At 72.5% G+C, this 56922-nt stretch carries 51 protein-coding genes, 1 tRNA gene and 1 riboswitch (2 of these 53 running past the window's edge); of the genes, 33 read left to right on the top strand and 19 right to left on the bottom strand.

The features are described 5' to 3' along the window. Positions 1–968: the 3' portion of a nucleoside triphosphate pyrophosphohydrolase gene (locus AB0J10_RS00485; protein WP_363056228.1), read on the top strand. The gene continues 31 nt to the left of window position 1, outside the view; 968 of the gene's 999 nt are visible here — the last part of the coding sequence; its start codon lies off the left edge, out of view; its stop codon occupies positions 966–968. Positions 969–1057: 89 nt separating this feature from the next. On the opposite strand, the gene AB0J10_RS00480 is transcribed toward AB0J10_RS00485, so the two are convergent. Further along, the gene (locus AB0J10_RS00480) at positions 1058–1687 is read right to left on the bottom strand and encodes a Uma2 family endonuclease (RefSeq protein ID WP_363056226.1); all 630 of its coding nucleotides are present in this window, start codon (positions 1685–1687) and stop codon (positions 1058–1060) included. 108 nt (positions 1688–1795) lie between these two features. On the opposite strand from AB0J10_RS00480, the gene AB0J10_RS00475 reads away from it, so the two are divergent. From AB0J10_RS00475 to AB0J10_RS00445, 7 genes are all read left to right on the top strand, one after another. Next, positions 1796–3046: a cytochrome P450 gene (locus AB0J10_RS00475; RefSeq protein ID WP_363056224.1), complete on the top strand. Its 1251-nt coding sequence runs from the start codon at positions 1796–1798 to the stop codon at positions 3044–3046. 152 nt (positions 3047–3198) lie between these two features. After that, positions 3199–4143, top strand: coding sequence for a transglycosylase family protein (locus AB0J10_RS00470; protein WP_363056222.1), 945 nt, complete (start codon positions 3199–3201; stop codon positions 4141–4143). 256 nt (positions 4144–4399) lie between these two features. Further along, a riboswitch (cyclic di-AMP (ydaO/yuaA leader) is annotated at positions 4400–4565 on the top strand. A 3-nt stretch (positions 4566–4568) separates the two neighbouring features. Then, positions 4569–5231, top strand: a complete 663-nt coding sequence (locus tag AB0J10_RS00465) for a transglycosylase family protein (protein ID WP_363056220.1) — start codon at positions 4569–4571, stop codon at positions 5229–5231. Positions 5232–5546: 315 nt separating this feature from the next. Beyond that, positions 5547–6827 carry a phosphopyruvate hydratase gene (eno, locus tag AB0J10_RS00460; RefSeq protein ID WP_283299055.1) on the top strand — a complete coding sequence of 427 codons (1281 nt, stop codon included), beginning with the start codon at positions 5547–5549 and terminating at the stop codon, positions 6825–6827. Between the two features lie 115 nt (positions 6828–6942). Continuing rightward, positions 6943–7407 (top strand): septum formation initiator family protein, encoded by a 465-nt coding sequence (locus AB0J10_RS00455; protein WP_363056218.1) that lies wholly within the window; start codon positions 6943–6945, stop codon positions 7405–7407. A gap of 37 nt (positions 7408–7444) precedes the next feature. Next, positions 7445–7999 (top strand): DUF501 domain-containing protein, encoded by a 555-nt coding sequence (locus tag AB0J10_RS00450; protein WP_363056216.1) that lies wholly within the window; start codon positions 7445–7447, stop codon positions 7997–7999. Beyond that, positions 7996–8922 carry a Ppx/GppA phosphatase family protein gene (locus tag AB0J10_RS00445; protein ID WP_363056214.1) on the top strand — a complete coding sequence of 309 codons (927 nt, stop codon included), beginning with the start codon at positions 7996–7998 and terminating at the stop codon, positions 8920–8922. The genes AB0J10_RS00450 and AB0J10_RS00445 overlap by 4 nt, the downstream gene beginning before the upstream one ends. 31 nt (positions 8923–8953) lie before the next feature. Here AB0J10_RS00445 and AB0J10_RS00440 read toward each other — a convergent pair whose 3' ends face one another. Next, complete coding sequence (locus AB0J10_RS00440) at positions 8954–9223, bottom strand: type II toxin-antitoxin system RelE/ParE family toxin (protein WP_363056212.1); 270 nt, start codon at positions 9221–9223, stop codon at positions 8954–8956. Positions 9224–9697: 474 nt separating this feature from the next. On the opposite strand from AB0J10_RS00440, the gene AB0J10_RS00435 reads away from it, so the two are divergent. Continuing rightward, positions 9698–11077: an NAD(P)/FAD-dependent oxidoreductase gene (locus AB0J10_RS00435; protein ID WP_363056210.1), complete on the top strand. Its 1380-nt coding sequence runs from the start codon at positions 9698–9700 to the stop codon at positions 11075–11077. Between the two features lie 200 nt (positions 11078–11277). Next, on the top strand, positions 11278–12585 hold the full coding sequence (locus tag AB0J10_RS00430) for a cyclopropane-fatty-acyl-phospholipid synthase family protein (RefSeq protein ID WP_363056208.1): 1308 nt from the start codon (positions 11278–11280) through the stop codon (positions 12583–12585). A gap of 106 nt (positions 12586–12691) precedes the next feature. Here AB0J10_RS00430 and AB0J10_RS00425 read toward each other — a convergent pair whose 3' ends face one another. Both AB0J10_RS00425 and AB0J10_RS00420 read right to left on the bottom strand, forming a co-directional pair. Continuing rightward, entirely contained in the window at positions 12692–15223 is a 2532-nt protein-coding gene (locus AB0J10_RS00425; protein WP_363056206.1) for an ABC transporter permease, read from the bottom strand. Positions 15224–15275: 52 nt separating this feature from the next. Next, on the bottom strand, positions 15276–16046 hold the full coding sequence (locus AB0J10_RS00420) for an ABC transporter ATP-binding protein (RefSeq protein ID WP_363056204.1): 771 nt from the start codon (positions 16044–16046) through the stop codon (positions 15276–15278). A gap of 424 nt (positions 16047–16470) precedes the next feature. Here AB0J10_RS00420 and AB0J10_RS00415 point away from each other — a divergent pair. Next, a tRNA-Leu gene (locus AB0J10_RS00415) sits at positions 16471–16552 on the top strand. Between the two features lie 390 nt (positions 16553–16942). After that, complete coding sequence (locus tag AB0J10_RS00410) at positions 16943–17830, top strand: Bax inhibitor-1/YccA family protein (protein WP_363056202.1); 888 nt, start codon at positions 16943–16945, stop codon at positions 17828–17830. A gap of 107 nt (positions 17831–17937) precedes the next feature. Here the strand turns inward: AB0J10_RS00410 and AB0J10_RS00405 are convergent, their stop codons facing one another. After that, positions 17938–18168: a DUF4287 domain-containing protein gene (locus AB0J10_RS00405; protein ID WP_138054832.1), complete on the bottom strand. Its 231-nt coding sequence runs from the start codon at positions 18166–18168 to the stop codon at positions 17938–17940. 99 nt (positions 18169–18267) lie between these two features. Here AB0J10_RS00405 and AB0J10_RS00400 point away from each other — a divergent pair, with 99 nt between their 5' ends. After that, positions 18268–18591 (top strand): hypothetical protein, encoded by a 324-nt coding sequence (locus AB0J10_RS00400; RefSeq protein WP_363056200.1) that lies wholly within the window; start codon positions 18268–18270, stop codon positions 18589–18591. A gap of 55 nt (positions 18592–18646) precedes the next feature. Here the strand turns inward: AB0J10_RS00400 and AB0J10_RS00395 are convergent, their stop codons facing one another. The 3 genes from AB0J10_RS00395 to AB0J10_RS00385 form a co-directional block, all read right to left on the bottom strand. Beyond that, a complete protein-coding gene (locus AB0J10_RS00395) occupies positions 18647–19501 on the bottom strand; it encodes a hypothetical protein (RefSeq protein ID WP_363056812.1) in 855 nt (284 codons plus the stop codon). A gap of 389 nt (positions 19502–19890) precedes the next feature. Continuing rightward, the gene (locus tag AB0J10_RS00390) at positions 19891–21111 is read right to left on the bottom strand and encodes an acetyl-CoA C-acetyltransferase (protein ID WP_138057666.1); all 1221 of its coding nucleotides are present in this window, start codon (positions 21109–21111) and stop codon (positions 19891–19893) included. 425 nt (positions 21112–21536) lie between these two features. Continuing rightward, positions 21537–22544 (bottom strand): SGNH/GDSL hydrolase family protein, encoded by a 1008-nt coding sequence (locus AB0J10_RS00385; RefSeq protein ID WP_363056810.1) that lies wholly within the window; start codon positions 22542–22544, stop codon positions 21537–21539. Between the two features lie 143 nt (positions 22545–22687). On the opposite strand from AB0J10_RS00385, the gene AB0J10_RS00380 reads away from it, so the two are divergent. The 3 genes from AB0J10_RS00380 to AB0J10_RS00370 all read left to right on the top strand — a co-directional run bounded on the left by AB0J10_RS00380 (position 22688) and on the right by AB0J10_RS00370 (position 26385). Continuing rightward, positions 22688–24073, top strand: a complete 1386-nt coding sequence (locus tag AB0J10_RS00380) for a cystathionine beta-synthase (RefSeq protein WP_363056198.1) — start codon at positions 22688–22690, stop codon at positions 24071–24073. 616 nt (positions 24074–24689) lie between these two features. Beyond that, positions 24690–25529, top strand: coding sequence for a MurR/RpiR family transcriptional regulator (locus tag AB0J10_RS00375; RefSeq protein WP_363056196.1), 840 nt, complete (start codon positions 24690–24692; stop codon positions 25527–25529). A 322-nt stretch (positions 25530–25851) separates the two neighbouring features. Continuing rightward, positions 25852–26385 (top strand): hypothetical protein, encoded by a 534-nt coding sequence (locus tag AB0J10_RS00370; protein WP_363056194.1) that lies wholly within the window; start codon positions 25852–25854, stop codon positions 26383–26385. Positions 26386–26412: 27 nt separating this feature from the next. On the opposite strand, the gene AB0J10_RS00365 is transcribed toward AB0J10_RS00370, so the two are convergent. The 5 genes from AB0J10_RS00365 to AB0J10_RS00345 all read right to left on the bottom strand — a co-directional run bounded on the left by AB0J10_RS00365 (position 26413) and on the right by AB0J10_RS00345 (position 29774). Then, entirely contained in the window at positions 26413–26787 is a 375-nt protein-coding gene (locus AB0J10_RS00365) for a hypothetical protein (protein WP_138054836.1), read from the bottom strand. 235 nt (positions 26788–27022) lie between these two features. Next, complete coding sequence (locus tag AB0J10_RS00360; RefSeq protein WP_363056192.1) at positions 27023–27406, bottom strand: roadblock/LC7 domain-containing protein; 384 nt, start codon at positions 27404–27406, stop codon at positions 27023–27025. Between the two features lie 38 nt (positions 27407–27444). Continuing rightward, a complete protein-coding gene (locus AB0J10_RS00355) occupies positions 27445–28191 on the bottom strand; it encodes a transcriptional regulator (RefSeq protein WP_363056808.1) in 747 nt (248 codons plus the stop codon). 11 nt (positions 28192–28202) lie between these two features. Continuing rightward, positions 28203–28613: a hypothetical protein gene (locus AB0J10_RS00350; RefSeq protein ID WP_363056807.1), complete on the bottom strand. Its 411-nt coding sequence runs from the start codon at positions 28611–28613 to the stop codon at positions 28203–28205. Positions 28614–29306: 693 nt separating this feature from the next. Then, positions 29307–29774: a MarR family transcriptional regulator gene (locus AB0J10_RS00345; RefSeq protein WP_363056190.1), complete on the bottom strand. Its 468-nt coding sequence runs from the start codon at positions 29772–29774 to the stop codon at positions 29307–29309. Positions 29775–29833: 59 nt separating this feature from the next. Between AB0J10_RS00345 and AB0J10_RS00340 the strand changes: the two genes are divergently transcribed. Then, positions 29834–30355 carry an SgcJ/EcaC family oxidoreductase gene (locus AB0J10_RS00340; protein WP_363056188.1) on the top strand — a complete coding sequence of 174 codons (522 nt, stop codon included), beginning with the start codon at positions 29834–29836 and terminating at the stop codon, positions 30353–30355. A gap of 207 nt (positions 30356–30562) precedes the next feature. Here AB0J10_RS00340 and AB0J10_RS00335 read toward each other — a convergent pair whose 3' ends face one another. From AB0J10_RS00335 to AB0J10_RS00325, 3 genes are all read right to left on the bottom strand, one after another. After that, positions 30563–31939 (bottom strand): APC family permease, encoded by a 1377-nt coding sequence (locus AB0J10_RS00335; RefSeq protein WP_363056186.1) that lies wholly within the window; start codon positions 31937–31939, stop codon positions 30563–30565. Between the two features lie 331 nt (positions 31940–32270). After that, positions 32271–32735, bottom strand: a complete 465-nt coding sequence (locus tag AB0J10_RS00330; RefSeq protein WP_269730029.1) for an SRPBCC family protein — start codon at positions 32733–32735, stop codon at positions 32271–32273. Positions 32736–32771: 36 nt separating this feature from the next. Then, entirely contained in the window at positions 32772–34157 is a 1386-nt protein-coding gene (locus AB0J10_RS00325; RefSeq protein ID WP_363056184.1) for a diaminopimelate decarboxylase, read from the bottom strand. 188 nt (positions 34158–34345) lie between these two features. On the opposite strand from AB0J10_RS00325, the gene hutU reads away from it, so the two are divergent. From hutU to AB0J10_RS00270, 11 genes are all read left to right on the top strand, one after another. Next, entirely contained in the window at positions 34346–36010 is a 1665-nt protein-coding gene (gene hutU, locus AB0J10_RS00320) for a urocanate hydratase (RefSeq protein WP_363056182.1), read from the top strand. A 47-nt stretch (positions 36011–36057) separates the two neighbouring features. After that, entirely contained in the window at positions 36058–37305 is a 1248-nt protein-coding gene (locus tag AB0J10_RS00315; RefSeq protein WP_363056805.1) for an allantoate amidohydrolase, read from the top strand. Continuing rightward, a complete protein-coding gene (locus AB0J10_RS00310) occupies positions 37296–38648 on the top strand; it encodes a formimidoylglutamate deiminase (RefSeq protein ID WP_363056180.1) in 1353 nt (450 codons plus the stop codon). Before AB0J10_RS00315 ends, AB0J10_RS00310 begins: the two co-directional genes overlap by 10 nt. A 523-nt stretch (positions 38649–39171) precedes the next feature. Next, entirely contained in the window at positions 39172–39603 is a 432-nt protein-coding gene (locus AB0J10_RS00305) for a PPOX class F420-dependent oxidoreductase (protein WP_363056178.1), read from the top strand. A 124-nt stretch (positions 39604–39727) separates the two neighbouring features. Next, positions 39728–40900: an imidazolonepropionase gene (hutI, locus tag AB0J10_RS00300; protein ID WP_363056176.1), complete on the top strand. Its 1173-nt coding sequence runs from the start codon at positions 39728–39730 to the stop codon at positions 40898–40900. 256 nt (positions 40901–41156) lie between these two features. Beyond that, positions 41157–42233 carry a GNAT family N-acetyltransferase gene (locus tag AB0J10_RS00295; RefSeq protein ID WP_363056174.1) on the top strand — a complete coding sequence of 359 codons (1077 nt, stop codon included), beginning with the start codon at positions 41157–41159 and terminating at the stop codon, positions 42231–42233. Positions 42234–42570: 337 nt separating this feature from the next. Continuing rightward, positions 42571–43935: a glycosyltransferase gene (locus AB0J10_RS00290; RefSeq protein ID WP_363056803.1), complete on the top strand. Its 1365-nt coding sequence runs from the start codon at positions 42571–42573 to the stop codon at positions 43933–43935. Positions 43936–44117: 182 nt separating this feature from the next. Next, positions 44118–44876: a polysaccharide deacetylase family protein gene (locus AB0J10_RS00285; protein ID WP_363056172.1), complete on the top strand. Its 759-nt coding sequence runs from the start codon at positions 44118–44120 to the stop codon at positions 44874–44876. Between the two features lie 107 nt (positions 44877–44983). Further along, the gene (locus AB0J10_RS00280) at positions 44984–46885 is read left to right on the top strand and encodes a hypothetical protein (RefSeq protein WP_363056170.1); all 1902 of its coding nucleotides are present in this window, start codon (positions 44984–44986) and stop codon (positions 46883–46885) included. 6 nt (positions 46886–46891) lie between these two features. After that, positions 46892–47371 (top strand): hypothetical protein, encoded by a 480-nt coding sequence (locus AB0J10_RS00275; RefSeq protein ID WP_363056168.1) that lies wholly within the window; start codon positions 46892–46894, stop codon positions 47369–47371. After that, the gene (locus tag AB0J10_RS00270) at positions 47368–48477 is read left to right on the top strand and encodes a glycosyl hydrolase (RefSeq protein ID WP_363056166.1); all 1110 of its coding nucleotides are present in this window, start codon (positions 47368–47370) and stop codon (positions 48475–48477) included. Before AB0J10_RS00275 ends, AB0J10_RS00270 begins: the two co-directional genes overlap by 4 nt. Here AB0J10_RS00270 and AB0J10_RS00265 read toward each other — a convergent pair. The 3 genes from AB0J10_RS00265 to AB0J10_RS00255 form a co-directional block, all read right to left on the bottom strand. Next, on the bottom strand, positions 48452–50635 hold the full coding sequence (locus tag AB0J10_RS00265) for a lipopolysaccharide biosynthesis protein (protein WP_363056164.1): 2184 nt from the start codon (positions 50633–50635) through the stop codon (positions 48452–48454). The two genes, AB0J10_RS00270 and AB0J10_RS00265, sit on opposite strands and share 26 nt — an antisense overlap. After that, positions 50628–51830, bottom strand: coding sequence for a DegT/DnrJ/EryC1/StrS family aminotransferase (locus AB0J10_RS00260; RefSeq protein ID WP_363056162.1), 1203 nt, complete (start codon positions 51828–51830; stop codon positions 50628–50630). The genes AB0J10_RS00265 and AB0J10_RS00260 overlap by 8 nt, the downstream gene beginning before the upstream one ends. A gap of 125 nt (positions 51831–51955) precedes the next feature. Further along, positions 51956–52936, bottom strand: a complete 981-nt coding sequence (locus AB0J10_RS00255) for an RNA polymerase sigma factor SigF (RefSeq protein WP_363056160.1) — start codon at positions 52934–52936, stop codon at positions 51956–51958. 226 nt (positions 52937–53162) lie between these two features. Between AB0J10_RS00255 and AB0J10_RS00250 the strand changes: the two genes are divergently transcribed. The 5 genes from AB0J10_RS00250 to AB0J10_RS00230 all read left to right on the top strand — a co-directional run. Next, the gene (locus AB0J10_RS00250) at positions 53163–53531 is read left to right on the top strand and encodes an STAS domain-containing protein (protein ID WP_269730042.1); all 369 of its coding nucleotides are present in this window, start codon (positions 53163–53165) and stop codon (positions 53529–53531) included. Between the two features lie 159 nt (positions 53532–53690). Beyond that, the gene (locus AB0J10_RS00245) at positions 53691–54191 is read left to right on the top strand and encodes an ATP-binding protein (RefSeq protein WP_138054859.1); all 501 of its coding nucleotides are present in this window, start codon (positions 53691–53693) and stop codon (positions 54189–54191) included. Positions 54192–54347: 156 nt separating this feature from the next. After that, positions 54348–55040, top strand: coding sequence for a peptidase (locus AB0J10_RS00240; protein ID WP_363056157.1), 693 nt, complete (start codon positions 54348–54350; stop codon positions 55038–55040). Then, on the top strand, positions 55004–55885 hold the full coding sequence (locus AB0J10_RS00235; RefSeq protein ID WP_363056155.1) for a hypothetical protein: 882 nt from the start codon (positions 55004–55006) through the stop codon (positions 55883–55885). The genes AB0J10_RS00240 and AB0J10_RS00235 overlap by 37 nt, the downstream gene beginning before the upstream one ends. 116 nt (positions 55886–56001) lie before the next feature. After that, positions 56002–56922: the 5' portion of a hypothetical protein gene (locus AB0J10_RS00230; protein ID WP_363056153.1), read on the top strand. 93 nt of this gene lie beyond the right edge of the window; 921 of the gene's 1014 nt are visible here — the first part of the coding sequence; its start codon is at positions 56002–56004; its stop codon lies beyond the right edge, outside the window.

The following is a 56922-nucleotide window of genomic DNA, read 5'->3' as shown; positions in this document are numbered from 1 at the left end:
GAATCGTCCTGCTCACCGCCAGCCATCGTGTCGCGCCCGGACTGCTGTCCTGGCCGGCGTGGCAGACCCTGCGTGCCGCCGACCGGGTGCTCTGCGCCGACGCCGAGCACCCGCAGCTCCCGTACCTGAGGGAGGCCGGTGTCGGCGTGGAGATCGCCGTGCCGACCGCGCAGGAGCTGGTGGACGGTTGCGCGGGAGGCCGGACCGCCGTGGTCCTGGCGACCGGCGAGGGCGACCAGGCCCTCACCGACGGCCTGGCGCGCATGGCGGGCTCCGGCCGGGTGCGGATGCCCGACCTGGAACTGCTGCCCGGCTCGTACGATCTCCCGGGCGCGCGGCTCCTCGACCTCGTCCAGGTCATGGACCGGATCCGCCGCGAGTGCCCGTGGTCGTCGCAGCAGACCCACAAGGGCCTTGCCAAGTACGGCATCGAGGAGGCGTACGAGCTGGTCGAGGCCATCGAGGACGGTGACCGCGACGAACTGCGCGAGGAACTCGGCGACGTCCTCCTCCAGGTCGTCTTCCACGCGCGCATCGCGCAGGAGGCGAGCGGGGAGGAGGGGGACGAGCCGTTCTCGATCGACGACGTCGCCGGGACCATCGTCGACAAGCTCGTCCACCGCCACCCGCATGTCTTCGGGGACGCCCGTGCCGAGACCCCGGAGGACGTCAAGGAGCACTGGCTGCGCACCAAGGCGATCGAGAAGCGGCGGGAGTCGGTGACCGACGGCGTTCCGCTCGGTCAGCCGGGACTCGCGCTCGCCGCGAAACTGGCGGGCCGGGTGCGGACGGCCGGACTGGACGTGGAGCTGCCCACGGAGGACGGCGACCGCGCGGTCGGCTACGAGCTGCTGGCGATGGCCGTGCGCGCGGAGGCCGAGGGCCACGACCCGGAGGCCGCCCTACGCGCCGCGGCCCGCGCCTACCGCGACGCGATCCTCGCGGCGGAGTCCGCGGCCCGGGACTGAGGGGGAGGGCCGGGGGCCGCCGTCACGATCCGCAGCGGCCGGTGCGGGGCGATGATCCGGCCGCCCGGGAGCCCGCTCCGGCGGGTGCGTCAGTCCCGCTTTCCGCACCGCCGGTCCACTGCGGTGAGGTCGACCTCGACGGGGTACGGGACGTCGACCTTCAGCCGGTTGTGGTGGATGCCGGTGACCGCGTAGGCGTTCGTGGCGGGGTCCAGCTCGTAGACGTAGACGACCGGCAGATCGTCGCTCTTCTCGACCCGCCAGAAGTGCCGGATGCCGGCCGCCGCGTACTTGCGCGGCTTGAGCTCGCGGTCACGCTGCACGGACTCGTCCGAGACGATCTCGACGGCGAGCAGGATGTCGTCCGGGGCGTACCAGGTCTGCTGCGGTCCCGTGCGGGCGCTCCACGGAACCACCATGAGATCGGGCTCCGGCCGGTCGCGTACGCCCAGTTTGGTGGTCATCTCGCGGACGACATAGAGGTCGTCCGGCGCCTGCTGCACCAGTGCGTTCTCCAGCAGCCGCAGTGCGGCCATGTGGAAATCGGTCTGCGGAGTCACAAAGAACAGTCCCCCGTCGATCAGCTCGGTGTGCGGCGGGAGACCCTTGATCCGGTCGAGGTCGTCCGCCGTCCACCCACCGGGGGGTGGGACCGGGAACACGTACTGCTCCTCCCGGCCTTCCTGGTCTTCCCTCCGGTCTTCGGCTGCGGCACTCATCAGCGCTCCCATGCGACGGAGTCTGGCGCGTACGGCAAGCCTACCCACGGGGAACGCGGAGAGGTCCGCCGAACGGATGACCGACCGGGCGCGGGTTAACGTCGTCCCATGCACGACCGGCCGTCCCGCGTCCCCGACGCCCCCGAGCTCTTCACCTGGGAGTTCGCCACCGACCCGTACCCCGCCTACGCCTGGCTGCGCGAGCACGCGCCGGTGCACCGGACCAGGCTGCCCAGCGGGGTGGAGGCATGGCTGGTGACCCGGTACGCGGACGCCCGGCAGGCCCTCGCGGACCAGCGGCTCAGCAAGAACCCGGCGCATCACGACGAGCCCGCGCACGCGAAGGGGAAGACGGGGATTCCCGGGGAGCGCAAGGCGGAGCTGATGACGCATCTGCTGAACATCGACCCGCCCGACCACACCCGGCTGCGGCGGCTCGTGTCGAAGGCGTTCACCCCTCGCCGGGTGGCCGAGTTCGCCCCCCGGGTACAGGAGCTGACGGACCGACTCATCGACGGTTTCGCGCAGCGGGGAAGTGCGGACCTCATCCATGAGTTCGCGTTCCCGCTCCCCATCTACGCCATCTGCGACATGCTCGGCGTACCGCGGGAGGACCAGGACGACTTCCGGGACTGGGCGGGGATGATGATTCGTCACGGCGGGGGACCGCGCGGCGGTGTCGCCCGGTCGGTGAAGAAGATGCGCGGCTATCTCGCCGACCTGATCCACCGCAAGCGGGAAGCCCCCGGCGACGACCTCATCTCGGGACTCATCAAGGCGTCCGACCACGGGGAGCACCTCACCGAGAACGAGGCCGCGGCGATGGCCTTCATCCTGCTCTTCGCCGGGTTCGAGACGACGGTGAACCTCATCGGGAACGGGACGTACGCGCTGCTGCGCAATCCGGGGCAGCGGCGGCGGCTCCAGGACTCGCTGGCCGCCGGCGAGGACGCTCTGCTCGCCACCGGGGTCGAGGAACTGCTGCGCTACGACGGGCCGGTGGAACTCGCCACCTGGCGTTTCGCGACCGAGTCGCTGACGCTCGGCGGACGGGACATCGCCGCCGGCGACCCCGTCCTCGTCGTGCTGGCCGCCGCGGACCGCGACCCCGAGCGGTTCGCGGAGCCCGACACCCTCGATCTCGGCCGCCGGGACAACCAGCACCTCGGCTACGGGCACGGCATCCACTACTGCCTGGGTGCGCCGCTCGCGCGGCTGGAGGGGCAGGTCGCGCTCGCGACCCTCCTCACCCGGCTGCCCGACTTGCGGCTTGCGGTCGATCCGTCGGAATTGCGGTGGCGTGGGGGACTCATCATGCGCGGATTGCGCACTCTGCCCGTTGAATTCACCCGACGCTGAATCTGACGGACAGTCAAGACTGTGACTTTCACGTGATCTCCGCTGCACCGACTTGTGACTGACGTCGGAGTGCGGCTACGTTCACCCCGACTCCGGGGCATCGAGGTCTCAATCCCCAGGAGTTTTCTGTAGTCACACGGAAGGCACACCGCATGCTGTCCGGGAACGGTCGACACCGCCGACCTCGTCAGGCCCCCGCCCTCATCGTCGCGGCAGGGGTGACCGGATCGGCCATCGCCATCCCGCTGCTCGGCGCGGGTACCGCGTCCGCCGCCGACACCGCCACCTGGAACCGCGTCGCGGACTGCGAGAGCGGCGGCGACTGGAGTGCCAACCTCGGCAACGGCTACTACGGCGGCCTCCAGATCTCCCAGGAGACCTGGGAGGCCTACGGCGGCACCGCCTACGCGCCGCGCGCCGACCTCGCCGACCCCTCCCAGCAGATCTCCGTCGCCGAGATGGTGCTCGCGGCCCAGGGCGCTTCCGCCTGGCAGAGCTGCGGAGTGATCACGGGTCTGGGTGGCAGTGGCTCCGAGCCCGCCGGTACCCCGTCGGCCGACCCGCTGGGCGGCCTCGTGAAGGCGCCGTCGTTCGGCGACGGGGCGGATTCCGTGCCCGAGCCGGATGCCGGAGCCTCCTCGCCGGCCGGCTCCCAGTCGGGGACGGGCGACTCCTCGTCCGCGCCGCCCGAGCAGTCCTCCCCGCCGGACGGGGCCCCGGAGCCCGCCGGACCCGTCGAGGGCTCCGCTGGGAGCGCGGAGGCGTCCGGTGAAGCCGGGGCGGATACGGGCATCGGCAAGCACCGGGGCACCCCGGCCACCGAAGGGGACGATGCGGGCAATTCGGATGATGAGCGTGAATCGGGTCGTCACGCATCACGAGGTGACGGATCGGCACGGGACGACGCCGCCACGGGAGATGAGTACGTCGTCCGCACCGGCGACACCCTCTCGTCGATCGCCGACGCGAACCAGGTGCCCGGCGGCTGGCCCGCCCTCTACGAGGCGAACCAGGACGTCGTCGGCTCCGACGCGGACCTCATCCTGCCTGGCCAGAGCCTCGATCTCGACCTGGGTGAGGGCGAGTTGAAGGAGTAGTTCGAGTGCTTATGTCCGGTTCTGTGCGAGTGAGACAAGAGTCTCTTCCGGTCAACTGGCCCCGCTAGACGGTCAACTCCGGTCATCGCGGCTCTCACCTGCGAAAACGGACATGTCACCTCGTCAGTTTTGGGCGATTTCTCCCCGATGTTCGACTTTGAACATCGGGGAGACGTGTGTCTACGGTCTGAACCGCTCGCAACGCGGGCCCCGTCGACCGCACGCCGAATCCTGCCGGCGGCCGCCGGGAACAGTCGTCGCGCAAGCGCCGAAGGCAGGAGCGGGGGACCCAAGGTAAGTGCCGGACAGGCCCGATGAGGGCTGCCCGGCTAGGGGTGGAGCCGTGCGCTCGTCGCACGGCCGGGCACACCACATCGGCCCGAACCCGACAGCTCACCTCGCAGGCGTCGGTGAGGAGAACTTCGATGCTGCTTTCCGGCAAGGGCAAGCACCGTCGCCCGACGGTCTTCCAGCGGTCCACCCGTGTCGCCACGCTCGCCGGTGTCGCCGGCGCCGCCATCGCCGCCCCGCTGATGGCCTCGGGCACCGCGTCCGCCGCGACCGCCTCCGAGTGGGACGCCGTCGCCCAGTGCGAGTCCGGCGGCAACTGGTCCATCAACACCGGCAACGGCTACTACGGCGGGCTGCAGTTCTCGGCCTCCACCTGGGCGGCCTACGGGGGCACCGCGTTCGCCTCCACCGCCGACAAGGCCAGCAAGGCGCAGCAGATCCAGATCGCCGAGAAGGTCCTGGCGGGCCAGGGCAAGGGTGCCTGGCCGAACTGCGGCACCGGACTGTCGAACGCCTCGTACGACGGTGCCGCCCCGGCCGCCCCCAAGGCCGCCGAGCCCAAGGCCCGGCCTTCCGCCCCGAAGCGGGCCGAGGCCCCGACCAGCCGCTCCGAGCGCGCGGCCGCCCCGGTCAAGAAGGGCGACGGCGAGTACACGGTCAAGGCCGGTGACACCCTCAGCAGGATCGCCGAGGCAGAGAAGGTCAAGGGCGGCTGGAAGAAGCTGTTCGAGCTGAACAAGGACATCGTCGCGGACGCGAACGTCATCCACCCCGGCCAGCAGCTCCACCTGAGCTGACGACCGGCCCCGGGGGCCCCTGTGGTCCCCGGGACGGCCGTCGTCCGGTGGGCCCGGCGGACCACTCGACGGCGCACCCCCGTCCCCGGCCCCGGCCCGGTGCACCCCCGTACTCCCCGCAGTCCGGCGGGTACGGGAAGTGCCCCCGGGTCGGGGTCTTTGTCCGTTCCGACCGCTTTTTCGTCCCACGGGGCGGGCATCTGCCGGCCGATGCCTCCCAGGCGGTTAGGCTCTTGCCGCAAGGCCAAAGCGACCCTGCACCGACACGGCTCCGTTTGTGTCACCTCACACGTCACATCCCAGAAGGAGATGCTCGTGCCGTCCATCGACGTCGTCGTAGCCCGGGAAATCCTGGACTCCCGAGGCAACCCCACGGTCGAGGTCGAGGTCGGCCTCGACGACGGCAGCACCGGCCGTGCTGCCGTTCCGTCCGGTGCGTCCACCGGCGCCTTCGAGGCCCTCGAGCTCCGCGACGGCGACCCGAACCGCTACCTGGGCAAGGGTGTCGAGAAGGCCGTCCTCGCCGTCATCGAGCAGATCGGCCCCGAGCTCGTCGGCTATGACGCCACCGAGCAGCGCCTGATCGACCAGGCGATGTTCGACCTCGACGCCACCCCGGACAAGTCCTCCCTCGGCGCCAACGCGATCCTCGGCGTCTCCCTCGCCGTCGCGCACGCCGCCTCCGAGGCGTCCGACCTGCCGCTGTTCCGCTACCTCGGCGGCCCGAACGCGCACCTGCTGCCCGTTCCGATGATGAACATCCTGAACGGCGGCTCGCACGCCGACTCCAACGTGGACATCCAGGAGTTCATGATCGCTCCCATCGGCGCGGAGTCCTTCTCCGAGGCCCTGCGCTGGGGCACCGAGGTGTACCACACCCTGAAGAAGGTCCTGAAGGAGAAGGGACTCTCCACCGGACTCGGCGACGAGGGCGGCTTCGCCCCGAACCTGGGCTCCAACCGCGAGGCCCTCGACCTCATCCTCGAGGCGATCAAGAAGGCCGGCTACACGCCGGGCAAGGACATCGCGCTCGCGCTCGACGTCGCCGCCTCCGAGTTCTACAAGGACGGCGCCTACGAGTTCGAGGGCAAGTCCCGCTCGGCCGCCGAGATGACCGAGTACTACGAGGAGCTCGTCTCCGCCTACCCGCTGGTCTCGATCGAGGACCCGCTGTTCGAGGACGACTGGGACGGCTGGAAGACGATCACCGAGAAGCTCGGCGCCAAGGTCCAGCTGGTCGGCGACGACCTGTTCGTGACCAACCCCGAGCGCCTCGCCCGAGGCATCGACGAGGCCGCCGCCAACGCCCTCCTGGTCAAGGTCAACCAGATCGGCTCGCTGACCGAGACCCTCGACGCCGTCGAGCTGGCCCAGCGCAGCGGCTTCAAGTGCATGATGTCCCACCGCTCCGGCGAGACCGAGGACGTCACCATCGCCGATCTGGCCGTCGCCACCAACTGCGGTCAGATCAAGACCGGTGCCCCGGCCCGTTCCGAGCGCGTCGCCAAGTACAACCAGCTCCTGCGTATCGAGGAGATCCTCGACGACGCCGCGGTGTACGCCGGCCGCAGCGCGTTCCCGCGTTTCAAGGGCTGATTCCGTACGGCCCCCGCCGGACGGCGTGCCCGGCGGGGGCCGTAGGTTGCGTACGTCCCCGCACACGGTCCCGTACCGTGTGCGGGGACGTAGCACGTGAAGGGGAGGCGCACTGATGGCCCGGGACCGGTTCTCCACCGCGACCAGGCTGCGGCTGCTCGGTGAGCAGACCGCCGCCCGCGTCTACCGTTCGCAGTCCCGCCGGCAGGCGCGGCGCTCCCGGCTCACCGGCCGGGCCGCCTTTCTCGCACTCGTCGTATGCTCGATGATCGTCGCGCTCGCCTATCCGATGCGGGCGTACGTGTCGCAGCGGAACGAGATCGCCGAGCAGCAGCGGCTCGCCGCCGCGGCCCGCGCGCGCGTGGAGCGGCTGCGCGACGAGAAGGCCCGCCTCCAGGACGACGCGTACGTCATGCGGCTGGCCCGTGAGCACCTGCACATGGTCCGGCCCGGCGAGACCGGGTACATCGTGGTCGACCCGCGGGCGGCCCGTGAACCCCGTGCCGAGGAGGCCGGTGCCGGCCGTCCCTGGTACTCGAACGTCTGGGACGGCGTCGACCGCGCCGACGCGCGACGCTAGCCAAGACACGCAACCGACGAAGAGACATACACATCCCATGGACACGCCCCCGCCGAGCACCGCGCCCACCCCGCCCACCGCGGAGGACATCGCCGCCTTCAAGGAGCAGCTCGGCCGCCCGCCGCGCGGTCTGCGGGCCATCGCCCACCGCTGCCCCTGCGGCCGTCCCGACGTGGTCGAGACGGCACCGCGGCTGGAGGACGGCACGCCCTTCCCGACGCTGTACTACCTGACCTGCCCGCGTGCTGCCTCGGCCATCGGAACGCTCGAGGCGAACGGCGTCATGAAGGAGATGACCGAGCGCCTGCAGGCCGATCCCGACCTGGCGGCGGCGTACCGGGCGGCGCACGAGGACTACGTCCGGCGCCGGGACGAGATCGAGGAGCTGAAGAACTTCCCCAGCGCCGGCGGCATGCCGGACCGGGTGAAGTGCCTCCATGTCCTGGTCGCCCACTCGCTCGCGGCCGGTCCCGGGGTGAACCCACTGGGTGACGAGGCCATCGCGATGCTCCCGGAGTGGTGGGCCAAGGGCCCGTGCGTGACGGCGGGAGCGGGGGACTGCGCGGGCGCGGCCACGGAGGACGGCGCATGACCCGGGTCGCCGCCGTCGACTGCGGCACGAACTCGATCCGCCTGCTCATCGCCGACGTGGACGCCTCGACCGGTGAACTGACCGAACTGGACCGGCGGATGACCATCGTCCGGCTCGGCCAGGGCGTCGACCGCACCGGCCGGCTGGCCCCCGAGGCCCTGGAGCGCACCTTCGCGGCCTGCCGGGAGTACGCGGGGATCATCGAGGAGCACGGGGCGGAACGGGTCCGCTTCGTGGCGACCTCCGCCTCCCGGGACGCGGAGAACCGCGGCGAGTTCGTGAGCGGTGTGGTCGGCATCCTCGGAGTCGAGCCCGAGGTGATCAGCGGTGACCAGGAGGCCGAGTTCTCCTTCACGGGCGCCACCAAGGAGCTCCCGGGCCACGAGGAGCGGCTGGTCGTGGACATCGGCGGCGGCTCGACCGAGTTCGTCATCGGCCGCGGTCAGGTCGAGGCCGCCCGCTCGGTGGACATCGGCTGCGTCCGGCTCACCGAGCGTCATGTACGCAGCGATCCGCCGGCGCCGGAGGAGATCGCCGCGGTCCGGGCGGACATCGAGGCGGCGCTGGACCTGGCCGAGGAGAGCGTGCCCCTCCGCGAGGCGAGCACCCTGGTGGGCCTCGCCGGCTCGGTGACCACCGTCGCCGCGATGGCGCTCGGCCTCGACGCGTACGACTCCGAGGCGATCCACCACTCGCGGGTCTCCCGGGACCGGGTCGCGGAGATCACCGAGCGGCTGATCCGATCCACCCACGACGAGCGCGCCGCGATCCCGGTGATGCACCCGGGGCGGGTGGACGTGATCATCGCGGGCGCCCTGGTGCTGCTCGCGATCATGGACCGCGCCGGAGTGCCGGAGGTCGTCGTCTCGGAGCACGACATCCTCGACGGCATAGCTCACAGCTGCGCCGCCGAGGCACGCTGAGGCGGTGCCAGTGCCAGTGCCGGGCGGGGCGTCACAGGCTGCGGTGGACGTCCCGCCGGTCGCCCACCTTGACCACGAGGACGACGAGTCCACCATCGTTGATCTGGTAGGCGACCCGGTAGCTGCCGACCCTGAGCCGGTAGAGGCCCGGCGGGCCGGTGAGCTTCTTGACATCGGCGTCCTGCCGGTACGGATCGTCACCGAGTGCGGTCAGCGCGGTCGGGATACGCATGGCGTCGGGTCGGCTGATGGCCCGAAGCCGGCGCTGTGCCGCCGCCGGTGTGCGCGTGGGTGTGTACACGACGCATCCATGGAGGGAGCGGCCGTGCGCGATCCTCGACGGGATCGCGTTCTCCCTCGCCCGAGCCGCCCGAAGGCGTTCCGAAAGCGGCTTCAGGGGGCACTTTTCGGCCGCGGGAACGCCGCTTCGCGGGAAAGTTCGTGAAGTTCTTCACAAGGAATTGGGCCCGGTCGGCCGTCGAAAGTGCCGCCAGAGGCCCCGTCGGGCCTGTTTTTCTGCCCAACTCGACCCGTCCGTGCGTGCTCCGGCAGGTGGCCGTCGTGTTGCGTACACATGAAGACGGGGCCCGGTTCACCTTCGGGGGAGAGCGTGGGGCCAGCTCAGCGGGTCTTGACAACGTCTCCCGTAACACCGGGGTTCCCGGGGTACGCCATGACCTCGGTCACGTGGGCGGCGGAGTGTAGCAGAGGGTCCCCAAGTGCTTGTGAAGGGGCTCACGAGCACCCCCTCCGAGGGGGGTGGATACTCGATGGCATGAGCACCACGGAGCGTCCCAGGATCCTCGTAGTAGGCGGTGGGTACGTAGGCCTGTACGCAGCTCGTCGCATTCTGAAGAAGATGCGGTACGGGGAGGCGACCGTCACGGTCGTCGACCCGCGGTCGTACATGACGTACCAGCCCTTCCTTCCCGAAGCAGCCGCCGGCAGCATCTCGCCGCGGCACGTCGTCGTCCCGCTGCGACGCGTGCTGCCCAAGGCCGAGGTACTCACCGGCCGGGTCACCACCATCGATCAGGACCGCAAGGTCGCCACGGTCGCGCCCCTCGTCGGCGAGGCCTACGAGCTGCCCTTCGACTACCTGGTCGTCGCGCTCGGCGCGGTCTCCCGCACCTTCCCGATCCCCGGACTCGCCGAGCAGGGCATCGGCATGAAGGGCATCGAGGAGGCCATCGGTCTGCGCAACCATGTCCTCGAGCAGCTGGACAAGGCCGACTCCACCACCGACGAGGAGGTCCGCCGCAAGGCCCTGACCTTCGTCTTCGTCGGCGGCGGCTTCGCCGGCGCCGAGACCATAGGCGAGGTCGAGGACCTGGCTCGCGACGCGGTCAAGTACTACAAGAGCGTCAGGCGCGAGGACATGCGCTTCGTCCTCGTCGACGCCGCGGACAAGATCCTCCCCGAGGTCGGCCCCAAGCTCGGCAAGTACGGCAAGGAGCACCTCGAGGCCCGCGGCATCGAGATCTACCTCAACACCTCCATGGACTCCTGCGTGGACGGCCACGTGGTGCTGAAGAACGGCCTCGAGGTCGACTCCAACACCATCGTCTGGACCGCCGGTGTGAAGCCGAACCCGGCCCTGGCCCGCTACGGCCTGCCGCTGGGCCCGCGCGGCCACGTGGACACCCGGCCGACGCTCCAGGTGCAGGGCACCGACTACATCTGGGCCGCGGGCGACAACGCCCAGGTCCCGGACGTCGCCGCCCGCAAGGCCGGTGTCGAGAACGCCTGGTGCCCGCCGAACGCCCAGCACGCGCTGCGCCAGGCCAAGGTCCTCGGCGACAACGTGATCTCCGGCATGCGGGGCTTCCCGCAGAAGGAGTACAGCCACGCCAACAAGGGTGCGGTCGCCGGTCTCGGCCTGCACAAGGGCGTCGCGATGATCGTCATGGGCAAGGTGAAGATCAAGCTCAAGGGCCGGCTGGCCTGGTACATGCACCGTGGCTACCACGGCATGGCGATGCCGACCTGGAACCGCAAGATCCGCGTCTTCGCCGACTGGACCCTCGCGATGTTCCTCAAGCGCGAGGTCGTCTCGCTCGGCGCGATCGAGTCGCCGCGCGAGGAGTTCTACGAGGCCGCGAAGCCGGCCCCGGCGGCGGCCAAGCCCGCCCCGGAGAAGGCCAAGGCCTCCTGACCCCGCAGTAGTACCCCCGAAGGGGCCGTCCGCCATCCGTGGTGCGGACGGCCCCTTCGGCGTACTTTGGACACGCTCCGCACGGGGAAGTTGTCTGTTTTGCCGTCCATTTGCCCACCAGGGGACTGCGTTCGCACGCCGAGGGCGTTTACGTGGGTGTTGGGCATTTCCGTCAAACAGCGATCACGGAGGTGTGCGCCATGGCCGATGCCGCTTCGCGGCTCACCGCTCTCACCGAAGAACTGCTCGGGGCACCGCCCCCGGTCCGCATCCGGGCCTGGGACGGAAGCGAGTCGGGTCCCGCCGACGGCCCGGTCCTCGTCATCCGGCACCGGCGCGCCCTGCGCCGGCTGCTGTGGAAGCCGGGCGAACTCGGCCTGGCCCGCGGCTGGGTGGCCGGGGAGATCGACGTCGAGGGCGATCTTTACGAGGCCCTGGGGGCTCTAGCGGGGCTCATCTGGGAGCGTTCCGAGCCCGGCCCCGGGCTGCGCTCGATGGGCGATCCGCGGCTGCGCTCGGCCGTCGGTGAGCTGATCGCCCTCGCTGGGCCCCGCTCCTGGCTGCCGGTGCCGCCGCCCGCCGAGGAGGTGGCCGGGCGACGCGGCCCGCTGCACACGAAAGCGCGCGACCGGCAGGCGATCAGCCATCACTACGACGTCGGCAACGCGTTCTACGAGCAGGTCCTCGGGCCGTCGATGGTCTACTCGTGCGCCTACTGGCAGGAGGGGGGTTCGCTCGAGGACGCGCAGCGCGACAAGCTCGACCTCGTCTGCCGCAAGCTCGCCCTGCGGGACGGGGACCGGCTGCTGGACGTCGGCTGCGGCTGGGGCTCGATGGCGATCCACGCGGCCAGGGAGTACGGCGCCCGGGTCACCGGGGTCACCCTGTCCCGGGAGCAGGCCGCGTACGCCCGCAAACGGATCGCCGAGGAGGGGCTGACCGACCGCATCGAGATCCGGGTCCAGGACTACCGGGACGTCAAGGACGGTCCGTACGACGCGATCTCGTCCATCGGGATGGCCGAGCACGTCGGCTCCGCCCGGTACCGGGAGTACGCCGACGCGCTCCACGGGCTGCTGAGGCCCGGTGGCAGGCTCCTCAACCACCAGATCGCGCGCCGCCCCGAGCAGGACGAAGCCGCGTACCACGTGGACGACTTCATCGACGCCTACGTCTTCCCCGACGGCGAGCTGGCGCCGCTCGGCAGGACCGTGTCGATCCTGGAGGAGGCCGGCTTCGAGGCACGCGACGTCGAGTCCCTCCGCGAGCACTACGCCCGCACGCTGCGCGCCTGGGTGGCCAATCTGGAGTCCGACTGGGAACGGGCGGTACGGCACTCCTCACCGGGCCGTGCCCGGATCTGGCGCCTCTACATGGCCGCCTCGGCCGTCTCCTTCGAGCGCAACAGGATCGGGGTCAACCAGATCCTCGCGGTGAAGGGCCGGGACGGCGGCGCCTCCGGTATGCCGCTGAGAGCGCGCAACTGGACGGGGGCCGAGGGCCGCTGAGGGCCGGGGGCCGGGGCGAGCCGCCCCGGCCCCCGGACGCGTCCGAGGGCCGGGCCCCGCGGAAGGGCCCGGCCCGCGCTCGTGTCCTCGACCGTCCGTGGTGCCGCTACTCGGTCTTGATCGCGGTCAGCATGTTCAGCTTCGCGGCGCTGCGCGCCGGCCACAGCGCGGCGAGCATGCCCACCAGCCCGGCGAGCACCAGGAAGAGGCCGATGCGGTCCCACGGCAGGACCAGGGCGTAGCCCGGGACCTTGTCCCGGAAGGTCTCGCCGATCGCCCAGCCGAGGAAGGTGCCGAGGCCGATGCCGACGACCGCGCCGTACACGGATATGACGACGGCCTCCAGCCGGACCATCCGCTTCACCCGGCGCCGGTCCAGGCCGATCGCGCGCAGCATGCCGATCTCCTGCTGTCGCTCGAAGACGGACATCGCCAGGGTGTTGACCACCCCGAGCACCGCGATGACGAGGGCCATCGCGAGCAGGCCGTACATGATGTTCAGCAGGGTGTTGATCGCGCCGCCGAACTGGTCGCGGATGTCCTGCCGGTCCATCACCGCGATGGCGGGGTTGTCGCCGAGCGCGTCGATCAGGGCCTTCTCGTTGGCCTCGCTCTGGCCGCCGTCCGTCTTGACGAAGATCTCCGGGATGTACGGCTTCACCTCGTGCGGGTCGGCGACCTCGGTGCTCACCAGGACCGACGAGAGGAACTCGCTGTCCTTGAAGACCGCGCCGACCTCCAGGGTCCCCTTCTTCTTGTCGTTGAAGGTGACGGGGAGGCTGTCGCCGACCTTCCAGCCCTTGCTCGCGGCCGTCTTCTCGGCGACCGCGACGCCCCCCTTCGCGAGGGTGTCCAGGCTGCCCTGCACGACCTCGACGTTCAGGACCTTCTCGACGTCCCCGGGCGTGACCGCCGACGCCGACGGGAAGTCGCCCTTCACCTCGAGGTACACGGCCTGCTTCGCGGAGACCGCCGTGACGCCCGGGGCCTTCTCCAGCGCTGCCCGCACGGACTGGTCGAGGGCCCTGCCGTTGGCCATCGTGACCATGTAGTCGGCCTTGATGTTGTCCGTCGTCATCTTGTCGACCGCCCTGCCGACGGTGACGCCGAGGACGGAGAGACCCGTGACCAGGGTCAGTCCGATCGCGAGTGCGGAGGCGGTGGCACCGGTGCGCCGGGGGTTTCGGACGGCGTTCCGCCCGGCGAGCTTGCCGGCCACCGAGAAGACGCCGACGAGCAGCGGCCGTACGAGGGCGATGACGGGTCGCGAGAGCTGCGGGATCAGCACGATCACGCCGATCAGCGCGAGGAACGCGCCCGCCGCGATCAGCATCCGCCCGGTGCCGCCGGCGGCGGCGGCACCCCAGACGATGCCGCCAGCGCCGAGGCCGGTCAGGACGCCCCCGATGGAGTTGCGCAGCACCAGTGACTTGGCGCCGGGCGCCGCGTGGACGCTGCCCATGGCGGCGACCGGCGGGATCTTCGCGGCCCGGCGTCCGGGCAGCCACGCGGCGAACATCGTGACGAGCACACCGACGGCGAAGGCGGCGACCACCGGCGTCGCGGACACCACGAGCGGGCCGTCCGGAACCTTCATGCCGAAGGCGGCCATTCCCGAGCGCAGACCCATCGTCAGCCCGATGCCGAGGACGAAGCCGACGGCCGAGGCCACGGCGCCGACGATCGCGGCCTCGATGAGCACCGAGCGGGTGATCTGCCGGCGGGAGGCGCCGACGGCCCGCATCAGGGCGAGTTCCCTGGTGCGCTGGGCGACCAGCATCGTGAAGGTGTTGGAGATCAGGAAGACGCCGACGAAGAGCGCGATGCCGGCGAAGCCGAGCAGGATCTGCTTGAGGGTGCCGAGCCCCTCCTCGATGTCCGCGGCCTGCTTCTCGGCGAGGGCCTTCCCGGTCTGCGCCTCCGCGTTCTCCGGCAGCAGCGGCTCCACCGCGTCGAGGATCCTCGCGGCGTCGGCACCGGGGGCGGCGGCGACGGTGACGTCCCGGTAGTAGCCCGGCTTCAGGTAGAGCTTCTGGGCCACCTCGGTGTCGAAGAGGACCAGGCTGCCACCGGCGTTCACGGCACCGTCCTTGGTGGTGAAGACACCGCTGAGGGTGTACTCCGCCACCGGCCCGTTGGTGGCGACGCGGACCCGGTCGCCCACCGTGTAGGCGCCCTTGGCGGCGCTGTCCGCGTCCAGGGCGATCTGGTCGGCCTTCACGGGGCCGCTGCCGTCGGTGAAGGTGTAGGCGGGGTCCTTGCCGTCCTTGCCTGGGGCGAAGTTGGAGCCCTTGTTCGACCAGCCGACGCCGATGAGCCTGCCCTCGGGGTCGGCGACCCCGGCGAAGCCGTCGACGCGGCCGTGGGCGGCGGCGACGCCGTCCAGCGCGGCGACCTCGGCCAGGGTCTTCTCGGAGATGCCGGGCTCCTGCTCGGCGTCGTTCTCGTCGGTGTACGAGGTGACGGCCACGGCGACGTCGTCGTAGCTCTTGGCCGACTGGTTGCGGAAGGCGTTTGAGAGGGTGTCGGCGAAGACCAGGGTGCCGGAGACGAACGCCACGCCGAGCATCACGGCGAGCACGGTCATCAGCAGCCTGGCCTTGTGCGCGAGCACATTGCGCAAGGCGGTACGGAACATGGTGTGAGTCAGTCCTGAGGTGAGGGCCGGAAGTCTGCGGTGGAGACGTGGGTCAGCTGGTCCGGCCCTTGGCGTCGAACTCCTTCATGCGGTCCAGCACGCCGTCGGCGGTCGGGGCGATCATCTCGTCCACGATCCGGCCGTCGGCCAGGAAGACGACGCGGTCCGCGTACGACGCGGCCACCGGGTCGTGCGTGACCATCACGACGGTCTGGCCCAGTTCCCGTACGGAGTTGCGCAGGAAGCCCAGGACCTCGGCGCCGGATCGGGAGTCGAGGTTCCCGGTCGGCTCGTCGCCGAAGATGATCTCGGGGCGGGAGGCGAGGGCACGGGCGACGGCGACGCGCTGCTGCTGGCCGCCGGACAGCTGGGTGGGCCGGTGGCCGAGTCGGCCGGAGAGCCCCACCATGTCGATGACGAGCTGCAGCCACTGCTGGTCGGGCCTGCGCCCGGCGATGTCCATCGGGAGCGTGATGTTCTCCAGCGCCGTCAGCGTCGGCAGCAGGTTGAAGGCCTGGAAGATGAAGCCGATCTTGTCGCGGCGCAGCTGGGTCAGCTGCTTGTCCTTGAGCGAACCGAGTTCGGTCTCTCCGATCCGCACCGAGCCCCCGCTGAAGCTGTCGAGGCCGGCGACGCAGTGCATCAGCGTCGACTTGCCCGAGCCGGACGGGCCCATGATCGCGGTGAACTCCCCCTGGCGGAAGTCCACGGTGACCCGGTCGAGGGCGACCACCTGGGTCTCGCCCTCTCCGTAGACCTTGGACAGATCCATGGCGCGGGCGGCCACCGCGGTGGCGCGGGCGGTGGTGGGTGTGGTGGTCACGAGTCGGCTCTCCTGTCGCGGCGTTCTGGGGACCGCACCATCGTGCTGCCCGGGGCCCCGCCGGATCGTCCGTCCCGGTGCCCGTTCCCGGGGCCCTCTCGGGTCTGACGGGGCGCCACCCCCGTCCTCCTTTGGTATGACGGCGTCCCCGGGGCCGCGTCCGGGACCGGCGGGTGCTCACGGGGCGCCGCCTGCGGGTTGTCCGGGGCGTGCCCGGGCGGCGACTTTCCGTCATTCCCACCGGTGGCACCTGGCTCGCCGGGATCCCGTCCCGGCAGGTGCAAACAGCCGCGAACGAGTGCTGACACACCCTCAGGCGTCAATAAAATAAGACAACATCGGATCGTTGTTCCGCTGTTGGGGTGAGCCGTACGGATAGGCTCCTGTGCGAACGCAGAGCCGCGTAAGCAGGACCGCGCAACCAGCCCGGATGGTGGAATGCAGACACGGCGAGCTTAAACCTCGCTGGCCTTCGGGCCGTGCCGGTTCAAGTCCGGCTCCGGGCACGTTCATGCGTCGGTGGCGCGAGCGGCAATCGTTGAATTCTTGAACGCTTGCTCGTGCCCGCGCGGCTGTCGGCGTTGCCGGGCCGAAGCCGGGCCGCCCCTCTCCGCCCCTCTCCGCCCCCTCCTGGCCTCTCCGCCCGCCCGCCTGCCCGGCCGGGCCCGGGGCCCTCCACCCGCCGCTCCCCGGCACCCCACCCGGAGTGAATCCCGCCGACCCGGGAATGAGTGAGTCCGTTCACTGGCTGTCATGGGAGGAGAGAGAGCAGTGCGGGGCCCGGGCCCCCGGTCAGTCACGATCGAGGAAAGATCCTCCTTCAGCACTAGGCCGAGGTCTTTGCCCCCGCATTACTCTTGTGTCAAGGCCGCGCAGGGCGGCCATTGAGGAGTGAGATGAGGAGCAGCAACCCGGTCTTCTCGCGACGGGGGTTCAGCCGCGACAACGGCTACGCGGGCTTCAACACCGCGCCGCAGGCCGGGGGCCCCGCAGTCGGCGGCAACCCGTACGCCCAGGGCGCCGGCAACCCGTATGCCACCAACCCCTACGCGCCGGCGGACGCCCAGCTCGGTGCCCCGCCGCAGGTGCCTGCCCGCACCAATGTGATGACGATGGACGACGTCGTGGCGCGCACCGCCATGACGCTCGGCACCGTCGTGCTCACGGCGATCCTGTCGTGGGTGCTTCTGCCCGTCGACCCGGCCAACATCGGCAAGTCGTACGGCATCGCCATCGGCGCCGCGCTGGTGGCGCTCGTGCTCGGGCTCGTCCAGTCCTTCAAGCGCAAGCCGTCGCCCGCGCTGATCCTCGCCTACGCGGCGTTCGAGGGCGTCTTCCTCGGTGTGATCTCCAGCGCGGTCTCCACGTACATCGCCGACGGCGTGGTCGCCCAGGCGGTGCTCGGCACGATGGCGGTCTTCGCCGGTGTGCTGTTCGCGTACAAGATGCGCTGGATCCGCGTCACGCGCCGTTTCTACGGCTTCGTGATGGCGGCCGCGATGGGCTTCCTGCTGCTGATGGCGGCCAACCTGCTGTTCGCCGTCTTCGGCGGCGGCGACGGTCTCGGCTTCCGCAGCGGCGGCCTCGGCATCCTGTTCGGTGTCATCGGCATCATCCTCGGTGCCTGCTTCCTCGCCCTGGACTTCAAGCAGGTCGAGGACGGCATCAACTACGGCGCTCCCCGTGAGGAGTCCTGGCTGGCCGCCTTCGGCCTCACCATGACCCTGGTGTGGATCTACCTGGAGATGCTGCGTCTGCTGTCGATCCTGCAGGGCGACGACTGACGCACGGGCGGCCGCAGGGCCGTCCGGTGAACCGACGAAGGGCCTGCCCGGCATCCGCCGGGCAGGCCCTTCGCTCGTCCTCGAGGCTCGTCCTCGAGCCGGGGCCGCTAGAGCAGCTTGCGGGCCGCCCTCCTCAGGTCGTACTCATGGATGATCGCCTTCGCATGGCCGTACGCGAGATTGTGTTCGCTCCGGAGCCAGCTGACCTTCTCCTCGAAACGGAACAGGGACGGTCCTTCTTCGACGGTGCGCAGCCAGTCGGCGATTTCACGACCGGTGCAGTGAGGGATGCGGGAGAGCAGGTTGCGATGGGTCTCTTCGGAGAAGACTTGGGACATCGGCGCCTCCGGACGCATTGCGCGTGTGGTCCTTCACGTCACCGTGCCTCAGCGTTCGCGTATTGGCAACAGTCCCGCACCGGCGCATAGGGTCGCATCGTGCTTGATACGACACCTCTGACGGCGGCCGTGGAGCGGTTCGCCGACCGGCTGCGGGCGGCACCGCAGAGCCGGCTCCAGCGCGGCGCGGCGGCCGAGGGCCTGGCGCTGGCCAGGGAGTTGGCGGAGCGCGCCCAGCGGATCGAGACGCCCGGGCGGCAGCCGCGGATCATGCCCGACGCGGGCGTCTTCGCGGTCGCTGACCAATTGGTGGTGGCCGGGACGGATTTGGCCGAAGCGGTACGCACGGGAACGGCCTCGCCGGGGGAACTGGACGAGGCCGTGGAACTGGTCGAGGCGGCGGCGCGGCGGGCGCAGCTCTGAGAGCGCGCCCGGGAGCCCTCCGGCCGGGGCCTGCGGGGCCTGACCGTTCCGGGGCTCAGAGAGAGGCGATGACGCGGTCCGCGAGGATGTAGACGTTCTCGCCGTCGCCGCCGCAGCAGAACGTCAGGGCGTACGCACCGGAGACGCCCGAGCCGCCGAGCAGGACCGGCGTCCGCCCGGCGCGCAGCGCCTCCCCGAGCCGCTCCGCGGTCTCGCGGTGCCCGGGGGTCATGCACAGGGTCGTGCCGTCGGCGAACACGTACACGTCCAGCGTGCCGAGCGGGCCCGGCCGCACATCGGTGAGGGCGGTCGCGGTCTCCGCGAGTTCCTCCAGGCGGGCCACGGTGCGCTCGTGGTCGGTCACCACGGGTGTCTGCACCGGTACGAAGTCGGGGTGGGAGGGGTGTCGCCGGCGGGCCGCGGCCAGCTCAGCGGAGTCCTCCGCGAACTCGGCGGGCGGCTCGGCGAGCTCCGCGAGGTCGTCGAGGGCCTCCGCCGCCTCCAGGTCCATGGCCTCCAGTCCGGCGAAGTCCGCCTGGCGGGGGACGTAGAGCGGGCCGTCCTCGCCGAGGTCCGCCGACCCGCCGAGCATCGACAGCGGCGACTCGCCGGCGAAGTGCGGCGCGTCGGCGGCCTCACGGGCCTCCTGCGCGGCCCAGAAGGCGCGCGCCTCGGCCAGCTCGCGCTCGCGCTCCTCGGCCAGCGCTTCGGCGACGGCGGCGCGTATCTCGGCGGCGGGCGCACTGCGGGCCTGTGGTACGGAGCCGAAGGGGACGCCGTCCTGACGGCTCACGCCGGCCAGCTCCGAGCGCAGGGCGGTGACCTGCTTGCGCAGCCCAAGAGTGGCGTGCAGGGCAGCGGCGCCCACGGCCGTGGCGGCGGCGGTGGTCAGCAGCAGGGCGAGGGACATGGCGCTCACTGACGTACTCCCGGTTCTGAGGATTCCCCGACTTACTACATCAGCTTGTCGCGAGCCCACGCCTGGTGTCAGTGCAATACATCACGAAAGGGACAGGGCTTTGGGTCGGGTGTTTACCTGCGTGACGCTTGCGACCTGGGGAAACGTGCCCCGGCGGGAGATAGGTCACATCCTGGGGGAGATTAGGTCACGGCTGGGCGACGGCGGGGTTGGGAAAGCGGTTGCCGAGGGACGGAAAGGGGTTTCCCGTCCCTCCCGGGCGCCGGCGCCGAGCGCCGTGTGTGCGGCGCGGGGCGCGGCGCCACGGCCGGTCGCCGCGCGGGCGGGGCGTCGCACAAGGGCGCGACGCCCCGCGCCGGGCGCTCATGCGCGTTCGCGCCTCAGCTGAGGCGCTCGATGACCATCGCCATGCCCTGGCCGCCGCCCACGCACATCGTCTCCAGGCCGAACTGCTTGTCGTGGAACCGGAGCGAGTTGATCAGCGTGCCGGTGATGCGGGCGCCGGTCATGCCGAAGGGGTGGCCGACCGCGATCGCGCCGCCGTTGACGTTCAGCTTCTCGAGCGGAATGCCCAGGTCCCGGTACGACGGGATGACCTGTGCGGCGAACGCCTCGTTGATCTCGACCAGGTCGATGTCGTCGATGGTGAGCCCGGCCCGCCGCAGCGCCTGGTTGCTCGCCTCGACCGGTCCGTACCCCATGATCTCGGGGGAGAGGCCGGAGACGCCGGTGGAGACGATCCGGGCCAGCGGGGTCAGGCCCAGCTCCCGCGCCTTGGTGTCGGACATGATCACGAGGGCGGCGGCGCCGTCGTTGAGCGGGCAGCAGTTGCCCGCGGTGACCAGACCGTCCGGGCGGAAGACCGGCTTCAGGCCCTGAACGCCCTCCACCGTGACACCGGCACGCGGGCCGTCGTCCTTGCCGACGACCGTGCCGTCCGGCAGCGTCACGGGCGTGATCTCGCGCTCCCAGAAGCCGTTCTTGATGGCTTCCTCGGCGAGGTTCTGGGACCGCACGCCGAACTCGTCCATGTCCTGGCGGGTGACGCCCTTGAGGCGGGCCAGGTTCTCCGCGGTCTGGCCCATCGCGATGTACGCGTCCGGGATCAGGCCGTCCTCGCGCGGGTCGTGCCAGCTCGCGCCCTCGCTGGCGGCGACGGCGGCGGTGCGGGCCTCCGCCTCGGCGAAGAGCGGGTTGTGGGTGTCGGGCAGGCCGTCGGAGGTTCCCTTCACGGAGCGGGAGACCATCTCGACGCCGGCCGATATGAAGACGTCGCCCTCGCCGGCCTTGATGGCGTGCAGCGCCATGCGGGACGTCTGCAGCGAGGACGAGCAGTAGCGGGTGACGGTGCAGCCGGGGAGGTGGTCCATCCCCATCTGCACGGCCACGATCCGGCCCAGGTTGTGGCCCTGCTCGCCGCCGGGCAGGCCGCAGCCGAGCATCAGGTCGTCGATGTCCTTCGGGTCCAGCTCGGGGACCTTGGCCAGTGCGGCCTGGACGATCGTCGCGGTCAGGTCGTCCGGCCGCAGGTCCTTCAGCGAGCCCTTGAAGGCCCGTCCGATGGGGGAGCGGGCGGCAGAGACGATCACGGCTTCGGGCATCACGGCTCCAGTGAGGTGCTTGGGGACGACTGTCTGGAAGTTACCCCTACGTATCGCGTGGGTCACGGTACGGACCGTGTGATGCGGGCCTCTTTTCTAAGCGCTCGCTTACGGGTGGGGGTGGGACGCATTCGGGGCCGGGCGGTCGGGGCGGCGTCACCCACCGGCCCGCCGAGCGACCCATGGCGGCCCCGTCGCGGACCCGGCCGGTCCACGGAGCCCGGGATGCGGCGCTCGCGGACCCGGCTGCTCCGACCGCCCGGCCCACGGTGAACCCGCAGCGGTCCACGGTGACCGGATCGCCCGGTCGCCCGGTCGCCCGGTCGCCCGGACTTCCGGACGTTCGGTCCACGGCGACCAGGTCGGGGTCCTGGCCGGTCGCGGTGCGCGACCCGGCCGGGAGCCGGGCCGGTGCAGGCCGCGGTTCACTCCGCTCCCCGCCCCCGCGCCTCCGCGGCCGGGGTCTCCGAGGGTGCGGGCTCCGTCGGGACCGGCAGGCGGCGGCGCCTGCGGTGCTTCAGCAGCGCCCACGGGGCGCGGGCGCCCGTGACCTCGGTGCCGGCCTCGCTCGCCGCCTCCGCCGCGGCCTTGGCGACCGGCAGCATGCCCTCGCGTCGGTCGGCGTCCAGCCTGTCCGTCTCCGGCCACAGGCCCAGCGCCGCGCACAGCGTCGGCAGGACCGCCATCGCCGCCGTGGCGTACCCCTCCGCCGAAGGGTGGTAGTTGTCCGGGCCGAACAGCTCGCGGGGGTTCGCCGCGAACTCCGGGCCCAGCAGGTCGCCCAGCGAGACCGTGCGGCCGCCCTGCTCCACCGCGCCGATCGTCTGCGCCGCCGCGAGCTGCCGGGAGACCCGGCGGGCCAGCCAGCGCAGCGGCTGGTAGACGGGCTCGATCGTGCCGAGATCCGGGCAGGTGCCCACCACCACCTCCGCGCCCGCCGTCCGCAGCCGGCGCACCGCCGCGGACAGGTACCGCACCGACTGCGTCGGGGGCATCCGGTGCGTCACGTCGTTCGCCCCGATCATGATCACGCAGACGTCCGGGGCCCGGGAGGGATCGCGCAGGGCCAGACCCACCTGCCGTTCCAGGTCGTCGGAGCGCGCACCGGGCTGGGCCACGTTCACCAGCTCCACCGGGCGCTCGGCCACGGCCGCGAGTCCCGACGCCAGCAGCGCCCCCGGGGTCTGCCCTGCCCGGCGCACACCCTGCCCGGCGGCCGTCGAGTCGCCCAGCAGGACCAGTCGCAGCGGATCGGAGAGCCCGAAGGCGGTGCCGTAGATGCCGTCCGCCCCGGGGGGAAAGGGTGCCGTGCCGCCCCCCACCGATCTCTTCGCCAGCTGCACCTCGGCCAGCAGAAGAGTCACCGCCGCAGCTCCGAGCAGACCGATCCCGCCGCCGCCGTATGCCGCGCCCGCCGCGATGCGCCGCGCCACCCTCGCCCTCGACACAGTCCCAGCCACCTCCTCGTAGCCGTGCAGTCGTCCAAGAGCTAACTGCCCCGTAACGGCCGTAGCCCAATCTCGCGCCGATTGCGCATACGCTGACGGAACCACTACGGAGATCCCGGAGACTTACGGTGCAATTCCACGACTCGATGATCAGTCTGGTTGGCAATACCCCCCTGCTGAAGCTGAACAGCGTGACGGCGGGCATTCAGGCGACGGTCCTCGCCAAGGTCGAGTACTTCAATCCCGGCGGATCGGTGAAGGACCGCATCGCGCTGCGCATGATCGAGGCCGCCGAGCAGAGCGGAGAGCTCAAGCCGGGCGGCACGATCGTCGAGCCGACGAGCGGCAACACCGGCGTCGGGCTGGCCATCGTGGCCCAGCAGAAGGGCTACAAGTGCATCTTCGTCTGCCCGGACAAGGTGTCCACGGACAAGATCAATGTGCTGCGCGCCTACGGTGCCGAGGTCGTCGTCTGCCCCACGGCCGTCGACCCGGAGCACCCGGACTCGTACTACAACGTCTCGGACCGGCTGGTGCGCGAGACGCCGGGGGCATGGAAGCCGGACCAGTACTCGAACCCGAACAACCCGCGTTCGCACTTCGAGACGACCGGTCCCGAGCTCTGGGAACAGACTGAGGGAAGAATCACCCATTTCGTGGCCGGTATCGGCACCGGCGGCACCATCTCCGGCACCGGCAACTACCTGAAGGAGATCAGCGGCGGCAAGGTCCGTGTCGTCGGCGCGGACCCGGAGGGTTCCGTCTACTCCGGCGGCTCCGGCCGGCCGTACCTGGTCGAGGGCGTGGGTGAGGACTTCTGGCCCACCGCCTACGACCCGAACGTCACGGACGAGATCATCGCGGTGTCCGACAAGGACTCGTTCCAGATGACGCGCCGCCTGGCCAAGGAGGAGGGCCTCCTGGTCGGCGGCTCCTGCGGCATGGCCGTCGTCGCCGCGCTGCGCGTGGCCGAGGGCCTCGGCCCGGACGACGTCGTGGTCGTGCTGCTGCCGGACAGCGGCCGCGGCTATCTGTCGAAGATCTTCAACGACGAGTGGATGAACGACTACGGCTTCCTGGAGCAGGCCGGCGACCAGCCGCGGGTCGGCGACGTGCTGAAGCACAAGGAGGGCGGGCTGCCGTCCCTCGTGCACATGCACCCCGAGGAGACCGTCGGCCAGGCCATCGACGTGCTGCGCGAGTACGGCGTCTCCCAGATGCCGATCGTGAAGCCGGGCGCCGGGCACCCGGACGTCATGGCCGCCGAGGTCATCGGTTCGGTGGTGGAGCGGGAACTGCTGGACGCGCTCTTCACACAGCGCGCCTCGCTGAACGATCCGCTGGAGAAGCACATGAGCGACCCGCTTCCCCAGGTCGGCTCCGGTGAGCCGGTCGGCGACCTGATGTCCGTGCTCGGCTCCGCCGACGCTGCGATCGTGCTGGTCGAGGGCAAGCCCACCGGTGTCGTCAGCCGCCAGGACCTGCTGTCGTTCCTGGCGCTGTCCGGGAAGTAGGCGGCACGGGACCGGGGTCCCCGCGCGAAGAGGAATGCGCGGGGACCGCCGCACCCCCGTGACCGGGGGGCGGGACGACGGCGGTCCCCGCGGGGGACGCGGTCCGGGTCAGGGCCGGTCTCACGTCCGGGCGTCCATGGAGGTCCGGGAGCCGCTCCGGAGGTCCTTGACGCCGACACCCCTCAATGTGCCGGACGCGTGTTAAGCGAGTGCTGCGCAGACGTGTCGCGCTCGTACAACTTCCGCGAAGCTCCGTACCCGGCACGTCCGGTGGAGCGTCGGCCGGGCACGGCACGCCCCGTGAACCCCAGGCCGGCAGGGGCGCCGGGCGGGTGCGGCAGGGAGCCGTCGAGTCGTGTCGCCGGGGTCGGTCCCCCTCTTCGGATCCGGGTCGGCCCGTCCCCCTCCCGGCGGGGTCGTGGCGGCGCGGCTTGCCCGCTCTGCATATGGTCATGCAGAGTTTTAGAAGACTGAATAGCCGGTGGGCCGTAGTTCTCGGTGATCTTCGTGTCCGTTCCCCCTCCCCGTACCGCGCTCTCGCGGTACTGTCCGGCGTCCGGGAGCGGGCCGGTACCTCCGGCACGCCGGGCGAGAGACGAACTGGGGGACGGACGGCATGAACGACACCAGCCCTGCCGCACGGCTGCAGCAGCTCTTCGAAGGCCACCGCCTCACTCCCACCCAGCGCCGCATCGCCCATTGCATGGTGCGCAGGGCGGCCGACGTGCCGTTCCTGTCCAGCGTCGAGCTGGCCGAGCTCGCCGGAGTCAGCCAGCCGTCCGTCACCCGCTTCGCCGTCGCGCTGGGCTTCGACGGCTATCCGGCGCTGCGCAGGCACCTGCGGGAGGTTGCACCGGCCGAACCGGCCGAGGAGCAGCAGGAGTTCACCGAATACCAGCAGGCCGTCCACGCCGAGATCGAGAACCTGCGCCATCTCGCCGAACTGCTCGCCGACCCCGGCCCCGTGGAGCGGGCGGCCCGGCTGCTCGCCGCCTCCCGCCCGCTGCCTGTCCTCGGGCTGCGCGCCGCCTCCTCGCAGGCCCGCGGCTTCTCGTACTTCGCGGCCAAGGTCCACCCGGACGTCCGGCTGCTCGACGAGGGCGGCTCGATGCTGGCCGACCGGGTCGACGCGGCACGGCGGGCCGGCGCGACCGCGCTGCTCTGCTTCGCCCTGCCCCGCCACCCCAAGGAGGTGGTGGAGACGCTCGCGTACGCGCGGGGGGCCGGGCTGACCGTCGTCACGGTCGCGGACTCGGCGTTCGCGCCCGTCGCCGCCCACAGTGATGTGCTGATCCCGGCCGCCGTCGGCACCGGCCTCGCCTTCGACACGGCATGCGCGCCGATGCTGCTGGGCCGGGTGCTGCTGGAGGCGATGTGCGACGATCTGCCGGACGCGCAGGCGCGGTTGGACGAGTTCGACGTCCGGGCCGCGGAGCGCGGGCTGTTCGCCGACTGACCGGGCAGGACACATCGGCGGCCGGGGCCTGGTGGCCGAGTGGCCGACCGGACTCCTCGCCGGGTCAGTGCGTAACCGGCTGACCGGTCGGCCCGTGAACGGCCCGCCGGCTGACTGACAGGCTCACTGACCGGCTGACCGGCTGACCGGCTGACCGGCTGTCCGGCCGCCGCGCCGCCCGTTCGGCGTGGGGCCGGGGCGTCGCCGGCCCGTCCTTCTCAGGCGTTCCTCAGAAATTCCGGCTAACCTCCCCGCCCTGAACGGCAGGACGGGCGAAGGGAGCGTAGTCGTGGGGCGCGGCGGAGGTCACGCACTGGCGCGTGTGGCGGTGATCGTACGGGCGGGGGCGGCCCCGATGGTGTGGCTCGGCGTGCTCGCCGCGGCCGTCGGGCTGGTGCCGGAAGGTCTCACCGGGCGGGTCGTCGGACTGTACGGGGGCGCCGCGGCGTTCCTGGTCGCGGCGGCCGTGGTGGCGTCCGCGCGTACGGGCCGCTACCGGGAGCTGGAGCGGGACGCCACCCGGGCCGCCCGGGGCGACATCCTCCAGGACCGGGCCGTGACCGCCCGCAACTGGCGCCGAGTGCACCGCTGGTGGCTGCTCGCGGCGTTCGCCGCCGCGGTGGGCGGTGCCTTCGTCGTACCGGCGGCGGGCGGGCTGCTGCTGGCGGGCGCCGGTGCCGGGCTGTGGCTCAAGGCACGCGCCCTGGGGCGGCGGGAGAGAGCGGCCGAGAAACTGCTGTGGGTGCGCGCCGACTGGGTCGACCGCGGCCGGCCCGCCGGAGCGAAGGTGAAGGGCTACCGCACCACCGGCCCCGCCGCCGGGGACGCCGCCCCGGGCGGGGCTCGGCGCCGCTGAACGGTCGGCGGGGCGCCGGTGGGGGCGTCAGACCTCCAGCTCCGCCTCGATCTTGCGCAGCTGGTGGCGGGCCATCGCCAGGTTGGCGCGCTGGTTGTCCAGGGCCAGGTACAGGAACAGCCCGTTGCCGCCGCGCGCCTTGAGCAGGCGGATCAGGTGGTACTGCCCGCCCAGGGTGATGAGGATGTCCTCGATCTCGTCCTGGAGGCCCAGCATCTCCATCGCGCGCAGCTTCGCCCGCACCACGTCGGTGTTGCCCGCGGCCGCGACGTTCAGGTCGAGGTGCTTGCCGCCGCCGAGGGTGCCCAGGGCCATGCCGCTGGTGTAGTCGACGAGGGCGACGCCGACCGCACCCTCGATCACGGTCATCGCTTCCTTGAGGGTCGTCTCGGTGTTCGCCATGGTGGTGCCTCTCCTTGTTGGGGAACTGTTCGGTTCGAGTGGTGTGTTCGTGTGTCGGGCTGTCGGGCTGTAGGGCTGTCCTCGGCTCCGGGGGCCGGAGTGCGGGAGGCGGCCGCCGGCCGTCGGCCTGGCGCGCCGGGCAGCCCGCGGCGCTCGGCGCCGGGCGGCCACGGGCCGCCGCGGCCAGGGGGCCGGTGACCTCCGGCCGGGACGCCCGGCCGTCGCCGCCGGCTGGTCAGGGGCGTTCGAGTGCTCCGTTCACGAGATCGCCGATGCGCGCCCCGGCCCTGCGGGCCTCGAGGTGCAACCGGCCGACGTTGACCCGGGGTTCGGCGGTCACGGTGAGCACGGCGGCCGTGCCCGCCGCGTACGTCGCGACATAACCGCTCTCGCCCCGGACGAGCAGTTCACGGAAGCGGCCCTGGCCGGTCGCCTCGGTGAGCCGCACGGCCACTCCGAGTGCCGCGGCGGTCAGCGCGGCGATGGTCTCCGCCTCCGCGTCCGGTGTGTCCCTGGCCAGCACGAGGCCGTCCACGCTGGCCGCGAGGGCGCCGGTGAGCTGCGGTAACCGGGTCCTCAACCGATGCAGTTCGTCGAGGACTCCGGTGCTCGCGGTCATCAGCTGTCTCCTCTCGGCGCGCTGCCTCATCGCGCGCATCACAGCGTTGCCTCCAGGGCGTCACGGAGCCGGCGGAGCAGGGCGATGTCCGGATCCGCGGACACCTCCATCACGCGCGCGACATCGAGTGGCGGCTCGGGCGCCATGGCGCCCGGGCGCGGGGTCTCGACGAGCCCGGCCGCGGCCAGCCGGCGTACGTCGACGAGGGTGTGGAACGCGGGACGGCCCAGGGCCCGGGCGATGTCGGCCGGGGTGCGCACCCCGTCGGCCAGGTCGAGGACGGCGCGCTGCCGCGGGGCGGCCCGCGCCGGGGCGGGACGGGGGGAGGGCACCACGGGCGCGGTGTCCGTCTCCGGATGCGCCCAGAGCCGGTCCAGCAGGGCACGGCGCCGCAGGGTCTCGCGCTCGACCGCCTCGGCGGCCACGGGCCGCACCGGGCCTATCCAGTGGGCCACGCCGTAGCGGAAGCGGGTGGGGCCGCTGCTCGGTGCGAGGGCGAAGAACGCCGCGTCGAAGAGCGCACCGAGATGGCAGATCTCCAGCTCGCCCCCGGACACCAGGCCGCTGTCGACGAGGTAGCGGCCCACCGCGCCGTTCGCCCCGGCCTCGCGGAGGGCCTCCGTCCAGCCCTCGGCGTGCAGCCGTCCGGTCGCGGCGAGCAGGACGTCGATTCCCGGAGCGGCGGGGCTCTCGGCGTGGACGACGCGGCCCTCGACCAGGTACAGAGTGCCCCGGTCCCGTAAGAGGGCGCCGGTGGCCCGCTCGGAGGCGAGCCGCAGCAGCATCGGTGAGACGGTCACTCCAGCACCAGCCGCTCGGTCAGGTCGCGCATTCTGAGCCGGGCGAGGGCGAGGTTGCCGTCGGCGCGGTCGAGCCAGAGATGGAGCAGGACGCTGCTGTCGAAGCTGGTCTCGACGAAGCGCAGAACGTGGTAACACGTACGGGTGGTGACGACGAGGTCCTCCACCGGAGGGTTCTTGCCGTGGTGCGCGTCCGGGCCTTCCGCGCCCCCCACGGGGGTGAAGGTGGGATGCTCCGCCGCCATGCGTGCCAGTTCCGCGGTCTCGGCCGCCGCCGTCTCGTGGTCGTTCCCGGCCGCGTCCCCGACCGTGCCGAGGGCGAGCCCGCTGGTCCAGTCGACGAGGGCGGCACCGCGCACTCCGGGCAGCCGCATGGCGTGGAGAAGACACTCGTCGATCCCGGGCACGCGAAAATCCCCCTCCAGCACGTGTGCGTACGGCTCGGACATATGTCCGTAGCCGTAAGGTTACGCACCGCAGTGGCGGCAGGTGGAAGTTCTGGCATTTTCCATCGGAACATGCAGGGGGTCCGCTAGGGTCCGCCCGCCCGCCCGCCCGACGCGGCCCGCGCCCCTGACTCGCCCGACGCCGCCCTGGATGAATGAGTCCAAGGTCAGTGGTCGTGGGCGGTCAGTGATCGGATGGCCGGTGCGCCTGCCTTGCGGTTGTCCCGGACGGCGGCAGTCAGCGCGAGGAGCCGTTGCTGATGCGGACCGCGACGCCGCCGGGAGTGCGCCCGCCGTGCCGTCCCAGGTCCGACCGGCTCTTGAGCGTGGCATTGACCGACTCGGTCGACTGCCGCGGCGGCTTGAACGGCAGTGGCGCAGCCGGCGGGCCTCGGAGGCGAGGCCGGGCAGGGCCTGCGTCATCGCGAGGGTGAGCGGTTCGGCGGCGCCGAGCTTGGGTGTGATGCCCGCCCCTGGACGTCATGGGGCCAGGTGCGGCGCTGCTTTCGGCAGGTCGTCGGTCTTCACGTGGAGTGCGGTCGCGAGGGTGTCCGGGTCGGTCGTCACAAACCGACTCCGCGCACCCTCGTCATGTTTGCGCGGCCGATTCGCAGGTGGCGAGCCGGACATACGGAAGCTCGTCGAGGACCGCGTTCATTCACGGACCGGTAGCCCCTTCAGGCGCGCGGTCTGCTCTTCCTGGACCCGGCGGGCTGTCTCCAGGAAGTCGATGATCACGTCGAGTTCTTCTTCGCCGAAGTGCCGGAGCGCCGACGTCCCGGCCTCGCCGAGGGGGCGGTACACCATGCGCTCGGCAGCGCGGGCAACCTCGGTGGCGGCGACCAGAACCCGCCGCCGGTTGGCGGCGTCCCGGCTTCGGGTGACGAAGCCCGCTCGTTCGAGGCGGTCGATGGCGGTTGTCGTCGCGGCCGGGCTGAGCTTGGCCGCGGTGGTGAGTTCTCCGGCCGACATCGGGTCCTTGGCCAGGATCAGGTCCAGGCAGCGCAGGTCGGTGCGGTTCAGCCCCAGCCAGGCCGCGGCCGCTTCGTCGAAGGCGTCGAAGCTCTGCTGGAGCAGCCTTATCCGCACGGCGACCTTGCCCACGCGATCATCTTTCGGCATTCGAAGCTTTCTGTTAGCGTAAAATTCGATATTCGAAATGATAGCTCCGGGAGGATGCCATGCCTACCAGCGACGAGCAGATCACGCAGCTGTTCAACCAGTTCATGCAGGCGTGGACCGACAACGACGCGGTCGCCTTCGGCGCCTGCTTCACCGCCGACGCCGACTACGTCTCCTACGACGGCACCCACGCGACCGGCCGACCGGCTCTCCAGGACAACCACGACCGGCTCTTTCGCGGCGTGCTGGCCGGCTCTGCGCTCGTCGGCGACCTGGAGGCGATCCGCCACATCACCGCGGACGTCGCCATCGTCCACGGCACGGCATCGGTACTGATGCCCTGGCGCTCCAAGCTGCCCAAGCGACGCCTGTCCCGGCAGACCCTCGTGGTCGTCCGTACCGAGCAGGGCTGGCGGATCTCCGCCCTGCACAACGGACGCGTGCGGCCGGTGACCATTCCCGACCCTGACGCCTTCCCGTCCCGCATGTCCCAGACGATGAGCCGGATCGGCCAGCGCCTGGGCATGGGCCGCCCCGTTCCCGGCACCGCGCGGACCGCCCCGTCCGCACGCCGGGCCTGACATCGCCACAGGCCGCTCAGCCCGGACGCCCTCCACCGGACCGGGCCCACGCCAGGACCCCACCGGCTCCTCGCCGGGACCCACCGGCTCCTTGCCGGGACCCTCCGCCTCCTCGCCGCGACCGGGAGCGGGTCCCGGCCAACCGTTGCACGGCCCGCGGAGCCCCGGGCACGTGGGGTGCCGGTCCGCCGGGTCCCGGCCGGGACCTCAGTCCGCGGAGCCCCAGGCCGCCGTCTCCTCGTGCCGCAGCCTCATCCACAGCTTGTTCACGACCCACAGCAGGATGCCGACGGCGATCAGCACCCCGGCCCGGATGTACACGTCCGAACCGCGTTCCGAGAGCGGGCTGGCCAGGATGACGGAGGTGATCGCCCCCAGCACCGGAAGGGCCGTCGGGGTACGGAAGTGGGCGTGCTCGACGCGGTCCTTGCGCAGCACCAGCACCGCCACGTTGACCACGGCGAAGACGCACAGCAGCAGGAACGCGGTGGTGTCGCCGAGCCCTTCGATCTCACCGGTCGAGACGAGGCCGATGGCGATCAGGGTGACGAAGACGATGCCGGTGACGGGAGTGCGGCGGTGAGGGAGCACCCGGGCCATGCCGCGCGGCAGCACCTTCTCGTTGGCGAGGCCGTAGCAGAGCCGCGAGGCCATCATGATGTTGATCAGCGCGGAGTTGGTGACCGCGAAGAGCGCGATGGCCGCGAACAGCTTCGGCGGGAAGTCGACGCCGCCGGCCTTCACGACCTCCAGCAGCGGGCCGTCGGACGCCGCGAGCACCCGGTAGTCCACGAGCAGCGAGGAAACCAGCGCCACGAGGACGTAGATCGTGCCGGTCACCCCGACACCGATGAAGATGGCGCGGGGGAACGTGCGGACCGGGTCCTTCGTCTCCTCCGCCATGTTGACGGAGTCCTCGAAACCGACGAAGGCGAAGAAGCCCAGTGCCGTGGCGCCGAGCACGCTCGTCAGCAGGGCGTAGCCGGTGCCGCTCGAGTGGAACTCGCCCAGCCGGGACGGCTCCCCGCCGCCGCTCATCACGGCCCAGGCGCCGATGCCCAGGACCACGGCCAGACCGGACAGTTCGACCAGCGTCAGCACCATGTTCGTCTTCACCGACTCGGCGACGCCCCGCAGGGCGATCGCGGCGAGACCGAGGATGAAGGCGATCGCGATCGCGGTCGGCGGGATCGCGTCGGTGAACTCCTGGAAGTAGTCACCGCTGAACGCGCGGGCGGCGGCGCTCGCGGACGACAGGCCCGAGCACATGACCATGAACGCGATGATGAAGGTCAGGAAGGGCAGCCGGAACGCCTTCTGGGTGTAGAGCGCGGCCCCCGCCGCCTTCGGGTACTTGCCCACGAGTTCGACGTACGACGCCGCAGTCAGCAGGGCCACCACGAAGCCGATCAGGAACGGCAGCCACAGCGCTCCGCCGATCTTCCCCGCGACCTTCCCGGTCGTGGCGTAGATGCCGGTGCCGAGAATGTCGCCGATGACGAAGAGGATCATCAGCTTGGGGCCGATGGCGCGTTTCAGTGACCCCTCGTGCTCCTGCGGTCCCGCGGACGTGGATGTGGCCATGGATCCTCTCCCGTTCCCGTTGCCGGCTGGGAAAGTCTCTGCCCGACCAGGGGTCCTTGATGCCTTTGGCACGCCGGTCCGTTGGGCCGTCCGGGGCGCGGGGTCGGGCCGACGGACCGGACGGCCGCGGGGCGCTGCCCGCCGCCCGGTGTCCCGTACCTGTCGTGGTGCCCGCGACGGCCGCCGCTCGCGTCAGGGCGGTACGGCGCGGTGCGGCCGGGGACCGTCCCGCGGCTCCCGGCAGGGGCACGGAACCGATCGCGGTCCAGGGGCATCCGTACGGGCCGTGCCGCCGCGGCCGTCGGCCGGGGCATGGCCGCCGCACCCGGCGTCAGTCGCCGCGCGCCTCCACCGCGGCAGCGACGTCGGCGAGGTCCTTCGCGACGGCCTTGGCCACGGCCCGCTCGCCCAGTGGGCCGAGCACCTTGGCGAGCAGCCCCGCGACGCCTCCGGGCGTGCTGCCGGAGAACGTCATCCGGACCGTCGTCGTCTCCGGGCCGTCGGGGCGCAGCGCGAATTCCGACACGTAGTGCGTGCCGTGGCTGTCGGCCTCGACGACGAACCGCTCGGTCGGCTCACTGGCCGTCACCCACATCTCCTCGGTGGCCTCCTTGCCGAACATCCGCCGGGTCTCGCGCCAGCGGGTGCCGACGCCGAAGGGGCCTTCCGTGAGCTTTTCGATGCGCTCCACGCCGCTGAGGACCCGCTGGGAGCCCTCGACGTCGGTCAGCGCGTCCCAGACGCGGTCCACGGGCGCGGCGATGCGCCGCTCGACGACGACACTTCTGCTTGTCATGGCTTCATGGAACCACCGGGGTACGACAGTCGCCCGCTACAGCAGCGCGTCGGGCCGGTCCCCGCCCGACTCGGCCACTATCTCCCGGACCGTCTGCGGCGCCCGTACGGTCGAGAACCGGACCCCGCCCGAATCCGCGTGGAAGCCGTGGACGCCCGGCCGGGCGAGGCTGTTGTAGGCGTAGTGGCTGCTGAAGTAGTACGCCCCGGTGTCGAGTGCGGCGACCACGTCACCCGGCTCCAGCAGGGGCAGCTCCCGCGCCTCCGCCAGCAGGTCGCCCGCGAAGCAGGCCGGCCCCGCGACGTCCTGGACCACGGTGGCACCGGCCTTCGGCGCGCCCTCGGCGTCGTAAGCGGCGATCCGCAGCGGCCACGAGGCCGGGTCGTACACGGTGCGGGTGGCGACCTGGACACCCGCGTGGGTGACGGCGATGGGCCGGGCGCCGGTGGTCTTGGTGTACTCGACGCGGGTGAGGACCGTGCCGTGCTTGGCGAGCAGTGACCGGCCGAACTCGGTGACCAGCCCGTAGCGTCCGTCGAACAGTCCGGGGACCGCGCTCCGCAGCGCCCGGGCGTAGTCGGAGAAGGTCGGGGTCTCCTCGTCGGTGGCGAAGTTGACCGGCAGCCCGCCGCCGATGTCGATGGTGTCGATCTGCTGCCGGCCGGCGGTCGCGTTGATCTCCTCGGCCAGCTCGTACACGGCCCGGACGCCCTGGGTCATGAGCTCCAGGCCCAGCCCCTGCGAGCCCGAGTGGGTGTGCAGGCGCGTCAGCCAGGGCCGGTCGAGGTACGCGCGCACGACGCGTTCGCGGGTGCCTTCGTCGCGGAGGGCGACGCCGAACTTCGAGGTCGCGGTGGCCGTGGACAGCGCCCCGATCGCGCCGGCGCCTATCTGCGCGTTGACGCGGAGCCCGAGCTGCGAGCCCCCGGAGCCGGCCCCGAAACCGGGGCCGGACCCGAAACCGGAGCCGGACCCGGCCCCGGAGCCGGACCCGGCCCCGGAGCGCACCAGGGCGTCGATGCGGGCGAGCTCCTGGAGGTTGTCGGCGTTGACGGCGATCCCGAGGCCGAGCGCCTCGTTCAGCTCGGCCCGGGTCTTGGCCGGCGAGTCCAGCACGATCCGCTCCGCCCGTACCCCGGCGGCGAGCGCCAGTGCGAGCTCGCCCGGGCTCGCGACCTCCGCCCCGATCCCCTCGGAGTCCAGCAGCCGCAGCACCGGCACCAGCGGTGCGGCCTTCACGGCGAAGGCGTGGAGGACGGGGGCGTCGGTGATCTCCTCGAAGGCTGCCCGCAGCGCGGCGGCCGAGGCCCGTACGCCGGCGATGTCGAGAATTCCGGCGACGGGGTCGGTCTCCGTGAGCAGGCCCTGTTCCACGGCTGCTCGTACGGCCTGGTCACGACGGTCTGAAGCCTGATGCGCCATGGTCGCCAGTCAATCATCCGTGCCGGGGGCGGGGCCCACCCGTACCGGGGGACCGTGCCGGCTCCCCGCGGCCGCGGGTGGTGCGCCCCGCTCCGCGTTCCCGCACTCTGCGCGAGGCCCTGTTGACTGGACTTATTCAGAGCGCCAGGATGTGAATAGTCGAATCAAAGCCGCGAGGAGGCATCGGCATGTCTGGACCCCGCCCCGTACGGGCACCGCGTGGTACGGAACTGAGCGCCCTTGGGTGGCAGCAGGAAGCCGCGCTGCGCATGCTCCAGAACAACCTCGACCCGGAGGTCGCCGAGCACCCCGACAGGCTCGTCGTCTACGGCGGCACCGGCAAGGCCGCCCGCGACTGGCGCTCCTTCGACGCGATGGTCCGCACGCTGAGGACGCTGAAGCAGGACGAGACGATGCTCGTCCAGTCCGGCCGCCCGGTCGGCGTGATGCAGACCCACGAGTGGGCGCCCCGCGTGCTGATCGCCAACTCCAACCTCGTCGGCGACTGGGCGAACTGGGAGGAGTTCCGGCGCCTGGAGGCCCTCGGCCTCACCATGTACGGCCAGATGACCGCCGGTTCCTGGATCTACATCGGCACCCAGGGCATCCTCCAGGGCACGTACGAGACCTTCGCGGCCGTGGCTGCCAAGAAGTTCGGCGGCACGCTGGCCGGCACGATCACGCTGACCGCCGGACTCGGTGGCATGGGCGGTGCCCAGCCGCTCGCCGTCACCATGAACGACGGCGTCGCCATCTGCATCGACTGCGACCCCCGGGCCATCGAGCGCCGTATCGAGCACCGCTACCTCGACGTGAGGGCCGACAGCCCGGAACACGCGCTCCGGCTGGCCACCGAGGCCCGTGACGCCCGCCGCCCGCTCTCCATCGGCGTTCTCGGCAACGCGGCCGAGCTGGTTCCGCAGCTGCTCGCGATGGGCGCGCCGATCGACATCGTCACCGACCAGACCTCCGCGCACGACCCGCTGGCCTACCTCCCGGCGGGCGTCGACCTCGACGACATGGCCTCGTACGCGGCCAAGGACCCGGCCGGGTTCACCACCCGCGCCCGCGAGTCCATGGCGCGGCACGTCGAGGCCATGGTCGGCTTCATGGACGCGGGCGCCGAGGTCTTCGACTACGGCAACTCGATCCGCGGCGAGGCACAACTGGCGGGCTATGAGAGGGCGTTCGCGTTCCCCGGCTTCGTGCCCGCCTACATCCGGCCCCTCTTCTGCGAGGGCAAGGGCCCGTTCCGCTGGGCGGCGCTCTCCGGCGACCCCGCCGACATCGCCAGGACCGACAGGGCGATCCTCGACCTCTTCCCGGAGAACGAGTCCCTGGCCCGCTGGATCAGGATGGCCGGCGAGCGCGTCCACTTCCAGGGCCTTCCGGCCCGTATCTGCTGGCTCGGCTACGGCGAGCGGGACCGTGCCGGCGAGCGGTTCAACGACATGGTCGCGAACGGTGAGCTCCTGGCCCCGCTGGCCATCGGCCGCGACCACCTCGACTGCGGCTCCGTCGCCTCCCCGTACCGCGAGACCGAGGCGATGCTCGACGGCTCGGACGCCATCGCCGACTGGCCGCTGCTGAACGCCATGGTCAACGTGGCCTCCGGTGCCTCCTGGGTGTCGATCCACCACGGCGGCGGCGTCGGCATGGGCCGTTCCGTCCACGCCGGCCAGGTCACCGTCGCGGACGGCACCGCGCTCGCCGGCGAGAAGATCCGCCGTGTGCTGACCAACGACCCCGGGATGGGCGTCATCCGGCATGTGGACGCCGGTTACGACATCGCCGAGTCCGTGTCCGAGGCGAAGGGCGTCCGCGTCCCGATGCGGGAGGGTGATGCCCGGTGACCGTGCACGACCGGCAGCCGGGCGGCCCTCCCGCGGGCGGCCGCCCCATGGACGCCCCCGACGACGGTGGGTCCGCGGCTCCGCGGCCCCGCTCGTTCCAGGAGATGTGGGCCGATCTGCAGCGCATCGGCCGGGACGCGAGCAGCGGCGGATACCGCCGGTACGCCTGGACGGGGGCCGACGCCGACTGCCGCCACTGGTTCAGGGAGCAGGCCGAGGCCCGCGGCCTCGCCCACGAGACCGACCGCAACGGCAACCAGTGGGCCTGGCTGGGCGACCCCACCGCCGGGGACGCCGTCGTCACCGGCTCCCATCTGGACTCCGTGCCCGACGGCGGCGCCTTCGACGGCCCCCTCGGCGTCGTGTCCTCCTTCGCCGCGCTCGACGAGCTCCGCCGCAGGGGTGCGGAGTTCACCCGGCCCTTCGCGATCACCAACTTCGGCGACGAGGAGGGGGCGCGCTTCGGCCTGGCCTGCGTCGGCTCCCGTCTCACGGCCGGGCAGCTGACGAAGGAGCAGGCGTACGCGCTGCGCGACGCCGACGGCGTGCGCCTGCCCGAGGCCATGGAGGCCGCCGGGCACGACCCGGAGACCATCGGCGCCGACCCCGAACGCCTCGCCCGTATCGGCGCGTTCGTGGAACTGCACGTCGAGCAGGGCCGCGCCCTGGACGTCTCCGGCGACCCCGTCGGCATCGCAAGTGCCATCTGGCCGCACGGCCGCTGGCGCTTCGACTTCCGCGGCGAGGCCAACCACGCGGGCACCACCCACCTCGCCGACCGCCGCGACCCGATGCTGACATACGCGGAGACCGTTCTGGCCGCCCGGCGCGAGGCCGAACTGGCGGGCGCGCTCGCCACCTTCGGCAAGGTCTCCGTAGAGCCGAACGGCGTCAACGCCATCCCGTCCCTCGTCCGCGGCTGGCTCGACTCGCGCGCCGCCGACCAGGCCACCCTCGACGCGGTCGTCGCCGCGATCGAGCAGGCCGCCAAGGACCGCGCCCAGCGCGACGGCGTCGACCTCGCGGTCGTACGGGAGTCGTTCACCCCGGTCGTCGAGTTCGGCCACACCCTGCGCGACGAGATCGGCCGGCTGCTGGGCGGACGGGCTCCGCTGCTCGGCACCGGCGCGGGACACGACGCCGGAATCCTCTCCGCGGCCGTGCCGACCGCCATGCTGTTCGTTCGGAACCCGACGGGCGTCTCCCACTCCCCGGCCGAGTACGCCGCGGAGGACGACTGCGTCGCCGGGGTCTTCGCACTCGCCGACGTACTGGAGGGCCTCGCGTGCAGGTGACGACGTACTGGCTGGAGCACGCCTGGCTCGGCACGCACGTCGAGCCGGGCGTGTCCCTGGACGTCGCGGACGGCCGGATCACGGCCGTCCGCAGGGGGGCGGAGACCCCGGAACCGGGCGCCGAGGTGCTGCGCGGCCTGACCGTCCCCGGACTGGCCAACGCCCACTCGCACGCCTTCCACCGGGCGCTGCGCGGCCTGGTGCAGGTCGGCTCCGGCACCTTCTGGACCTGGCGCGAGTTCATGTACCAGGTCGCCTCCCGGCTCACCCCGGAGAACTACCACGCCCTGGCGCGCGCCGTGTACGCGGAGATGGCGCTGGCGGGGATCACGGTCGTCGGCGAGTTCCACTACGTGCACCACGCGCCCGGCGGCAAGCCCTACGCCGACCCCAACGCGATGGGCGAGGCGATGATCGCCGCCGCGGCGGACGCGGGCATCCGCATCACGCTGCTCGACACGGCGTACCTGTCCTCGGCCATCACGAACAAGCACGGCGGGGAGCCCCCGGACCAGCACCAACTCCGCTTCTCCGACGGCACCGCCGAGGCGTGGGCCGAGCGGGTGTCCCTGCTCAAGGGCGGGGAGGCGGCCCGGATCGGCGCGGCGGTCCACTCCGTGCGCGCGGTCCCCGCGGCGCAGTTGCCCGTGGTTGCCGCCTGGGCGGCGGAGCACGGGGCGCCCCTGCACGTCCATCTCTCCGAGCAGACCGCCGAGAACGACGCCTGCCTGAGGGTGCACGGCTGCACGCCGGCGCGGCTGCTCGCCGACCACGGCGTGCTCGGCCGGCACACCACGGGAGTCCACAACACCCATCTCACGGGCGAGGACATCCGCCTCCTCGGCGACAGCGGAACCGGCACCTGCATGTGCCCCACCACCGAACGGGACCTGGCCGACGGCATCGGCCCCGCGAAGGCCCTCCAGCAGGCCGGTTCACCGTTGTCGCTCGGCAGCGACAGCCATGCGGTGATCGACATCCTGGAGGAGGCGCGCGCGATGGAGATGGACGAACGGCTGCGCACGCGTACCCGCGGCCACTGGACGGCCGCGTCCCTGCTGCGCGCAGCGACTGCGGACGGCCACGCGGCGCTCGGCTGGGACGACGCGGGACGTCTGGAGCCGGGAGCGCTCGCCGACTTCACCACCGTCGCACTGGACTCGGTGCGCACGGCCGGCCCGCTGCCGCGGCTGGGCGCGGAGACCGCGGTCTTCGCGGCCACGTCGGCGGACGTCCGTCACACGGTCGTGGCCGGGCGCCAGGTCGTTCGCGACGGGGTCCACACCCTGGTGCCGGATGTGCCCTCGGCCCTGACGGAGGCGATCGCGGCGCTGCGCGGCTGAGCGGCTCACCGGGCGCTTCGGGCCGCGTCAAGCTTCGTGACAGCCATCGGGAAGGTCCTGCTTCCCGGGTGGTGAGGCCCTCGTTCGGGATGCCGGTCCCGGCCGGGGGCCGTTGCATGTGCCGTGGCGTATGCGGGAGCTGACATCCCGGCCTTGCCCTGGCGAGGTCGGCGGAATCCAGCGCTCCGGGGCAGGATCACTCGCCCGGGTGACGCACGGGAGAAGGTCCCCACGGTGGGGTGCGGTGGGTCATTTCTCCCTGGTGGTGGGGTTGTTGAGCGCCTGCGCCACGGGCCTCCGGGCCCCTGGCACCCGGGTTTCCGGGGCACGGGTCTCCGGGCCTCGGGCGGTCGCTCGGGCCGTGCGTGCCGACGCCGGCCGCGCCCCCGGTCGCCGTGGGGACCGGCGGAGGGCCCGGGGACCGTCCACCGCTTCGGCCGGCACCGTCGAGGCGCCAGGCGGAGGGGCCCATGCGGCCGCACACCCCGGGAATGGCCCGGGCCGGGCCGGGGTTGCACCGGACATGAACGCCACCTCTTTCGACCCGCGCACGCTGCTCGCGGAGAGCCGTCTCGGAGTCCTGGCGACCATCAAGTCGGACGGGCGCCCGCAGCTCTCGCCGGTCATGCCCTACTACGACCGGGACGCCGACGTCCTCCACGTCTCGATGACCGAGGGGCGGGCGAAGACGGCGAACCTCCGCCGGGACCCGCGCGCCGCCCTGGAGGTGACCAGTCCCGACGGCTGGGCCTGGGCGACGGCCGAGGGCACGGTGACCCTTACCGGGCCGGGGACCGATCCGCACGGTCCCGAGGTGGAGGCGCTGGTGGAGTACTACCGCCGGGCCGCCGGTGAGCACCCGGACTGGGACGAGTACCGCTCGGTGATGGTGTCCGACCGCAGGGTGCTGATGACGATGCCGGTCGACCACGTGTACGGCTCGAGGATCGTCTGACACGCGCACGGTGACCCTGCCCGGCACCCGGGGCGGCGAGAGCCGGTGAGAGGGGCCTGTGGAAGCATGGCACCCGTCACGGTGTGCCCTCTCCCAGGGGGACGGAAGGCCACGGAGAGGAATCATGAGCAGCACTCTCATCACCCGTATCGGCACCCTCGTCACCAATGATCCCGCCCTCGGTGACGGCAGCCCGCTCGGTCTGATCGAGGACGCGGCCCTCGTCCTCGACGGCGGCAGCGTCGCCTGGGCCGGCCGCGCCGCCGACGCCCCGGACGCCGACGAGCGCCACGACGCGGGCGGCCGCGCCGTCATCCCCGGGTTCGTGGACTCGCACTCGCATCTCGTGTTCGCCGGCGACCGCACCGCCGAGTTCAACGCCCGTATGTCCGGCCGCGCCTATTCGGCGGGCGGGATCAGGACGACCGTCGCCGCCACCCGCGCCGCCACGGACGAGGAACTCGAGGCGAACCTCACGCGCCACCTCGACGAGGCGCTGCGCCAGGGCACCACCACGTTCGAGACCAAGTCCGGGTACGGGCTCACCGTGGCCGACGAGGCCCGCGCCCTGCGTATCGCCGCGCGGCACACCGAGGAGGTGACCTACCTCGGTGCCCACATCGTGTCCCCCGACTACGCCGACGACCCCGCCGCGTACGTCGCGCTCGTGACGGGCGAGATGCTCGACGCCTGCGCCCCGCACGCCCGCTGGGTCGACGTGTTCTGCGAGAAGGGCGCGTTCGACGAGGACCAGGCCCGTGCGATCCTCACCGCGGGGGCGGCCAGGGGACTCGTTCCGCGCGTGCACGCCAACCAGCTGACCTACGGCCCCGGCGTCCGGCTCGCCGTCGAGCTGGAGGCGGCCTCGGCCGACCACTGCACACACCTCACCCAGGCGGACGTCGACGCCCTCGCGAGCGGGAACACGGTCGCGACCCTGCTCCCGGGTGCCGAGTTCTCCACCCGGGCCGAGTGGCCCGACGCCCGCCGGCTGCTCGACGCCGGGGTGACCGTCGCCTTGTCGACGGACTGCAACCCGGGCTCGTCGTTCACCTCCTCCGTGCCGTTCTGCATCGCCCTGGCGGTACGGGACATGGGGATGACTCCGGACGAGGCCGTCTGGTCCGCCACGGCGGGCGGCGCCGCCGCACTGCGCCGCACCGACATCGGCCGCCTCGCGCCCGGCGCCCGCGCCGACCTCGCCGTCCTGGACGCCCCGAGCCATGTCCATCTGGCCTACCGTCCGGGGGTTCCGCTGGTGCGCGAGGTGTGGCGACGGGGGGCGCGAGCGGCTTGAGGAACCGGCGGGGGCGCGAACGCCGGGGGTTCGCGCCCGCCGGAGCCGCCGGTGGTCCGGCTGACGGGTTCGGCGCGTCGGTCCGGGGCGTCACGCCCCGCGATTCGCCCCAATGGCACCGCCTTGCACAGGACTTCACACCTCTTCCCGGGTTGTCCACAGCTTGACCCTCACTCCCTGTTGCGGGGCGTTTTCGGCCGGTACCGTCCTGTCCGGGAAAGCGCGAGGGGGAGACCGGGGGGTCGAGTTGAGCGGTGTGCGCATTCGTGTCGTCAGGCCGGGGGAGCTGGTCGAGGGGGAGGCCGAGTCCTGGCGTGAGCTGCGCGCCAAGTCCGGTGCGCCCGCCAGTCCGTTCATGGAACCGGAGTTCACCCTGGCCGTCGCCGGGGTGCGACCGGCCGCCAGGGTCGCGGTCGTCGAGGACGACGGAGGACCGGCCGGCTTCTTCCCCTACGAGAAGGGCCCGTTCGGGCGCGGCCGGGCCATCGGGTTCGGCGTCTCCGACTGCCAGGGGGCCGTGCTGCGGCCCGGGCTGGTCCTCTCCGCGCGCGAGCTGCTGCGGGCCTGCGCGCTCTCCGTGTGGGAGTTCGACAACCTGGAGGCGGGGCAGGGCCTCTTCGAGCCGGGCGGTGCCGAGGAGTTCGCCTCGCCGGTGATCGACGTGGGCGAGGGGTACGCCGCGTACCAGGAGCGGCTGCGCGAGCAGTCGCCGAAGTTCCTCAGGACCACCACGGCGAAGGAGCGCAGGCTGGGCCGGCAGGCGGGCGAGGTGCGGTTCGTCTTCGACGAGCGCGACCCCTCGGCGCTGCGCACGCTCATGGCCTGGAAGTCCGCCCAGTACCGGAGGACCGGCCGTCGGGACCGCTTCGCCCGGGAGTGGATCAGCACGCTTGTGCGGCGGCTCCACGACACGCGGACGCCGGGCTGCTCGGGCGTGCTGTCCGTGCTGTACGCGGCGGAGCGCCCGGTCGCCGCGCACTTCGGGCTGCGCTCGCGCACGGTGCTGTCCTGCTGGTTCCCGGCCTACGACACCTCGTACGCGAAGTTCTCGCCCGGGCTGATCCTGCATCTGCGGATGGCCGAGGCCGCGGCGGACGCCGGCATCGGGATGCTCGACCTCGGCCGCGGCGCCGCCGAGTACAAGGATGCGCTCAAGACCGGGGAACTCCGCGTCCGCGAGGGCTCGTCCGTCCGGCCGGGACCCGCGGCCGCGCTGCACCGGCTGAGCCGCGAGCCGGGGCGGCGCGCCCACAGTTTCGTCCGCGGCCGGCCCCGTCTCGCCGGGTACGCGCAGCGGACCCTCAGCCGGATCGGCCGGCTGAGGGGTGACTGACCCCGGCCGACCGGCGCACCGGTCGTCTCGCGTGTTGGCGCACCGGTCGCACCGGACCGCGGCCGGGACGGGGCCGACGAACACCGGGCGCGCACCGGTCGCACCCGGACCGCACCGGAACGGGGGCCGCACCGGTCGACCGGACCGGTGCGGACCGCACCAGCAGGGCGCCGACCGGACCGGTGCGGACCGCACCAGAAGGGCGCCGACCGGACCGGTCGTGCTCCGGTTGACCGGACCCGGACCGCACCGGCCGCGCAAGGGCGGCGCGCCGACGACACCACTCGGGGAGACCTGAATGCCGAACCACCCGTCCCTCCCGCCGCGACCACGCGCCATGCAGGTCGCCGAGCTGGACCTCGACACCCTCGATCCGCCGTCGTCCGCACAACCGCACGCCTCCCGGGGCGCCCCCGCCCACGGTGTGCTCGCCCTGCGTCCCGGGCCCGGCGGGCCCCCCGTGGGGCCGGGGGAGGTGTTCGTGCTGGTACGGCGGCGGGGCCGTCCCGTCGGCACCCTCACCGCGACCGTGCCGGACGGGTCCGATCCGGCGGAGGTCCTGGCCGCGGCGGCCCGTGGCCGACTGGCGCCGGGCGCCGCGGGCCGCCCGGCGCGCCGAGCCGCCGGCCGCCGTCGCGGGGCTCCGTACCCTGCCACGCCCTCGGTTCCCGCCGCTCCGGGCGGGGACGGGCAGCGGGCCGCTCCGCCCCGGACCAGCGTCGTCGTCGCCACCCGTGAGCGCCCCGGACCGCTCGCCCGCGCCCTGGACTCCCTGCTCGCCCAGGACCATCCGGACTTCGAGGTCGTCGTGGTCGACAACGCGCCGCTGACCGGCGCCACCCGGGAGCTGATCGAGCGGAAGTACAGCGAGCGGGTGCGGTACGTGCGCGAGCCCGTGCCGGGTCTCGCCGTCGCCCACAACCGCGGTGTCGCCGTCGCCGACGGCACCGTGCTCGCCTTCACCGACGACGACGTCGTCGCCGACCCGCAGTGGCTGACCGCGCTCACGGCGCCGTTCGCCGAGGACCCCCGCATCGGCTGTGTCACGGGGCTGATCCTCCCCGCCCGGCTCGGGACACCCGCCCAGATCCTGCTGGAGAGCCACGGAGGCTTCGCCAAGGGCTTCGCCCCCCGCACGTACGACCCGGCGCGGCCGCCCGCCGACGATCCGCTGTTCCCCTTCACCGCGGGCCGTTTCGGCTCCGGCGCCAACATGGCCTTCCGCGCCCGGGCGCTCCGGGCGGCCGGCGGTTTCGATCCCGCGACCGGCACCGGGACCGCGGCTCGTGGTGGTGACGACCTCTACGCGTTCGTACGGATCCTCGCCGACGGCCATCGACTGCGGTACACGCCCGACGCACTGGTCTGGCACCACCATCGGGAGACCGGGCGCGACCTGCGGAACCAGGCGTTCGGTTACGGCGCCGGCCTCACCGCGTACCTCACCGCGCTCGTCGCCCGGCGGCCCGGTCTGCTGCCGGCGCTGCTCGCCCGGCTGCCCCGCGGCCTCGCCCACGCCCGGGCGACGACCGCGCACCGCGACGGCGCCGTGGGAGTGCCAGGGGAGCACGGGGCCGGCGGCCATCCGTGGCCACGCAGCCTCTCCCGGCTGGAGCGGCGCGGGATGCTCGCCGGGCCCCTCGGCTACGTCAGGGCCCGCCGCAGGGTCCGCGGCCTTCCGCTCCCCTGGGAGGAGAGATGACCTCGTCGCGAGCACCGCAGGAGCCCTGCATGCCACATGAGCCTCGCACGCCTCACAGACCTCACAGACCTCATGGGCCTTCCGCCATCCGAGGGCCCCGAGAGCGTGCCGAGCCCCAGGGGGCCCACGCACGCCAAGAGCGCAGAGCAGCCCGCATTCCCGTCCTGCTCTACCACGCCGTCATGGACGATCCGCCCGACTGGATCGCCGAGTTCACCGTCTCTCCCGCGGAGTTCGCCGCCCAGCTCGACGCGGTCGTCGCCAGCGGCCGCACGCCGATCAGGATCAGCACCCTCTCCGACCACCTCGCCGGACGCGGCGCGCCCCTGCCGCCCCGGCCCGTCGCCCTCACCTTCGACGACGGCTTCGCCGATCTGCCCGGACCCACCGCCGAGGCCCTCGCCGACCGCGGACTGCCCGCGACCGCGTATCTCACCACCGGCGCCATCACCCCGGGACTCCGCAGTCTGCTGCCGCCCGCCCCGATGATGACGCTCGCCCAGGCCCCGCTGCTGGAGCGGTACGGCGTGGAGGTCGGCGGCCACACCGTCACCCACGCGCAGCTCGACACGCTCGGGGCCCGGCGGCTGCGGTACGAACTGCGCCACTCCAAGGCCGTCCTGGAGGACGCGCTCGGCCACGAGGTGCGCCATCTCGCCTATCCGCACGGCTACAACAGCCGGGCCGTGCGCCGGGCCGCCCGGGCGGCCGGGTACGACTCCGCCGTCGCCGTACGCCACGCGCTCAGCTCGCAGACCGACGAGGCGTACCGGATCTCCCGGCTCATCGTGCGCCGCGGCCACACCGTCGCCGATGTCGAGGCGTGGATGGACGGCACGGGTGCGAGGGCCGCCCCGTACCCGGACTCGCTGCCCACCGTGGGATGGCGTCTCTACCGGCGGGCGCGGGCGGTCGTGCGGGGCCCGGAATTCGCGGGCTGACGGGTGAAGATGGTGGAGAGCATCCCAAATCAGAACCAGGTTCCTATACTTCGCTGAAGGGGCAGCGGCGTGACAGCCGCGGCCACATCCGTGGGGGGAGTCGCACGGTGCAGCAGCAACGCGTGCCCACACCGGTCACCGGGAGCAGCGCGCTGTCGCCCTTGGAGCGGACCGAGGACCACCGGCCACCCGCCCGGCCCGGCGGGCGGCCGCGGAGCCGGCCGCCCCTCCCCGACCTCGCCTGGCTCCCGCTGCTCCTCGGCCTCGGCCTGTGGACGTACGGGCTGCCACGCATCGGCTTCCGCACGATGGGGGAGTACGGGCTCCTCGACCGGCTGCCGGCCGTGTTCTTCGCCGCGTTGCTGGTGCTCACCGGCGGATTCCTGCTCGCGCTGCGGCGCGCGGGCACCGCGCCCTGGTGGCCGGCCGCGTACTGCGTGGCGATGCTGCTCGCGCTCAAGGCCCCACCCGCGGTGCTCTACGACTCGGTGCGCTACCCCTGGGCCTCCAAGCACGACGCCGTCGTCGGCACCCTCCTCGGCAACGGCGAACTGCGGCCCCACGCCTCTCTGTCGGGGAACATGTCGGCCTACGACCAGTGGCCCGGCTTCTTCGGCCTCAACGCCGCCCTGGTGCGCGCCTTCGGCGTCGAGAGCGCCGCCGCGTATCTCAACTGGGCCCCGGTGGTGCTGGGGTTGCTGCTGCTGCCCGTGCTGGTCCTGCTGTACCGGACCTTCACCGAGGACTGGCGGCTGGTGTGGACCGGAGTCTGGATCTTCCAGCTCGCCAACTGGGTCGGCCAGGACTACCTCGCCCCGCAGGGCTTCGCGTACCTCCTGCACCTGACCGTACTGACCGTGGTGCTGCGCCACTTCGTGTTGCCGGGCTCGGCCGGGAGGCTGCGCGACCGTACCTTCCTCGACCCGGCAGCGGCCGCCGTGCCGCCGCCGACCGGCAGGCGGCAGCGCGCCGTCTGCTTGCTGGTCCTCGCACCCCTGATCGTCGCGATCAACGCCTCGCACCAGCTGACCCCGGTGATGCTGTGCGTATCGCTGTTCGCCCTGATCCTCACCCGCCGCTACCGCAACTACGGGCTCCTCGCCATGGCCGGGGCGCTGATGCTGGCCTGGGACCTGACGATGGGGCGGCCGCTGTTCATGGAGACGCTCGGCACCCTGCGCGAGTCTCTGGGCGAACTGACCCGCAACTCCCGTGCGGGGTACGCCGGACAGCTCACCGGGCCGGGGCCCGAACTCGCCGGCCGGGCCAACGTCTCGATGGTGCTCGCGATCGCCGTGCTCGCCGCGGCCGCCGTGTTCACGCGGCGCAGGCTGACCCGGAGCGCCCTGCCGCTGCTGCTGGTGTCGGCGGCTCCGCTGCCGCTGTTCGCCGTCAACGACTACGGCGGCGAAATGCTCTTCCGCGTCTATCTGTTCGGGCTGCCCGGCGCCGCGTTCTTCGCCGCCGCGGCCCTCGTCCCGGCCGCCGGCGCGCGCCGGGACGCCTCGGCGCGCTCCGGAACCGTGCGCCGGCGAGTGGCCCGCGTCGCGCTGCCCGTGTCGCTGGTGGCGCTCGCCGCCGGATTCCTGCCGTCGTACTACGGCAAGGAGAGGATGAACTACACCCCGCCCGCCGAGACGGCACTGGTCACCAGGGCCATTGACCGGGCGCCCGAGGGGAGCCTCGTCCTCGCCGCCACCGGGTCCTTCCCGATGGCACTGCACCGCTACGACCGACTGGAGCACTGGTTCTTCGCCGAGCAGGAGCTCCCCGCGAACGAGCGGATGCTCGCCGACCCGGCCCGCTATCTGGCCGACGGCATCCCTCCCGGGACGAGGGCGTACGTCGTCCTCACCCGCACCCAGGACATCTACACCGCGGGCGAGGGGCTGCTGCCTCCGGGCGGCTTCGCGACGCTGCGCGGCGAGTTGGCCGCCTCCCCGCTCTTCACCGTCGTCGAGGAACACCCCTACGGCGTCGTACTCGAGTACCGAACACCAGCGAGGTGAGTCCCGATGCCGAAAGAGATCCCGCTCAGAGCCGCCGTCGCGCTGTCCGGCTGGGTGGCGCTCGCGGTGAGCCTGCTGCCGGGGGGCTCACCGGCGAGGTGGGTACCCGTGCTCCTGTTCGTCTGCTTCGGTCCCGGTCTCGCGCTGCTGCACCCGCAGCCGGAGGGCCTGCGGCCCGGCGCCAGGCTGGAGGCGTTCGCGCTGGCCGCGCCGATCAGCCTCTCGATCGGCGTGCTCACCGCCACCTCGCTGTTCCTGGTCCGGGGATTCACGGTGACGGCGTTCCTGCTGCCCCTCGCCGCCTTCGCGACCATCGTCGCCGCACTGCCGGGACTCCCGCTCCCCGCGGCCACGCGCGGCGCGGCCGGACGTGCCGTTGAGTCCTCCCGGGGGGCGCCTCCCGCCACCCCGGCCGGGGAGACTGTCCCGCGATCGGGGAGCGACGGCGCGGCCGGACGCGCTCAACGCGACGGCGGTGGCCGATGAGCGGACGGCGTTCGGCATCCCGCCGGCACGCGGGGGCGGCGGTCGTCCTCGCCACCGTCGCCGCCTTCCTCGCCGGGATCGGGATCTGGGCCACCGCCGACGACGGCCCCGCGGACGAGGACCTACCGCAGAACGCGGTGTCCGGCGGGCCCCCGGGTGGGCCATGTGCCCCCGACGCCGTACTCGCTCCGCGCTGCGGCGCCTGGTGGGGCGCGTACATCCCCTACGACGAGAACAGCTCGCTCACCGCCCCGGTGTACGCGTTCGAGAAGAAGATCGGGCGCCGGCTCGACCTCGTGTACACGTACCACGACATGTCGGGCAACGAGCTGGACGGGCAGCTGCTCACCCCGGACGAACAGGAACTGGGCCGCGACCGGCTGCTCATGCTCGCCTGGGAGTCCACGGTGTGGAAGGAACCGCACCACGCCGGCTGGACCGAGACGCAGCTCGGCTGGGGGAACATCGCTTCGGGACGGTACGACGCCGAGATCGTCGATCCGCAGATCCGCCGCGTCAAGGCCTACGGGAAGCGGGTCTTCCTCTCCTTCGACCAGGAGGTCGACGCCCGTGTCAAGGAGGGCGCCGGGACCCCGGAGGAGTACGTCGCCGCCTACCGGCACCTGCGGGACCGCTTCGAGAAGCTCGGCGCGCGCAACGTGGTGTGGGTGTGGACGGTCTCCGGCTACCTCGGCAGCGCCGACCTGATGAAGCGGCTCTACCCGGGGGACGAGTACGTCGACTGGCTCGCGATGGACCAGTACAACTACTACACCTGCCACAAGACCTCGGACTGGAAGGACTTCGAACGCAGCCAGCGCCCCAGCCATGACTGGCTGGTCGCGAACATCTCCGACGAGAAGCCTCTGATGCTGGCCGAGTTCGCGACCGTACCCGATCCGGCCGACCCCGAGCGGCAGCGCGAGTGGTACGCCGCCGTCCCGCAGGTCGCCAGGTCCATGCCCAGGGTGAAGGCGATGGTCCACTGGAACCGCGCGGTGCCGGGCGAGGGCTGCGATCTGACGGTGAACGGCGGACCGGGCCTGGAGGGCTACCGGCTCGCCGGCCGGGACGACTGGTTCAGACAGCCGGTCCCGAGCCGCTGACGGACCTCCGCCGGGCGGCGCCGCGGCCCGTCCGGCGGTGGGCGAGCGCCGCCACCGCCGCCGCGAGGAAACCGGCCGTCACCGGCAGCGCCGTGGCGGCGAAGGCGTCCTGGACGGCCCAGCCGGTCACCGCCAGTACCCACACCGTGCCCGCCGTGATCCGCCCGGGCACCCCCAGGGCCCGCAGGGCGGTGGCGGCCAGGCCCAGGCAGAGCAACTGGAGTACGGGCGGCAGGACGGTGAGCACGTCCGCCCCGCCGAAGACCCCGGTCGGCAGGACGCCCGCCAGGGCCTCGTGCCCGGGGCCCGTGGCGGGAGCGGGCCGCACGCCCAGCAGCGCGGGTGCGGTGTGCAGCGCGGCGGCGGTGGTGAGCAGGGCGGCCGTGAGCAGGACCGGCCGCATCCGGCCCAGCGCCACGGCCCCGCTGTGGACGACCACCAGCAGCACCCCGGCCGTCACGGTCAGCGGCGGCAGCGCATGCAGCAGTTCCCGGCCCGACAGCGGTCCGGGCGGGACGTCCCGCGCCCCGGCCAGCGGGAACCAGAACAGTCCCGCGGCCAGGCCCAGCAGCAGCCACAGCCAGGCGGCCGTGCCGGACTCCTCACGCCCCGAGGACGCCTGAGGTTCCGGCGGCCCGCACACGGACATCCCGAACGCCGGGGTCGCCGCCTCGCGCACACCCCGCGGACACACGGTCTGCCGGGTCCGGTCCGGGTTTTGCCCGGCCGCCGCGGAGGTCCGCCGTTCGGCCGCCCGGCGCGCCCAGGTCGTCCCGTAGCCGTCGGCGGCCGGCCGCCGACGCGGCGCGAACGGCCGTGTCCCGCGCGGTGTACGGGGCTCGCGCCCGGCGAGAGCCGCCCGGACGCCCGGCGCGGAGACCAGCGCCATGAGCGACATGGACAGCAGCATCGCCAGGCCCGCGCCGGAGATTCCGGCCGGGCCCGTCAGCACCGCCGCGCTGCCCAGCACCAGCGCGCACATCGCGCCCTGGAGCGCCGCGAGCACGCCCGTACGGCCCTGGACGCGCAGGACGCCGATGTACAGCTCCACGACGACGCGTGGCAGTGCGGCGGCGGCCAGCAGCCGCAGCACGGTCGTGCCGTGCTCGGCGTAGTCGGCGCCGAACGGGGCGAGGATCAGCGGGGCGAGGACGACGAGGAGGACGACGACCGGGACGAGCAGCACCGCCATCCGGCGCAGCGCGCCGCGTACCCCCTCGGCGAGGCCGCCGGGGCTGTGCGAGGCGTGTGCGGTGAGCGACGAGGCCATGTTGATGGCCATGAACTCCATCGTGCCGCCGACGGTGTACGCGATGTAGAAGAAGCCGTTGTGGGCGGCGTCGAAACGGACGGCGACCATCACCGGCAGCAGGTTGATCATCGCCAGGGAGAACAGGGCGCCGACGGAGTCCCCGGCGAGGAAGCGGCCGACGTCCCGCATCCTCGGCGGTTCGCGGTGGCGGTCCGCAGCGGCCTGACGGGGTATCAGCCGTCGGAACACCAGCCAGCCGAGGGGGAGTACGGACAGGGCGATCGCCGCCGCCCAGGACACGAAGACGCCGAGGACGGGTAGGGCGCCCGCGAACACGATGAGCAGCAGCAGCTTGCCGATGGAGAACACCGCGTTGCCCACCGGCACCCAGACCGCCTTGCGCAGCCCGGTCAGCACTCCGTCCTGCAGGGTGAGCAGTGCCCAGGCGACACAGGCCGCGGTGAAGACCGCCCCGGCGACGGGGCCTTGCAGTGGCGCGTACGAAGGGCCCCACAGGTCGAGGGTGACCAGGAACGCCGCACAGGCGACGCACACGACGGCCGAGCTGACCGCGTACGTCCGCCACACCAGCGGGCCGGTGGCCCGTCCGGCCCTCGGGACGTACCGCACCACCGCGCCGATCATCGTCGTCGCGGTGATCGAGGCGAGCAGCCGCATCGCGGCGATGGCGGCCGACCCCTGCCCCACGGCCTCCTCGGTGTAGTACCGGGCGGCCACCAGCCAGAAGCCGAGCCCGAGCGCGGCGGAGACCCCGGTGGAGATCATCAGCGCATAGGCGTTGCGGAACATGGAGTCACCGCCGGCGGAACCGCCGGCCGCCCCGTCGGCGGGCGCCCCTCCGCCGGTGGCGGTGCCGGGCTGCCGCACCCGGGTCGTCTCAGCCACCGGCCCCGCCCACGGGGCCGCCGGCCGGGCCGGGGCCCGGTGGGGCACCCGCCGGCCGCACCCCCGCCGAGTCCAGCACGGCGATGATCCGCTCGGCCCCGAGCGGATCGGCAGGGAGGGCGTGGCGGGCGAACCAGCGGGCCGGTCCCGGGTCCGGCGACGGAACGGTGAACGGCTCGGAGGCGTAGTCGTCGAGCGGCGGGTCGTACAGATAGCCGGTGGTGATGCGGCGCCGGGCCAGCGCGGCGATGGCCGCGTCCCGGTCGGCGACCAGGAGCGGGACGCGGAAGAGCGGCTGCACCGGGCCGGGCCCGGGCGCCGCCCAGGGGCTCGCCAGCAGCCGCCGGGTGCCTTCGAGATGGGCCGCGAGACGGTCGTCGAGGCGGTCGAGCAGCCGCGCTGTTCGGCGGAGCCGGGCGCGACCCGGGCTGATCCGGTAGTCGTGCATGTCGACCCGCACCCAGGAGTGGAACGGAGGGAGCGCGGGCGCCTGCGCCAACGCCTGCCGCAGCTCATCGGGCCGCAGCGGCATCCGTATGCCCTCGCGCTCCGCCATGCCGAGGAGCCGCATCACGGCCCGTGCCGCGCGGGCGAGGCGCAGCCCCCGCACGCCCGCCTCCGCGTACGGCCGTAGGGCGAAGACGAGTTCGGCGGAGAGCCGGGAGGGGGCGAGGAGGGCGTCGCGGGCCTGCCTGAGCGCGCTGCGCAGGGCCGGGTCGGCGAACGTGAGGAACCCCCCGGTCTTGGCGGCGGTGTGCTTGGAGAGGCTGAACACGGACGCGTCGCCGTACGAGCCGACCGGCCGGCCGTCCGCCACCGACCCGATCGCGTGCGCCGCGTCCTCCAGCAGCGGGATGCCCAGCGCGTCGCAGCGGGCGCGCAGCGCGGGCGCCGGGTCGGGGTTGCCGTACAGATTGGTGGTGACGACCGCGTCCAGGCTCCGCCAGGTGGCCCCGGGGACGGCGGACACGTCGATCGAGCCGTCCCTCGGGTCCAGCGGCGCCTGGACGGGACGCAGTCCCGCCGCCAGCACCACGAAGAAGATGACGTCGTCGTTGACGGGTGACATCAGCACCCGCCCGCCGGGCCTGCACCAGTGGCGGAGCGCCACGTACAGCCCGAGCCGGCACGACGGCACGTACAGGCACTCCCTGCCGAGGCGGTCGCGCATCCGCGCTTCCAGCGCCTCCCCCATGGTCCCACCATCCCCCCTGAACCCCCGGCTCAATGTGGCCCATACCGGACCCCACCGTCAATAAGGCGGAAGGGCCCATCCCTTGACGGAATGGACCCTTCGGGCGGGGCTCGGTGGGCGGGGAGTCACTCCTCGACCGTGAGGCCCTTTCTGAGCCTGTTCAGCGTGCGGGCCAGCAGACGAGACACGTGCATCTGCGAGATGCCGAGCTCGTCGCCGATCTCGGACTGCGTCATGCCCGCGACGAAGCGGAGGGACAGGATCTTGCGGTCGCGCGGCGGCAGCGAGGCGATGAGCGGTTTCAGGGACTCGATGTACTCGATCCCCTCGAGGCCGTGGTCCTCGTAGCCGATGCGGTCCGCCAGCGTGCCCTCGGTCTCGTCCTCGTCGGGCTGCGCGTCCAGGGAGCTCGCGGTGTAGGCGTTGCTCGCGGCCATGCCCTCGACGACCTCGTCCCTCGTGATGCCGAGGCGCTCGGCGAGCTCGCCGATCGTGGGGGCGCGGTCGAGCTGCTGGGCGAGTTCGTCGCCGGCCTTCGCGAGGTCCAGCCGCAGCTCCTGCAGCCGGCGCGGGACGCGCACGGACCAGGAGGTGTCGCGGAAGAAGCGCTTGATCTCGCCGATGATGGTCGGCATCGCGAACGTGGGGAACTCCACGCCCCGGCTGAGCTCGAAGCGGTCGATCGCCTTGATCAGGCCGATCGTGCCCACCTGGATGATGTCCTCCATCGGCTCGCTGCGGGAGCGGAACCGGGAGGCGGCGAACTTGACCAGCGCGAGGTTGAGTTCGACGAGGGTGTTGCGCACGTAGGAGTACTCGTGCGTGCCCTCCTCGAGGGTTTCGAGCCGGGCGAAGAGCGTCTTCGACAGGGCGCGCGCGTCCACGGGGCCGACCTCGTTGAACGGCGGGAGTGCCGGGAGGTCGAGGTCCTCGGACTGCTCGGTGTGCCCGTGCTGCCCGTACTGCTCGTACGGGGGGTGCTCGTCGTACGCGTCGAGCGCGTGGCGCCCGGCGTGCTCGGGGGACTCGAGGTGATCGTGCTTGTGTGTCGACGGCGCGTACGGGGTACGCGTTTCGTCGAGCCGGGGTGACATGGTCTCCTCCATCGTTCTCGGCATATGGCTGCCGATGCCCATACGTGGTGCTGCGGTGTGCGGCGCCTCCAAAGCCGGCCGTGTCGGTGGTGTCTATCTAGCCCTATCCGGTCCTTGCCGGACATTGCAAGTGTTGAAAGTCATGTATGTCCGATATATGGGGGAGTTCGGCTACCGATCGGCGTACGAAAGGCGTAGTGTTCTGCGGACGTCAACGTCGTCGGCGAAGAGGACGGGCATGGACCGCGGGACGGTCGGTAGTGCGAATCGAGGCCGCCTTCGGGTCGAGGTAAGGACCGAAGGCCCGAGCGAAGTGGTGACTCCGGCGGGTGAGCTCGATCACCACACGGCGGAATTGTTGCGTGCGCCACTCGAGGACGCACTCGACCAGGGTCGTGCACGCCTGGTGGTCGACTGCTCACACCTCGAGTTCTGCGACTCCACGGGGCTGAACGTGCTCCTCGGTGCCCGACTCAGGGCCGAGGCCGCCGGGGGCGGGGTCCATCTGGCCGGGATGCTTCCCGTCGTGGCCCGGGTCTTCGAGATCACCGGTGCGGAGGCGGTCTTCACCGTCCACGACTCGGTCGAGGCGGCCCTGGCGGAGTGACTCCCGCCGCACGACCGGACCGGGGGGTGTCGTCCGGGTCCGGCCGGGCAGAAGACCCCCGCAAGGATCCCTCCGGGACCCCTGACCAAAGTGTGCGGAGCCCCGCACGCTCCGTATCGACCCACACGCGAACTGGCGAATCGGTGAGGTGAAGCGCTGATGAGCACCACCCGGCAGCATCCGCCGGGCGACCTCGGCCCCGAGCCGGACGGCGCCCCCGCCGGCGGTGGCCCCGGCACCGTCCTGCCCGACGGCCGGGTGCGCACCCTGGCGCTGGGGAACGCCAGCGGCATCGTCCCGCTCGCTCGCGATTTCACCCGGCAGGCCCTGTACGACTGGGGCTGGCTGCCCGCCGCCAACGCCGACCGCCGCGCCGCCGCCGAGGACGTCCTCCTCGTCGTCTCGGAGCTGGTCACCAACGCCTGTCTGCACGCGGAGGGCCCCGACCGGCTGCGCGTCTCCAGCGACGCCAAGGTGCTCCGGCTGGAGGTCACCGACCTCGGCGCCGGCCAGCCCGCGCCGCGCACCCCGCACCGGGCCGGCCGTCCGGGCGGCCACGGCATGTTCATCGTCCAGCGGCTGTGCCTGGACTGGGGTGTCGTCAGGACGCCGGGGATGACGGGCAAGACGGTGTGGGCGGAGCTCGCGGCGCCCTCCTAGCCGGGACCCGGGCCCCGTAATTCGAAGCTGTTGTGGAGCACGGCGATCCGCCGTGCTCTTTGTCTTCCCTCCACAAGGACCCGGGCGTACCTTGAGCGCCCGATCTGATGTGTCGTCAGTTACCTGCGGCGACTTCCGGCATGAGGGGAACTCGAGGTGTCGTACCAGAAGCGGACAGCTCTCGCGCTGGCAGCGGCCGTGGCGGGCTCGGTGGTGCTGACGGCCGCGCCCACCGCCCATGCCGCAGTCGTGGACGTCGACTACCGGTGCCAGACGCCCATCGGGCCCAAGGGCGCGGTGTCGCCGATCGAGATCAGGGCCGTCAGGAGCGGCGGTGGCTACAAGCTCACCATGTCGTTCCGGAAGGGCGTCTCGTCCAGCCCGGTGGAGCTCGGCAAGGGGGCGATGAACCCGAGCGCGGTCATCGAGCTCGGCGGCGCGGAGAAGGGCGGGGTCCCGGTCTCGGGGCCGCCGAACGGCGAGGCGATTCCCGCCAACACCCCCATCAGGATCAACGACTTGAGCGGGACGTACACCCCCGGGAAGAGCGGCAGGGTCACCTTCACCGCCGGGGTGCTCACGATCAAGGCACTCGGCACGACGACCACGTGCACGCCGGGGAACGACCCGAAGCCGTCGCTCGAACTGGACGTCACGGGCGCGGGCGGCGGCGGTGCGCAGTCCGGCTCCGGCTCCGGGTCCGGGTCCGGCTCCGGAGCCGGTGAGCTGCCGAGGACCGGCCCCCTCGACTCCGCGCCCGCGCTCGGCACGCTCGGCGGCACGGTGCTGCTGACCGGCGCCGTCGGGGTGCTGTGGTTGACCCGCCGCGGTCCGCGGTCCGCGGGCTGACCGTGCCGGCCCGCTCCCCACTCGCCGCCGCGGCCGGCGCCCTGCTGTCCGTGCTCTGGGCGGCCGCGCCCGCGGTCGCCGGGCAGGACTGGACGGCCGAGCCGGCTGCGGGCGGCAGACCTTACGTCTATCTGGAGGGCCCGCCCGGCACGGTCATGGAGGACGGGGTCTCCGTGACCAACCCCGGGGCGGAACCGCTGACGGTACGGCTGCGGGCCGCCGGGACGGCCGGGCCGGTGTTCGCCGAGGACCGGGTCACCGTCCCCGCCCGCACCCGGGCCGACGTGCCCTTCGCCGTGACGATCCCGGCCTCCGCCGCTCCCGGCGACCGGTCCGCGCGGGTAGTGGTGTCGGCCGGCGGCCGTGAGGCGGTCGTGCGCGTCCATGTGCGAGTCACGGGGCCCGAGTTGGCGGCACTCACCGTGGAGGACGTCCGTGTCGACGGCCGCGTGATCCGCTACACCCTCGTCAACCGGGGCAACACCGTGCTCGTGCCCAGGCTCGCCGTGCGCGCAGACGGACTCGCCGGCGAACTGCTGAGGCGCCCGGCCCGGACGCTGCCGGTCGAGCTGGGCCCCGGCCGGAGCCTCGAACTGACCGAACCCTGGCCCGATCCGCCCGCCCTCGACTCCGTCGACGTCACGCTCCGCGTCACGGCCCCGGGTGCCGCGTCCGTCGAGGCGACGGCATCCGCCCGGTACGTGCCGTGGGCCGCGGCGACGGGCACGGCGCTGGCACTCGGTGCGGCGGCGGCCGGTCTCGCACTGTGGCGCGGCCGCGGACACTCCTCCGACGAGCCCGGCGGGCCCGGCCGGACCCCGGCGCAGGCGGGAGCCCGACCGTGAACGGCGCCGCGCACACCCCGTCCCTCCGTCCCCGTCTTCTGCGACGGCCGGGCCACGCGCTCCGGGGGTCGCGGTGTGCCGCCGCCGGCCGCGGGATCGCCGCCCGGCTGTCGGCCGTGCTCCTCGCCGCTGCCGTCGCTTTCACCGGTCCCGCTCCGCTCGCCGCCGCGGACACGCAACCCACCGTCCGTCTCTCCGCCGAACAGGCGGGCAGGGGTGGTGACATCACCGTCAGCGGATCCGGCTGGCGACCCCGGGCGTTGCTGATGCTGCTGATCTGCGGGCAGTCCGCCCCCGGCAGGGGAGTGATCGGCGGCACCAATTCCTGCGCCAACGCGGAGGGCCGGGCCGTGACCACCGACGCCAAAGGTGCCTTCAGCAGGAAGATGCCGGTCGCCGAGCCGCCGGAGCCGTGTCCCTGCGTGGTCCACGTCGCCACGGTCACCGGCGAACGGGCCGCCGTGGACGCGCCGTTCACGGTCGCCGGGCATCCCGCCGCCCCACTGCCGCGGCAGACGGGCGGCGGCAGGCTCGCCGTGCTCGCGACAGCCGAACTGCGGGGGTCGAGTGGGCTGCTCGTCTGGTTCGGCGCCCCACCGGACCGCGAACTCGTCTTCACCGTCGGCAATCTCGGTACCGCCGCGGTCGAGGACCCCGTCTTCCGGGTCGGTACGGCCCACGGCGTCTTCGCCCCGCGGTGGGAGGAGCGCCAGTGGCGCGGCACCGTGCAGCCGGGCCGGAAGGCGCAGATCAAGCTGCCCGTCCAGCTGCCGGCGGGGGCGCACGGCGACTACCGGGTCTCGGTGGAGTACGGCTCGCAGGTGCTCGTCGAACAGCCCTGGGGCGTGGGCAGGCCCTGGGGCGTGACGCTCTTCTGGGTGCTGCTGGCCGTCGTCGTCCCGGCGGCGCTGTTCCGGATCGGGATGGCGGTCGTGGACCGTGTACGGCCGCGGCACCCCGGTCGGCACCGCAGCCCGCACCGCACCGCACCGCACGCCGTCCCACCCGGGGACGGGACGGCCTCCTCGGCCGAGGCA

The organism is Streptomyces sp. NPDC049887 (assembly GCF_040656535.1).
GTDB lineage: Bacteria > Actinomycetota > Actinomycetes > Streptomycetales > Streptomycetaceae > Streptomyces.
Note: the sequence above shows the minus strand (reverse complement) of the source record. Positions and strands in the feature narration are given on the sequence as shown.

Coding starts and splice junctions, on each gene's coding strand:
- AB0J10_RS00480 (WP_363056226.1), bottom strand. CDS start 1,687: ATGAGTGCCGCAGCCGAAGACCGGAGGGAAGACCAGGAAGGCCGGGAG.
- AB0J10_RS00475 (WP_363056224.1), top strand. CDS start 1,796: ATGCACGACCGGCCGTCCCGCGTCCCCGACGCCCCCGAGCTCTTCACC.
- AB0J10_RS00470 (WP_363056222.1), top strand. CDS start 3,199: ATGCTGTCCGGGAACGGTCGACACCGCCGACCTCGTCAGGCCCCCGCC.
- AB0J10_RS00465 (WP_363056220.1), top strand. CDS start 4,569: ATGCTGCTTTCCGGCAAGGGCAAGCACCGTCGCCCGACGGTCTTCCAG.
- AB0J10_RS00455 (WP_363056218.1), top strand. CDS start 6,943: ATGGCCCGGGACCGGTTCTCCACCGCGACCAGGCTGCGGCTGCTCGGT.
- AB0J10_RS00450 (WP_363056216.1), top strand. CDS start 7,445: ATGGACACGCCCCCGCCGAGCACCGCGCCCACCCCGCCCACCGCGGAG.
- AB0J10_RS00445 (WP_363056214.1), top strand. CDS start 7,996: ATGACCCGGGTCGCCGCCGTCGACTGCGGCACGAACTCGATCCGCCTG.
- AB0J10_RS00435 (WP_363056210.1), top strand. CDS start 9,698: ATGAGCACCACGGAGCGTCCCAGGATCCTCGTAGTAGGCGGTGGGTAC.
- AB0J10_RS00430 (WP_363056208.1), top strand. CDS start 11,278: ATGGCCGATGCCGCTTCGCGGCTCACCGCTCTCACCGAAGAACTGCTC.
- AB0J10_RS00425 (WP_363056206.1), bottom strand. CDS start 15,223: ATGTTCCGTACCGCCTTGCGCAATGTGCTCGCGCACAAGGCCAGGCTG.
- AB0J10_RS00410 (WP_363056202.1), top strand. CDS start 16,943: ATGAGGAGCAGCAACCCGGTCTTCTCGCGACGGGGGTTCAGCCGCGAC.
- AB0J10_RS00405 (WP_138054832.1), bottom strand. CDS start 18,168: ATGTCCCAAGTCTTCTCCGAAGAGACCCATCGCAACCTGCTCTCCCGC.
- AB0J10_RS00395 (WP_363056812.1), bottom strand. CDS start 19,501: ATGTCCCTCGCCCTGCTGCTGACCACCGCCGCCGCCACGGCCGTGGGC.
- AB0J10_RS00390 (WP_138057666.1), bottom strand. CDS start 21,111: ATGCCCGAAGCCGTGATCGTCTCTGCCGCCCGCTCCCCCATCGGACGG.
- AB0J10_RS00375 (WP_363056196.1), top strand. CDS start 24,690: ATGAACGACACCAGCCCTGCCGCACGGCTGCAGCAGCTCTTCGAAGGC.
- AB0J10_RS00365 (WP_138054836.1), bottom strand. CDS start 26,787: ATGGCGAACACCGAGACGACCCTCAAGGAAGCGATGACCGTGATCGAG.
- AB0J10_RS00360 (WP_363056192.1), bottom strand. CDS start 27,406: ATGACCGCGAGCACCGGAGTCCTCGACGAACTGCATCGGTTGAGGACC.
- AB0J10_RS00355 (WP_363056808.1), bottom strand. CDS start 28,191: ATGCTGCTGCGGCTCGCCTCCGAGCGGGCCACCGGCGCCCTCTTACGG.
- AB0J10_RS00345 (WP_363056190.1), bottom strand. CDS start 29,774: ATGCCGAAAGATGATCGCGTGGGCAAGGTCGCCGTGCGGATAAGGCTG.
- AB0J10_RS00340 (WP_363056188.1), top strand. CDS start 29,834: ATGCCTACCAGCGACGAGCAGATCACGCAGCTGTTCAACCAGTTCATG.
- AB0J10_RS00335 (WP_363056186.1), bottom strand. CDS start 31,939: ATGGCCACATCCACGTCCGCGGGACCGCAGGAGCACGAGGGGTCACTG.
- AB0J10_RS00330 (WP_269730029.1), bottom strand. CDS start 32,735: ATGACAAGCAGAAGTGTCGTCGTCGAGCGGCGCATCGCCGCGCCCGTG.
- AB0J10_RS00325 (WP_363056184.1), bottom strand. CDS start 34,157: ATGGCGCATCAGGCTTCAGACCGTCGTGACCAGGCCGTACGAGCAGCC.
- hutU (WP_363056182.1), top strand. CDS start 34,346: ATGTCTGGACCCCGCCCCGTACGGGCACCGCGTGGTACGGAACTGAGC.
- AB0J10_RS00315 (WP_363056805.1), top strand. CDS start 36,058: ATGGACGCCCCCGACGACGGTGGGTCCGCGGCTCCGCGGCCCCGCTCG.
- AB0J10_RS00305 (WP_363056178.1), top strand. CDS start 39,172: ATGAACGCCACCTCTTTCGACCCGCGCACGCTGCTCGCGGAGAGCCGT.
- hutI (WP_363056176.1), top strand. CDS start 39,728: ATGAGCAGCACTCTCATCACCCGTATCGGCACCCTCGTCACCAATGAT.
- AB0J10_RS00290 (WP_363056803.1), top strand. CDS start 42,571: ATGCAGGTCGCCGAGCTGGACCTCGACACCCTCGATCCGCCGTCGTCC.
- AB0J10_RS00285 (WP_363056172.1), top strand. CDS start 44,118: ATGGACGATCCGCCCGACTGGATCGCCGAGTTCACCGTCTCTCCCGCG.
- AB0J10_RS00275 (WP_363056168.1), top strand. CDS start 46,892: ATGCCGAAAGAGATCCCGCTCAGAGCCGCCGTCGCGCTGTCCGGCTGG.
- AB0J10_RS00270 (WP_363056166.1), top strand. CDS start 47,368: ATGAGCGGACGGCGTTCGGCATCCCGCCGGCACGCGGGGGCGGCGGTC.
- AB0J10_RS00260 (WP_363056162.1), bottom strand. CDS start 51,830: ATGGGGGAGGCGCTGGAAGCGCGGATGCGCGACCGCCTCGGCAGGGAG.
- AB0J10_RS00255 (WP_363056160.1), bottom strand. CDS start 52,936: ATGGAGGAGACCATGTCACCCCGGCTCGACGAAACGCGTACCCCGTAC.
- AB0J10_RS00250 (WP_269730042.1), top strand. CDS start 53,163: ATGGACCGCGGGACGGTCGGTAGTGCGAATCGAGGCCGCCTTCGGGTC.
- AB0J10_RS00245 (WP_138054859.1), top strand. CDS start 53,691: ATGAGCACCACCCGGCAGCATCCGCCGGGCGACCTCGGCCCCGAGCCG.